The sequence below is a fragment of the Allochromatium warmingii genome (assembly GCF_900107145.1).
Classification (GTDB): Bacteria; Pseudomonadota; Gammaproteobacteria; order Chromatiales; family Chromatiaceae; genus Thermochromatium; species Thermochromatium warmingii.
Genome location: NZ_FNOW01000020.1, coordinates 1 through 50,481, shown reverse-complemented (window position 1 = coordinate 50,481; position 50,481 = coordinate 1). Strand labels below are relative to the sequence as shown.

The window sequence follows — 50,481 nt, the reverse complement described above, 5'->3', positions numbered from 1 at the left end:
GCATACGCTGGCCATCTGGATCAATCGCTCCCTAGGACGCCCCGATCTACAGTTCGAGGGGCTCATTACAGTTGGATAGAAAGTCGCGCATCGCGCACCAGCAGCAAGTCGTGCTGGAAACCCGATACTCATTAAGCGTGTCAAGTGCTTTTTATGCAAAACAAAACGGTAAAATTTGTGATTTTTTGTTAAAAAATTTACCACTATCTGATAGCTCGCATCACAACACACCATGCCAAACCACTACGCCGTCATCGGCCACCCCATTGCGCACAGCAAATCCCCGCTGATTCATGCCGCCTTTGCGCGTCAAACCGGACAAGATCTGGAATACGGGCGACTGCTCGGCGCACTGGATGACTTCGCGGGCGAGGTGCGGCGTTTTTTTGCGAATGGTGGCTGCGGACTGAATATCACCGTGCCGTTCAAAGAACAGGCGTGGGCGCTTGCCGACGAACGCAGTGCGCGGGCGGAACTGGCTGGCGCCGTCAATACTTTGATCCGACTTGACGGCGAGCGACTGCGCGGCGACAACACCGATGGGGTCGGACTGGTGCGCGATCTAGTTGAGAATCACGGGTTCGATTTCAACGGGCGGCGCGTGCTGTTACTCGGTGCAGGCGGCGCAGCACGCGGTGTATTGCAACCGCTGCTTGCCAGCGGACTGCGCTGCCTCGTCATCGCCAACCGCACTACCGCCAAAGCGCACGCACTCGCCGCGCTGGGCGCACCGCTCGGGCCGGTCAGCGGCTGTGGACTCGATGATTTGGCCGCTGAACGCTTCGATCTCATCATCAACGCGACCTCTGCCGGACTTGCCGACGCGGTGCCGACGCTCCCGAGCGACTGTCTTGCGCCTGACGGTTGGACGTATGACATGCTCTATGGTGATCAGCCGACGCCCTTTTGTCGCTGGGGCCATGAACACGGTGCAGCGCGGGTGCTTGATGGTCTGGGAATGCTGGTCGAGCAGGCAGCAGAAGCGTTCTGGCTCTGGCGCGGCGTGCGACCAGAGACCGCGCCGGTGATTCAGGCATTACGGCAATCAATGGGGCACGTATGAACATCGCGGTACTGGGTTTAGGACTGCTGGGCGCAGAAATTGCGCTACGGCTTCAACACTGCGGGCATCGGGTGACGGGCTGGAATCGCAGCGCGGCGCGTGCTGAGGCGGCGCGGCAGCGTGGTCTGACGGTCGCAGCGTGCGTCTGGGATGCCATCGCGGATGCAGATTTGACGCTCTTACTGTTGAGCGATGCCAGCGCGATTCACGCAACGCTGTTTGCGCCGGACGATGCGCCATCACTTGCCGGACGCACGCTGGTGCAAATGGGCACCATTGCGCCGCGTGAGAGCCGTGAGCTGGCCGAACGTATCGCGGCGCAGGGTGGCGCATATTTGGAAGCGCCGGTACTCGGCAGTCTGCCGGAAGCGCGAGCGGGAACGCTGATTTTGATGGCTGGCGGCGATCCAAATGTATATGAATACAGCGTGCCCGTTTTTCACGATCTGAGCCGCGATCCGCGCCGCATCGGTGCCGTTGGACAGGGCGCGGCGCTCAAGTTAGCGATGAATCAACTGATCGCCGGCCTGACTGCGACCTTTGCGTTGAGTCTGGGACTGGTGCGGCGCGAGGGGCTGGAGGTCGAAACCTTCATGGAGTTATTGCGAGCCAGTGCGCTCTACGCCAAGACCTTTGATAAAAAGCTCGCTCATTATCTTGCGCACGAATACGGCGCGGCGAATTTTCCGCTCAAGCACTTGCGCAAAGATGTTGGCCTATTCCGCAGTGTTGCGGAAGCTGTCGGACTCGATACGCATCTGCTGGCAGCGATTGAATCAAGCTGTCGCCAAGCCGAACAGCAAGGCTATGCGGAAGCCGATTATTCGGCGCTATACGAGGCATTGGTGCCGCGCTCACACTAGAACGGCTCAGGGTGCTGGCCGCTGACAGCCGAAAGCTGGAAGCTGTACGCTCATAACCACGAGAGACCGCGATGAATACGCAACAGCTCGGCCTGCTTGCCGCTGGACTCGGTGCGATGCTCACCGGTGCGGGGGTTGTGGCGGAATCGGACACAACGCCTTTTACGTGGGGCGCAGATGTCCGGTTGCGTCAAACTTGGGTAGACAATGTTGGCCACACGGCTGATAGCGCCACCGCTGATCGTACTTTCCAGCGGTATCGCGCCCGACTGTGGGGCACCTACGCATTCAACGATCATCTGCACGCCAGCGCCCGCCTGCTCTGGGAAGGTCGTCATTATGATGAACCGACGCGCACCGATATGCCGACGCTGGAAACTTGGTATAGCGGCGGAGTTTTGCTTGACCAATTGATGATTCAACTCGACCAGCTCGGCGGGCTGCCGCTGCAAATCAAACTTGGGCGACAAGATATTCGGCTCGGGAATGGCTGGCTGGTATTCGACGGCACGCCGCTTGATGGCGCACGCTCGATTTATTTCGATGCCATCCGCGCAACCTATACGCTCGAATCACACGGCACCACGCTAGATTTTATTTACATTGACCAAAATGCCGACACGGATCGCTTTCCACAGCCGCTCGATAATGATATTGAAGATCAAATTGAGCAACATGAAACCGGCTTCATTCTTTACGGACGGAATAGTACGCTGCTGCCAGACACCACGCTTGATGCCTACGCGCTTTATAAACACAATCGTGTTTCGGATACGCCAAATACTTTGCGTCGCAACAACGGGATGATTTTTCCCTCGCCGAGTGATCGCGGCGATATTTATGCTGCTGGTGTGCGTGCTGAGGCTAAGTTGACGCCGAATTGGGCACTACGCGCTGAGAGTGTTTACGAATGGGGCACGCGCAATGATCGGGATTTACGCGCCTTTGGTTTGAATAGTCGCTTGACTTATAGCTTTAAGGATGCGCTAAAAAATCAAGTGCATGTCGATCTCGAATATCTCTCCGGCGATGATCCCGATAGCGCAGAAGATGAAGCCTTTGATCCGCTCTGGGGGCGCTGGACGCAATGGAATGAGCTATTGATTTATCATTGGAATTTAGATGCACGCGGCGGTGAAGCGACGAATTTGCAACGGCTTAATCTCGGCTGGATCGCACAGGTGCATCCGACGACGCAATTATTGCTTGATTATCACGCACTCTGGGCAGATGAATTGAGCACCCGCGTCACGGCGCAACAACCGAATCTCAGCGGCGATAATGATTTTCGCGGGCATCTAATCACAGCTTGGTTAAAAAGCACATTCAGCCCACATGTATCGGGACATTTGGGGGCGGAATATTTCATGCCGGGTCATTATTATGCTGACACGCGACAAGATGATTCTTTCTTTGTGCGAGCGGAAGTGGTGTTGACGTGGTGATTTTTTGGTTTTTAGCGATCAGCTTGCAGATTTTTTCTGTTCACACAGCGCCAGCTTCATGACCTAAAAACGCAGTAAAACAAAATCAAAGATTTTTCTGCGTAATTCCGCGCTTTCAGCGGCAAAAAAACGTGAAAATCACCCAATGCTCCTCGAACTCTCGGCAATCCATCAACACGTCAACGCCCGTCATGCGCTGGCCGATCTGACGCTGACGCTGCCGGAAGCTGGGTGGCTCGTCATCTGTGGCCAAAATGGGGCGGGAAAAACGCTGCTGATGCGAATTTTAGCCGGACTCGATCCCCCCTCTGCTGGCCAAATTCGGCTACTCGGTCAAACATTCGAGCGATTTCCCGCCGCGACCCTGCGCACCTGGCGGCATCAACTTGGTGTCGTGTTGCAAGGTGATTCGCTGCTGGCTGATCTCACTGTACTAGAAAATCTGTGGCTACCCTTGCGCGATGAACCCCAAGCCCGCGCCGATCTGGAACGCGCCGCCCGCCTTATGATCGCCCTGTTTCAACTCGAAGGCTTAGAACAGCATCACCCGCACGAACTCTCACTCGGGCAGCGGCGACAGGTCGCACTGGCGCGAGCACTGGTGCGCAAACCGGCGCTATTGCTCTGGGATGGACTCGCCGATGGCCTCGATCCGGCAACCCTAGCCGATTGTCTGCGCAAATTGCGGGCGATGCGCTCGCGTCACGGTCAGCCATTGGCACTGATTGCCACCAGCAACAGCGCCGCGCTGCCAGTTGTCGGCGATTATCAGGTCATCGCGCTGGATCGCGGACGCCCGCTTTTCAGCGGTTCGTTTACGGATTTGCCCGCCGCACTTGCCCAACGCCCTGAGTTAAGCGCCGTCGTCGGGATGCCAGCCGGAGCCGCCATGTGAGTCGGCTCGAACGGTTTTATACCCCGCCCGAAATCGGCGCACCCGGACGACGACGCGGGCGGGTCATGCGCCGCGATCTGCTGCTCTCGGCGCTGTTTGTGCTGGGAATGCTCGCGCTGGTGCTAGGCGTGCTATCGCTGATTTTGCCCGGATTTGGCCAGCGCACCTATTGGTTAGAAGCTAATTTTCTCCACGCCAAAGGCTTAGAAGTCGGCACGCCGGTCATGCAACAGGGCTATGTGATTGGTCTAGTCGAACAGATCGAGCCGATTTTCAGCCCAAATCTGAATCTGAACACGCCCCCCGCACCGCGCCCAGCACACTGCCAGCCACGCGCTGACGGCGAGCTACCGCCGACCATCTTTCGCGCCCGCTTACGGCTGCTGGGCGATTGGCCCATTCCCGCCGATAGTCACGCGCAAATCGGCGCTACTGGCCCCTTGCAACCTGATGCGGTGAAAATTCTCCCCGGCCGCAGTGCGACGCGGCTGGAGTCCGGCGCATGTCTGATGACACTAGATCGGGAAGCTGATGTCATCGATCACCTGCTGACACTGACCGATCAACTCAGTCATGTCACCCTGCTCATCACGCGGCTGGTTGATGAAACGCTCGCGCCAGCCTTGCAGCGGATTGCGAACCAAATTGCCACACTCGAACGACTACTCGGCACCGGCACCGACAGCAGCGGCGCTGCGCCCGATGCGGATGTTGATGCAGCGGCGGCGGGCTTAGCTGGAACCTTTCGCAGTCTGCGCGACTATCTCGCCGAGTTAGAAGCGGCGATCAATCCCGATGAGATTCGCCGGATTGTCACCGCGATTGCCAGCGGCTCGACCCAACTGGCTGCGTTAAGCACAATGCTCAATCAGCGGGCGGCGACTGTAGAACAAATCGTGCAGCATCTGGCGGCGATCACCGCCAATCTGGAGCACACCTTGCGCGAAAATCGCCCGCCGTTGCAACAGTCGCTGGCTGATAGTCAATATGTGCTGCAAGAATTGGCCGCTTCAATCGGGCCGATTCTGAGCAATCTGGAAGAAACCACGCGCCAACTGTCCGATCTGGCCCGCGAACTGCGTCAAGAGCCGCGCACGCTGTTCCGTCGCCACGAACACGAAGCACGTCCACCCTGGTTCGATCAGGATTGAGCATCAGATCATGTTGCGCCGTCGCTCACGCTCTACTGAAGCTTCTTCCCCGGCACAGCTCGACCCGGCCACGCTCGGCGCCCGCGCATTGCTGGCCCGCTGGCCGTTACACGCGAGTTTTGATCCGCTGTTCGGACAAACACCGCATCTGCTGCTCGCTGGGCTGGCCGCGCCAGCTTGGGCCTATCTCGATCAGGCGTTGCAAATTCTGACCTATGGGCAAGCACTGCCCGCTGTAACGCTGCTGTGTGCGGATGCAGCGGCGACGGCGACGACGCTACACACGCGCTATCCACACGCGGCCCAAGTGGTCAGCTTACGCTGTGCGTCGCTGACCGCACCGCCGCCGCTAACTGACGCGCCGCCGGTCACGCTGGTGCTGGTCTGTCTGGACGATCCGGCGGCGGCGTGGACACAGGCGCAGCAGCTTGCCGCGCAGATTACTCAGGCACAACAGATCTCACCCTTGATACTGGTCGAACTCGGTGAGCACGCCACTGCCGACTGCGCCCCGCGCTGGGATGGGCAAGTGCTTGCCGTCTCCGCTGCTCAGACCGCCCAGCACGCTGCTGCCCGCCGTGCCAGACTCAGCGATGATATTGCCCGCACCATTCACGAGCATTATCGGGATACATTTGAAGCACTGGGCGGCGATCCCGAAACCACGTCGGCGCTGCAAGCTTGGGCGAGTCTGCCGGATACCTATCGTCAGGCCAGCCGCCATCAAGCCGATCATCTCTGGGCAAAATTGGCGCTGATTGACTGTCTGGCGGTGCCGGATGATGAGGTTGAGGCGTTCGCCTTCAGTTCGCTGGAAGTCGAACGCTTGGCAGTGATCGAGCATCAACGCTGGGCCGCTGAACGCTATCTCGACGGCTGGACGTATGCTCCAGAACGCAACAATGCGCTCAAACAGCATCCCGATTTGATTCCCTATGCGGCGCTCAATGAAGCTGGTAAAGACAAAGATCGCTTTGCCGTGCGCCATCTCACGCATCTGCTGGCACAGTCGCAACTGGGCATTAAGCGGCTGTTGATTATCGCGCTCGACGACGCGCCGGACATGACGCTTACCGCCGCCGACGCGCACCATTTGGCGCAGACGCTCTTTGCACGATTGACGGCGCGTTATCCCGACCGTGTGCTCGGCATCGCCAGCACCTTGCGCGATCCGGTAGCGCGGCAGGTGGTGCAGATCGGACTGGAGCAGGCGCAAGCACGGCTGTTCTGGCTGGTGCCCGAAGTCATGAACCCGCCACTGACACATCAAACTTGGCTGGCGCTTGCCGCCTGCGCTGAACGACGCATTGTGCTCAACGGCGAAGCCGAGCGACACCGCTGGTTTGCGACCCGAGCAGAAATCGGCGTGTATCTGGGCGCTGCACCGCCCGAAGTCGCGCCGACAAAACAGGTGATCCGCGATCCGCTATCCGGTCAACTGCGGTGGAATTTTGACTACTGACTGGCATCAAGCGGGGATAACCGCCTATCGCTGGCCGCAACGCCTCAGCTTGGCGCTGCTCGCCCTGCGCGAATGTCTATGGCTCTATGGCGCGATTCTCATCGGGCGGGCGCAATTAGATGTGCCCGCTGTGGCGCGAGCATTGCGGCAATCGGGCCTGTCGATTCTGCCAGCACTGACGCTGATGGGCTTGGCCGCTGGCTTGCTGATGGGCAATCGCACTCAGAAAATCTTGATCTGGCTGGATTTTCCCAGTTTAGTGCTGCCGACCGTGATCGACGCGATCACCCGCGAATTGGTGCCGATCTTGGTCGGCGTGTTAGTCAGCGGTCGCGCTGGGGTGGCGCTGGCGGTGCGTCAAGCAACATTGGTGGTCACCGGCGAGCGTGACGCGCTGCTGACGCTCGGATTGGATCCGATCCGCTTTACAACCGGCCCGGCGCTGTTGGCGATGCTGGTGATGAGCTGTGCGGCGGCGGTGTGGGGCAATCTGACGGTGTTGAGCGCAACGGCGTTCTGGTTATGGCAACAGGAGGGGGTATCGGTGGTGCTGTTTTGGGAGGTGCTCACGCACACGCTCAGTCCGGCGCTGGTGGCCGAAGGTGTGTTCAAGCCGCTGCTGTTTGCGCTGTTGATTGCGCTGGTGGCGACGGTCAACGGCTTTACCGCGCCGCGCCAGCCGCAGGGCATCGACCAAGCAGCAACGCATACCATGATCGGCGCAGTCACGGCGATTGTGCTGGCTGATACGCTGCTGACGCTGCTGTTGGTTTAAGGCGGTTTCCGGGAAAGATTTTACCGAGATCAATTATTAAAATAGACAGGATTAACAGTATTTCACAGAATTTACAGGATATAAGCGATGGTTTTTTATCCGGTTAGGTAGTGCCCTAATCGATAGGATTTATTGATTGCGATATACTGCTGTATCAAATCTTACGCTCAAGGAGTTTGCATCAATATATTGCCCAGACTGCTACGCTAAAAAATTGGTCAAAATGGTTTCAATGTGCTTGGAAAGCAACGCTATCGCTGCAAAGAATGTGGTCATCAGTTTGCTCTAAATCCAGCTAAAGAACAAATTTCTGATGACAAAAAGATGCTGTTTGATTGCTATTGGAGCGTATCTCGTTAGCAGGAATTGCGCGTGTTGTATGTTATTCAACATTACAATGCTTTACTTCGATTGAATCAAAATGTCTGATAAATCTATTTTCCTATAAACTAGGGCACTATCGACGTTGCTTCCTCAATCAATTTCTCAACTCAGACCCGACCCATGTCCCAGCTCTCCCCACCGCTCCCGCTCCTTGATCTAGCCGATGACACCCCAGCGCGTTTGGCCGAAATTCGCGGCGGGCGTCAGCTCACACGCCGTCTGTTAGCCCTCGGTCTGCGGCAGGGCAGTCTGCTGTGTATTCTGCAACGCCGACCAAAGGGGTTAGTGTTAGCCAGCGGTGAGCTACGGATTGCCATTGGTGTCGGGATTGCAGAAAAACTCTGGGTGCGTCCTGAACCCGAACCTGATCTCGATCTGAGCCACGGAGACCATGCCGCGTGAGTGAACAGGCCACCCCTCGCCATCCCCCCTTGACGCTGGCGCTTGCCGGTAATCCGAATTGCGGCAAATCGGCGCTGTTTAATGCGCTCACCGGCATTCGTCAGACAACCGGCAACTGGCCCGGCGTGACGGTTGAGCGCAAAGAAGGCGCACTCGAACTCGATGGGCGCAAGGTGCGGGTGATCGACCTGCCGGGGATTTATTCGCTCGATGCCAGTTCGCTCGATGAACAAGTTACCCGCGATTATTTACTCAGCCGCGATGCCGATCTGATCGTCAATGTGCTCGATGCCAGCAATCTGGAACGGCATCTGTATCTCACTGTGCAATTGCTCGAAATGGGTGTGCCGGTGTTGATCGCGCTCAACATGATGGATATGGCGCACAAACGCGGCATTCAGATCGACATCGCCGCGCTCATCGAGGCGCTCGGCTGTCCAGTTGTGCCGCTGGTGGCCGTCAACAAAACCGGCGTGACCGAATTGCAGGCGAGGTTGTTAGCGGTCGCTGAGGGGCGCGAACCGGCCGGGCGGGCGCTCACGCATGGCGAATGCGTCGAGGCGGCGGTGCTGGAACTGCTGCCGCATGTGCCCGTTGCCGCTGACGACGCTGACCAGACCATCGGGCGAGCGAATACGCGCTGGCTGGCGCTCAAGCTGCTCGAATCTGATGCCAGCGTCGAACGGACGGTGAGTGATGAAACGCTCAAGCTGGTTGAAACCCTGCGCCAGCACATCGCGGTGCGGGCTGGTGAAGACGCCGATTTGCACATCGCTGATACGCGCTTTGGTCACGCGCATACATTGGCACGGCGCGTGGTGCGCGAAGAACGGCGCATTGAGCGCACCGTCTCGGATCGCATCGATCAAGTCGTGCTCAGTCGCCTGTTCGGGATCCCGCTGTTTTTGCTGATGATTTATCTCATGTTCATGTTCACCATGAACATCGGCGGGGCGTTTATCGACTTTTTCGATCAAGCGGGCCAGGCGCTATTCGTCGATGGGCTGGCCGAATTATTGGGGCGTGTCAATGCGCCCGACTGGGTGACGCTGGTATTAACCACCGGCATTGGCGGCGGTCTGCAAGTGGTCGGCACCTTTATTCCCGTGATCGCCAGTTTATATATCGTGCTGTCGATGCTCGAAGATTCCGGTTATATGGCGCGGGCGGCTTTTGTGATGGATCGCTTTATGCGTTCTATCGGTCTGCCGGGCAAGGCGTTCGTGCCGCTGATTGTCGGCTTTGGCTGCAATGTGCCGGCAGTGATGGCGACGCGCACGCTTGAAAGCGAACGCGAGCGCAAGCTGACAATCTTGATGAATCCGTTTATGTCTTGCGGGGCACGCCTGCCGGTGTATGCGCTGTTTGCGGCGGCCTTTTTTCCGCATTCGGGACAGAATCTGGTCTTTGTGCTCTATCTGAGTGGCATCGCAGTCGCCATTCTTTCGGGATTAGCGATGAAACACACACTGCTCAAGGGCGATAGCTCAGGGTTGCTGATGGAACTGCCGCCCTATCATTTGCCCACAGTACAGGGCGTGCTGTTGCGCACCTGGGATCGGGTCAAGCTGTTTTTGCGCGAGGCCGGCAAGATCATTGTGTTGATGGTGCTGGCGCTCAATCTACTGGCTACCATCGGCAGTGATGGCAGTCTGGGCAATGTCGATAGCGAGCAGTCGATTCTGGCCGAAGTCAGCCGCACCGCCACGCCGCTGTTTGCGCCGCTCGGCATTCGTGAGGACAACTGGCCAGCGGTGTTAGGCGTGTTTTCCGGCGTGTTGGCCAAAGAAGTGATCGTCGGCACGCTCGATTCGCTCTATGGCCGCTTGGCTGCGGAGTCGCATCCGATCATCGAGTCTGAACCCTTTGATCTGTGGTCGGCGCTGAGTGCGGCGGTCGGCTCGATTGGTGAGAATCTCGGCGGACTTGGGGCGCGGCTGCTCGATCCGCTCGGACTCGACATCGGCGAAGCCAGCGACACCGAGAGCGCCGCTGCTGAACAAGGTGTGCAAATGGCGACCTTTGGGGCCATGATCGAACGCTTTGACGGGCAAGCGGGAGCCTTTGCCTATCTGCTTTTTGTGCTGCTGTATTTTCCCTGCATCGCGACCATTGGGGCCATTGTCCGCGAAGCCGGCGCAGCTTGGGCGAGCTTTGTCGGCTTTTGGACAACCGGCGTTGCCTTCTTGGTCGCAACGCTTTTTTATCAAACCGCAATCTTTGAGCGCGATCCGCTGACCTCTGGGCTGTGGATCGGCGGCGGCGTGGGGGTGTTTGTCGCGGTGTTGCTTGGGTTGCGGGTGTGGGCGGGGCGAGAGGGACGGTGAAGTTTCCCACGAAAATTGCTGCTAGGGGGTGACAGGCGGGCGAGAGCTGCGTATAATACCATGCTCTCAAGGCTGAGTGGCAGAGTGGTTATGCAGCGGCCTGCAAAGCCGTGTACCTCGGTTCGATTCCGGGCTCAGCCTCCACATTTTCCTCGCTAATCAAGCTGTTAGCGCCGCCATCTGGGCTAGGCGCTTAATCTTCCTCCCAGCTTTCCTCTTCTCCCGACAAATCCGAGTCGCGCTCAGTGTGCTGGTTCTGCTGTCGGCGTCAGAATCAAACGGCGATATAGATACAACTGTCCCTGTTGATCGCGTAGCGCCAGCCGCCCCTGATCCAACGCAAACTCAAAACTTTGGGCGAACTGCTCGCTCCGATTACTCAACTCCACTTGCGCCGCTTGCACCCGAATCTCGCCCTCGATATAGCCGCGACAGGCGGAATAGAGGCGATAAAACCGGCCCTGCACAATCAGCAATCCGCCTTGATTGTCTTCCCATAACCCTTCAAGCGCCGTACCGGATGGTGGGGCAGCGGCGTTCAATGCGTTCTGTAAGGTGCGCCACGTACTTTCGGCAACTGTTCCGGCTTGCTGGGCGGCTTGATCGGGAGTCGGAGTCGGCCAGGGTGACAGCGTAGCTGCTGGATTCAGTGCCGAGGGCAGCGGTGGTACGCCGACCGCTGTCGCAGGCGTTGGCCCCGTCAAGCCCATGCTTTCCATCATGCGTGCTATCGCCTGCGCCATCGCTTCGGCAGGCGTTGGCGTCGGTTGGGCCTGTGCAGCCGTCAGCGGCAGGTGACTGAGCATGAGCATCAGCAATCCCGCGTATTGTGTACGGCGGCGATGGTTTAAGCAATTGGTGTCAATGGCTGGCATGAAGGACAAAGCGTGGGCGGCAGCGTTGAACCGCTAGTGTAAGCGGGAACTCCAACTCGATGAGCGACGCAGTGTAGCAGAGCGACGCGGCGATCTTTACGGCATATACCAAGATGTCTGACCACTCCACTCGATAGGCTCCCGTATCAAGCTGTGGTTTAATGCCGCTCTTTAAGCGCACCTCGGCGCACCGCTGAACGATCATCCGCGAGCTATGTCACCACTGGATACTCCCCGTCGCGCTGTAGTCGAGCGCCGCACGCTCGAAACCCAGATCCGCGTCAACCTCAACCTCGATGGTCAGGGGCAGGCGTCGTTTCAGACCGGCGTGCCGTTTTTAGAACACATGCTCGATCAGGTCGCTCGTCACGGCCTGATTGATCTCGACATTACCGCCGACGGTGATCGGCATATCGACGACCATCACACGGTTGAAGATTTGGGCATCACCTTCGGGCAGGCGCTGGCGCTGGCACTCGGCGACAAAACCGGTATCCGCCGCTATGGTCATGCCTATGTGCCGCTCGACGAGGCGCTGTCGCGGGTGGTGATTGATCTCTCAGGACGGCCCGGACTGGTCTATGGCGTCACCTTTACCCGGGCGCAGATCGGCGCGTTCGATGTCGATTTATTCCAAGAGTTTTTTCAAGGGCTGGTCAATCATGCGGGCCTGACGCTGCATATCGATAATCTGCGCGGCGTCAATGCCCATCATCAGGCCGAGACCATCTTCAAAGCCTTCGGACGCGCCTTGCGCATGGCGGTTGAACCGGATGTGCGCATGGCCGGTATCACACCCTCGACCAAAGGCGCACTGTAGGGTACGCACCGCGTACCGCATGACCGCGTACCAAGATTACAGGAAGCGAACCCGTGTTGCTGATTCCCGCAATTGATTTAAAAGACGGTCGCTGCGTGCGGCTGCGTCAAGGCCGCATGGATGATGAAACCGTTTTTTCTGACGATCCGGTCGAGCTGGCCGGACGCTGGGTGCGCGATGGCGCACGTCGCCTGCATCTCGTCGATCTCAACGGCGCATTTGCTGGTGAGCCGGTCAATGGCGCGGCCATTCGCGGCATCGCCGCCACCTATCCCGAACTCCCGCTGCAAGTCGGCGGCGGCATCCGTGACGAAGCGACCATTGAAGCCTATCTCAATGCTGGGGTGCGCTATTGCATCATCGGCACCCAAGCGGTCAAGGATCCGGCATTCGTCGCCCGCGCCTGTCGCGCCTTTCCCGGGCGGATTATGGTCGGCTTAGACGCCAAAGACGGGCAGGTTGCCATCAACGGCTGGGCGGAAATCACCGAACATCGCGTTACCGACTTAGCGCGACGTTTTGAGGACGACGGCATTAGCGCGATTGTCTACACCGACATCGGGCGCGACGGGATGCTCTCTGGCCCTAATGTTGCCGCCACCTGCGCCCTCGCTGATGCGGTGCGGATTCCGATTGTCGCCTCCGGCGGCATCACCAACTTAGAAGACATCCGCGCCCTGTGCGCAGCGGGCAAGATCGAAGCGGCGATCACCGGACGGGCGATCTATGAAGGGACGCTCGATTTTGCCGCCGGTCAGCGATTAGCCGATAGTTTGAGCGGGGGCGCATCATGAGCCTGAACGATGACAACGCTTGGCTCGACGCGCTGGCGTGGGGGCCAGATGGCTTGATCCCCGCGATTGCGCAGGAACACGGCAGCGGCAGCGTACTGATGCTGGCGTGGATGAACCGCGAGGCGCTGCGCCTGACCCGCGAGACCGGCCACGCGGTCTATTGGTCGCGCTCGCGGGCGCGGCTGTGGCACAAGGGCGAAGAATCGGGGCATCAGCAAGTTGTTCACGCCATTCGCATCGACTGTGATGCCGATGTTGTGCTGCTGGAAGTCGAGCAACGCGGCGGCATTGCCTGTCATACCGGCCGCCATGATTGTTTTTACCGCGCGCTGAATCCCGCCGGAGACTGGGTTGAGATCGCGCCAGTACTCAAAGATCCGACGGCCATTTATCAGGGCGCACAATCAGGAATCTGATGCGATGAACGACGTACTCGACCAACTCGCCGAGGTGCTGGAAGCGCGTAAAAACGCCGATCCCGACTCGTCCTATGTCGCCAAGCTTTACGCGAAAGGACTCGACGCGATTCTCAAAAAAGTCGGCGAAGAAGCCACCGAAACCGTCATGGCCGCCAAAGATGGCGAGTCCGATAAACTCGTCTATGAAATCGCCGATCTCTGGTTTCATACGCTGGTGCTGCTGGCGCATCAGGGACTTGGGCCGCGTCCGGTGCTCGCCGAACTGGAGCGCCGTTTTGGGCTATCAGGATTGACCGAAAAAGCCAGCCGCCCAGATTGAGCGACATTGAGCCAGATTGAAATTGAAATTGACGCGATCCGCGCACGCTGACCTTGAGCATTCCACAGGTTTGAACCATGTCTTTTGCGCTTCCGCCCGCCGATCCGGGCACTGAACAACCGTTCATCTCGCATCTGGTCGAGTTGCGCGACCGCCTGATCCGCATGTTGATCGCCGTCGGCGTGATGGCAGTGGTGCTGCTGCCGTTTGCCAACGGACTGTATGCGTATGTGGCCGCGCCGCTGATTGCGCAGTTGCCCGATGGCAACACCATGATCGCCACCCAAGTCGCCTCGCCCTTTCTCACGCCGCTGAAGCTGGCGCTGATTACCGGCGTATTTTTGGCGATGCCCTATCTGCTCTATCAACTGTGGGCGTTCATCGCGCCCGGACTGTATCAGCACGAAAAGCGGCTCGCGCTGCCACTGCTGGTTTCTAGCATCCTGCTGTTTTATCTCGGGATTGCCTTTGCCTATTACTTGGTATTCCCGCTGATCTTCGCCTTTTTTGCCGCCACAACGCCCGAAGGTGTGGCGATGATGACGGATATTGCGTCCTATCTGGATTTTGTCCTGACGCTATTTTTTGCCTTTGGTCTGGCGTTCGAGATTCCGATTGCGACCATCCTGCTCGTCGCGATTGGTGTGGTCACGCCCGATGATCTGGCCAATAAACGCCCGTATGTCATCGTCGGCGCATTCGTGATTGGCATGTTTTTAACGCCACCGGATATATTCTCGCAAACACTGCTCGCCGTGCCGATGTGGATGTTATTCGAGGTCGGCGTGCTGTTTTCCAGATTGCTGCTCAAACAGCGCCCTACTGAACCCGACGACACGCCGCCGCCAGTTAAAAAAACCACAGCGCCTGATGCGCAAGCGTGGCACCCGCTGACCACAGCCGAACGCAACGCTGCGTTAGATCGCCACGAAGCCGAAGATGACGCGCACGCTGAGTCAGCATCCGCGCCGCCGCCAATCGCGCCGCCCGCTGCGCCGTCGGTCGATCCAGCCAGCGCCGCCGTTGAAGATAAGCTCATCCGCGCCAACCGCCTGCGCGATCTTGGCAACGACTTCGCCGCCCGCCAGATGCTCTATCAAGTGCTCGAAGAAGGCGACGCTACCCAACGTCAAGTAGCGCGTAACATCCTCAGCCAGCTTGATGGTTGAAGAGCTGCCAGCTTCCAGCTCAATCAGGCTGGAAGCTGATCGCTGGCGGCTAACTAACAACAAAATTTATTACTTTTATCTGTTTCGCCTAAAACCCCGCCTTTCAGAGCGGGAATGTAAGTGTTTTAGCTTTCTCCCGTTTGTAAAGATCAAGCAGACTATCTATCATGTGCGCAAATGAAATATCCTCATCAGTAGCGGCTTTTTTAAGCTTTCGGTAGGTATCAAATTTCACTTGAATTGATGTGTATTGTGCGTTTTTTATGTTGTAATCTTGATTGACAAAGCACAGAATATATTACATGGCTACAAAAGCTACCATATTAAAAACACTCAAAGTGCGAGTGAAAGACAAGCACGCTAAGCTGCTGCGTCAATGGGCTTATGAGTGTAATCAAGTGTGGAATGAAGCCAATGCCATTACGGCTGAGTATTCCTATATTCCGATTCCTGAAGTTGGTTGGGTACGGACTCACTTTTCAGCGTTTGATTTAGCTAAGAGTCAAGCCGCGTTCAAAAAGGCGCACGGATTTACAATTCATTCGCAAACCGTGCAGGAAGTGACTGAAGCCCACGCCAAAGCCAGAAAACAGTTTAAAAAAGACAAACTTCGCTGGCGATGCTCTGGCGGCAGTCGCCGCTCACTCGGCTGGATTCCATTCAAGTCAGGCGCTACGGTCTGGAAAAACGGACAAGTCAGGCACAATGGCCATTTCTTCAAGGTCTGGGATAGCTACGGACTGAGCCAGTATGAATTTCGTTCTGGCTGTTTTTCAGAAGATACGCGGGGACGCTGGTATTTCAATGTCGTCGTGAAAGTGCCAGTAGTTGAACTATCGGGGCGCGGGGAAATTGGTATTGATCTTGGATTGAAAGATTATGCCACTTGTTCAAATGGCGTGAAGCTCAAAGCCAATCAATTTTACCGCAACGCTCAAAAACAATTAGGCATAGCTCAACGCGCCAACAAGAAACAGCGCGTCAAAGCAATCCACGCAAAAGTCAAAAACCGTCGAGCGGATGCTATCCACAAATTCACCACGCAATTGGTGCGTGAAAATTCATTGATCGTTATTGGCGATGTGAGCAGTTCCAAGCTGGCCAAAACTAAGCTGGCAAAATCCGTCCTAGATGCCGGATGGTACATGCTCAAAACACAACTTGATGCAAAATCCAAAAGGATGCAAGGCGTGTTTCTCGTCGTCAATGAAGCTTACAGTACCCAAACTTGTTCGTGCTGCGGACGTATGTCTGCCAGCAGTCCGAAAGGTAGAACAGGACTTGGAATAAGAGAATGGACGTGTCCAGACTGTGGGACACTGCATGACCGCGATGTCAATGCAGCACGGAACATTCTCGCGGCAGGACAGTGCCGTCTCGCTGGAGGAATCCCCATCTTTTAGGGCGGGAGGATGTCAACAATGACTTTTGTGAGATACCATCAATTGTCATTAAACGGCAAAAGATAGGTGTCATCGTGGGTTCAGGCTCGCAGATTCATTACAAACAAAACCGACTCAAGCAGTTACGTGCCTTTTGTCATGCCGCCCGCACCGGCAGTGTCAGCGCAGCGGCTGAAAAAATCTTTCTCAGTCAACCGACTGTTTCATTGCAAATTCAGGCACTAGAACGCGAGTTCGGCACCGTACTTTTTGAGCGGCGCGGCCCGAAGATCAAACTCACCCCCGAGGGCGATTTGCTCTATCAAATGGCCGAACCGCTGGTCGAGGGTATGGATAAGCTCCACGAAGCCTTCGCTACCCAAGCCGGGCGCGTCGATCAAGGCGTGCTGAATATCGCCGCTGGTGAATCGACGATTCTCTATATTCTGCCCGAGCCAATTCAGGCGTTTGTCGAACAATACCCAGGCATCGAATTGAAATTGCATAATGTCACGGGGCGTGATGGGCTGGCGATGCTGCGTGCTGATGAAGCCGATTTAGCGGTCGGCTCGATGCTCGAAATCCCCGACGATATTACCTATCGCCCGTTTGTCACCTATCAACCGACGCTGATTACGCCGCTCGATCATCCGTTGGCAGAAAAAGATTATGTCACGCTGGAAGAAATCGCGCCCTATGGCTTGATTTTACCGCCGCGTCATTTGAGCACCTGGCGCTTAGTCGATCTGGTGTTTAAACAACACAATCTCAGCTATCACGTCACAATGGAAGCTGGCGGGTGGGAAGTGATTAAAAAATATGTCGAACTTGGTCTCGGCATTTCTATTGTCACGGATGTGTGTTTAACCGGCGAAGAAAAGCTCGGTCGCATTCCCATTGGACAGTATTTCCCTCGACGCAGTTATGGCATTGTCCAACGGCGCGGTAAATTTCTCTCGCCGCAAACCAAGTGTTTTATTAAAACACTGGATCGTGTATTCGCTGATCGTCTTGTCGAACCACCGCCGCCGCTGCAACCGCAAGCCTCCGGCGACACCGAATGGGAAGACGCGCTTCTCGGCTAATCGGCTGTAAACCGTCGTCGCCTGCGTCCGCATCCCCGCTCATCGCCCCACGCTGACTGCCGACCGATACGGCTTGCCCGTTCGTCGGGTGAACAGGCAGCGTGTGTGCGCCTTCCTCTAAAATGTCCACAATAGCAACACCATACACGATGAGACTGTCTTGCATAACCTCAAGCAAACCTTAGATCTGACCAAACGGATCGGCCAGCGTCTACGCGCCGTTCGACATGCGCACCAGCTCAGTCTGGCCGATCTCTCGGCGCGGACACATTCTTTGTCTAAGTCACGCATTAGCAATTATGAGCAAGGACTCCGCCGCATGGGGCTGGAAGAGGCGCACGCGCTGGCCAGCGCGTTAGAAACCGTCACGCCGACCTATCTGCTGTGTCTGGATGATCGTGGGCCGTTTTCCGCTCGCGAGCTGGAGTTGATCGATCATTTTCGGCGCACGGATGTACGCGGGCAGGCGCTGTTGCTGACGTTGGCTGCTGCCCAGCCGGATGATGTGGCGCGTGCTACGGCTCATGCTGAGGGTGATTAGCGCAGGTGTGGAATAGTCATGCCTTAATACGTCTGAGATAGGCACTGCCAAAACCGAAGCCTTTGGCAGTCAATATGCGCCTTTAATCTTCAAAAGTACGGCAATTTGCCTAAATCAACACCGCCCGTCCCGCTTCCACCCGCAACGCTTGTCCAGTCAGCTCGCGCCCCTCGGGGCCGAGCAACTGGACATACGCCGGAGCAACCGTCACCGGATCGGGATGACTGTGCGGATCTTCACCCGGGTACAAATTAGCGCGGAGCGCAGTGCGCAGAATGCCCGGATCGAGACTGTTGACGCGCATCTGGGTTGATGCGCGGGTCTCTTCGGCTAACACCTGCATCAGTCCCTCGATGCCGAATTTCGCCGCCGCATACGCGCCCCAATACGCCAAACCCTGCCGCCCAACGCGGTCAGCGGTGAACACTATCGCCGCCTCTTCCGCCAACCGTAACAGTGGCAAACACGCCTGCGTCAACAAAAAAGGCGCATTTAGATTGATGCGAATGACCCGCTCCCATTCGTTCGCGTCATAGTCGTCGATGCGGCTCAAAAAGGGCGCAGAAACCGCGCAATGCGCCAGCCCATCGAGCCGCCCGAAGGTGTCACCAATCACGGCAGCAGCGGCGAGATATGTCGGCTCGGTGGCTGTGTCGAGATTGAGCGGCAAAATAGCCGGTTCGGGATACCCAGCCGCGACGATCTGATCGTAGACCGGCTCTAAATCGGCCTGCTCAAATGAGGATAAAATCACGCTGGCACCGGCGGCAGCGCAGGCCAATGCTACGGCGCGGCCCACGCCCTCCAACGCGCCGGTCACGAGAATAACGCGGTTGTGCAGAACGTGGATGGCCGGTGTGATCGAAGGGGTCGCAGTGGAGTCAGTGGACATGCGTGGTTTCGCTGTGGCGTCGTAGGTTCGAAAAGGCTGGTTATCGCGCTCGACTAGGCGCTACTTTTTCAGCAGCACGTTCGCCGTTTCGCGACCGCTTCCGCTAATTCATGCAGCATCGGCTCGGTATCATCCCAACCAACGCAGGCATCAGTAATACTCTGACCAAAGATCAGATCATCACAGGCTGCCGGATTTTGATTCCCGGCGACCAAATGACTTTCAATCATCACGCCCAGAATACGCCGATCACCGCGTGCAATTTGCCCCGCGACATCCTGACAAATACGAATTTGCTTTTCGGGTCGTTTGCCGCTATTGGCATGACTGAAGTCGATCATCATTTTCGGCGTCAGCCCCGATGCGGTAATTTGTTCAGCCGCAATATTGACGCTCTCGGTATCATAATTCGGACGCTGACCGCCGCGCAGAATAATATGCGTATCCGCATTGCCGGTGGTGCTAAAAATCGCCGATTGTCCTTCTTTGGTCACGGACATGAATACATGCGGGCGAGCAGCGGCATGAATGGCGTCGATTGCAACTTTGACATCGCCATTGGTCGCATTCTTAAAGCCAATCGGACAGGATAATCCTGACGCTAATTCACGGTGGCCCTGACTTTCAGTGGTACGCGCCCCAATCGCGCCCCAACTGACTTGATCGGCGATATATTGTGGGCTAATCAGATCGAGAAATTCCGTTCCGGCAGGAATGCCACGATTATTGAGATCCAGCAGCAATTTACGGGCAATACCTAATCCTTTGTTAATCTCAAAACTGCCGTCGAGATTCGGATCGTTAATCAATCCTTTCCAGCCAACTGTTGTGCGCGGTTTTTCAAAATACACACGCATAACAATTAACAACTGTTCGGCTAATGCTTCGCGTACCGGTTGGAGCCGTGCTGCGTATTCCAGCGCCGCTTCAGGATCGTGAACCGAACAGGGGCCAACGACCACCAACAGCCGCTCGTCGCGTCCGTGCAAAATGCGCTGGATGTCATGGCGGGTGTCATAAACCGTGTTTGCAGCGGTCTCGGACAGTGGAAATTCTTCGTGCAGTTCACGCGGTGAGCGCACACGGGTGATGTCGCGGATACGGAGGTCGTCAGTACGGTGCATGGTGGGTGCTATGGGACAGGTCGCAAAGCCGCGCAGTATAAACCGGCAACGGCGCTGATGTGCGCACCATCACCGCCATTTCAGATTCAGATGCGGTCGTGTCTGGCGCGAGGTATCACGGCATCGGCTGAGGCGTCAGTTAAACCAAACAACGCATCAAACCGCGTCAGCAACTCGCGCATCTGCAATGCCAGCAGTGCAAATTCAGCATCCAGCCGCTGTGCTGGATCCAGCTCATCGCCGTCTAACTGTTCCAGCAGCGCATCATTCACGCGCACACGTTTGAGCGACAAATCATCAGCCAGCGTAAAACTCAACCGCTCATCCCACACCAGCGCCAGCTTAGTGACCTGTTTGCCGGCACGTAAATGATTGAGGATTTCTTCGCAGGCTAGATTGTGACGACTACAGCGCACCACGCCCGCCTGTTCGCCGATCTCGCGCAATTCGCAGGCATCAGCGGCGACAAAATCCGGCGGGGCGCAGTCTTCCAGCAGCCACGCCGTGAGCAGATTCGCCACCGGATGCAGCGGATCGGGCAGTTTGACCGGCAGTGAACCGAGCGTTTCACGTAGCAGCGAGACCACATCTTCGGCCTGTTTCTCGCTCGCCGCATCCACGACCAGCCAACCGCTTTCCGTGTCGAGATACAGTTGCGTGCGGCGCGAGCGAGTGAAGGCACGCGGCAGCATCTCGTTAATAATCTGTTCGCGCAGTCGCCGCCGTTCAGCGCGACCCACATCCCGCGCTTCACCGGCTTCCAGTTCCGCGATCCGCTCGTCGAGGGCTTCGGTGATCGCCGCAGCGGGCAACAGCCGTTCTTGGCGGCGAGCGCAGATCAGATAGCAGCCACTCACCGCCTGCACCAATGCTTGTGCGTCCTCACCTAAGGGCGCTGTCCAGCCGAGTGTTGCGGTTTCAATCGGGCCACAGGGGCGGAAGCGGCGCGTGCCGAGTGCCGCTTCCAGTTCGAGCGCCGTGAACTCGAACGGCTGATCCAGACGGAAGAAACGAGCATTTTTGAACATGGTGGCCCCCTAGCGCAAAAAGCCGCGCAGTATGCCCGAGTTGCGGCAGGGCGGGAAGGATTGGTCGCGGTTCATAGTTTTGATGCGCTGCGCTATCGTCAACCGTTAAACGATTCGATAACCTAACTTGCACCGTTTGATTTTGTAAAACCACTAGACGATTAGAATGCACAACAATAACCGCGCCCTATCTGAGCACAGCGAGGCGACGGGTGCTTGTCCAACGCCGCACGGCGCGACATACTGCCGCAGATTTTGCAGCATATCTCAGGTATTTATGAGCGATTTAATGTGGCCAGAATCTTCATCAGTCACTCATCAAAAGACGCCGTCTTTGTCGTCGAGTACTTAAAACCGCTGCTTGAACACGCTGGAATGTCGGTCTGGTGTTCGAGCGGCGATCTGGAATGGGGCGTGGATTGGGAGCGCCAACTGCATCAGGAATTGCGGCGGGCGGATTGGTTTATCGTGGTGCTGTCACCCGATGCCGCTGATTCTGATTGGGTGCGGGCTGAAGTGCATTGGGCGATGGAAAAACGCAAGGGCAGTATTGTGCCGGTGATGCTCCACACCTGCGACCCGTCGGCGATTCATCTGCGCTTGGGGATCGTGCAGTTTGTTGATTTTCGCAGTGATCTTGATGCCTCGGCGACGCGCTTGCTGAACTGGCTGCAAGGCAACACAGTGTTGTCATTTGCCCATCAAACGCAGGAAACCCGCATCACGCCGCTTGCCGTTGAACCCGCCTGCCGCGTGACGCTGCTGTTTGACTTGACGATTGACAATAGCGCCAGCCGCCCGGTGTCCTTGAGTATTGATCGGCAATGTGTACTCGGGCGCGGCGTTGATGTCGATTTCACCCTCGCCTCGGCGACGGTTTCGCGCTATCACGCTCGCCTGACGGTTATCAACGACGCGCACGGCAAACAACTTGAAATCACCGATCTGCAAAGCTCCAACGGCACCTATGTCAACGATGAGCGGATCAGCGGGGCACGCTGTTTACAGGCCGGGGATCGGGTGGTGATGGGCACAGCGCTGCTCAACATCCGCCAGTTACTGATGGATTTTCGTTAACAAATATTAACGCGCCCGTGTTTGGTCACACATGGCCCCATCCGGCAAGGTCTGTGCACCGCACAGACGCGAAACGGTCTTAGATATGCTTTGAGTTTTACACCAGCAGCAAGTCGTGCTGGAAACCCGATACTCAAACGTGTTAAAGACCGATGCTCTTGGTTATCGAGCATGCGGGAACATGCACCCGCTACTTAAGCGTGTCAAGTGCTTTTTATGTTAATAAAACGGTAGAATTTAGTAGATTTTGTTAAAAAATTTAACACTATCTGATAGCTCTTAGAGCCTATCTCAAAAGGTAGTATTCTAGGCAGAAGTTTCCTCGATCACAGGAGTCAGAGCGACGATGAGATTGGCGGTTAAAGACGATGGTTGGCGGTTATCCGACGCCCTGTGGGCACAGCTCAAACCCCTGTTGCCCGTGTACCAACCACCGGCCCATCCGCTGGGCTGCCATCGCCGCCGGATCGAGGATCGGGTGGTGATGGAGGGGATCTTGTTCGTGTTACGCACGGGCTGTCAATGGAATGCCCTGAACGCCACTGGGATCTGTTCGAGCAGCACGGCGCATCGACGGTTTCTGGAGTGGGTGGAGGCTGGCGTGTTCGAGCGCTTCTGGCAGGCCGGTGTGCTCAAATACGATGAACTCAAAGGCATCGACTGGTCGTGGCTGTCGATGGATGGGGCGATGACCAAAGCCCCGCTGGCTGGCTCAAAAAAACAGGCCGCAACCCGACGGATCGGGGCAAGCAGGGGGTCAAGCGCAGCCTGTTGACGGAAGGCGCTGGCCTCCCGCTGGCGGTGGCCATCGACGGGGCCAACCGCCACGACATGAAGCTCACGCGCACGACCTTGGAGGCGATCATCGTCCCACGACCGGCCCCCACGCCCGAAACGCCCCAGGGGCTGTGCCTGGATGCTGGCTATGACTACGATGAGGTACGCGCCATCGCCGAGGAATTCGGTTTCACGCCGCACATTCGCTCGCGGGGCGAGGAGGTCGAAGCGATCGTGCGTCACCCAGATTTCAAGCCCCGGCGTTGGGTAGTGGAGCGCACACACAGCTGGATGAATCGCTTCCGTCGCCTGTTGGTGCGCTGGGAGAAGCGCGATGACACCTACTTGGCCATGATCCATCTGGCGCTCGGGATCATCACTTGGCGGGCTACCGGCATTTTGGGATAGGCTCTTAGCGGCGTCACAACAAAAACGGGTTATTTATGAACATCGAACTTGCCAATCCGCGCGGTTTTTGTGCCGGTGTTGATCGCGCTATTGCCATCGTCGAGCGCGTGCTTGAACGCTACGGCGCACCCATCTATGTGCGGCATGAGGTCGTGCATAATCGTTTTGTGGTCGAAGGCTTGCGCCAGCGCGGTGCCATTTTTATCGAAGAACTTGCCGATGTGCCCGATAACGCAACGTTGGTGTTCAGTGCGCATGGTGTGCCGCAAAGTGTGCGTCAGGCGGCTGAAGCACGCGGACTGCGCGTGTTCGATGCTACCTGCCCGCTGGTGACGAAAGTGCATCTGGAAGTGGCGCGTTACTGCAACAACGGCGTCAGCGTGGTGTTGATCGGTCATCGCGGACATCCCGAAGTCGAAGGCACCCTCGGTCAATTTGTGAATGCTGCTGACGGCGCAACCATGCACCTTGTTGAAACGGCGGCGGATGTGGCATCGCTAGTCATCGCCGATCCCGAACGGCTAGCCTATGTCACGCAAACCACGCTGTCGATGGACGATAGCCGCGAGATCATCGCCGCCTTGCAAGCGCGGTTTCCGGCGATTCAGGGGCCGAAAAAAAGCGACATCTGCTACGCGACCCAGAATCGGCAAGATGCGATCCGCGATCTAGCTACACGCTGCGAACTGATGCTGGTGGTTGGCTCACCGAATAGCTCTAACTCGAACCGCCTGCGCGAACTGGCCGAAAAACAGGGCTGTGTCGCCTATCTGATTGATGGCCCTGAAGATATTCAGCGCACCTGGTTAGATGGCCGCACACGCATCGGCGTGACCGCTGGTGCATCAGCTCCGGAAATTCTGGTTGAGCGCGTGATAGCGCAACTCAAAGATTGGGGCGCGGCTGAAGTGATTGAGCAAGACGGCATCCGTGAACAGGTGGTGTTTGCGCTGCCGCGTGAATTGATGCTTGAGACCCGTATCAATGTGTAAGCAATGACCACATTCCGTTCCCTAAGCCATCGTATCCTCGGCATTGATCCTGGCTCACGCAACACCGGCTTTGCGGTCATCGACAGTGATGGCAAACACAGCGTGCGCGTGACCAGTGGCTGTATCCGTGTCGGCGAGCACCCCTGGCCGGAGCGACTCGGACTGATTTTCGATCAGGTGGCGGCCATTGTGGCGGAGTATCAGCCGCAGCAAATGGCCGTTGAACAGTTGATCTTTGCCCGCGATCCGACGGCGGCGCTCAAAATCGGTCAGGCGCGGGGCGCGGTGCTGTGCGCTGGACTCAAGGGCGGCACGGTGGTGCATGAGTACAGCCCCAAATCCGTCAAACTCGCGGTGGTCGGCTCGGGCGGCGCGGATAAAGCGCAGGTGCAACACATGGTGCGGGTGCTGCTGGCGCTCTCTGAAACGCCGGGCGAGGACGAAGCCGATGCGCTCGCGATTGCCCTCTGTCATGCGCATTCGTTGGGCATTCCGGCACGGAAACGTGCGGCGGCCTCGTGGCGCGATTGGAGACCTTAAAAACACGATGATCGGACGACTTCGCGGACAACTGCTTGCCAAACAGCTGCCGCTGTTACTACTCGATGTCAACGGCGTGGGCTATGAGCTGGAAGCGCCCATGTCTACCTTTTATGAGCTGCCCGCTGTGGGCGAGACGGTGACATTGGTGACGCATCTGGTGGTGCGCGAGGATGCGCAGACGCTCTATGGCTTTAGTCACGAGCGTGATCGGGCGCTGTTTCGGGCGCTGATTAAGGTCACGGGCGTTGGGGCGCGGATGGCGCTGGCGATTCTTTCGGGCATGGATGCGGCGCGGTTTGCGCAGTGTGTGGAGCATGAGGACGCGACGGCGCTGACCCGTTTGCCCGGAATCGGCAAAAAGACGGCCGAGCGGTTGATTATCGAGATGCGCGACCGGCTCGGCGGGGTGCTGACGGTGCCGGGGGTGCGTCCGGTGGCGCTGAGTCCGAGCGCGACTGCGCCAGCAGCCGCTGCTGCGATGCCCTCGGCAGAACAGACGCTTCTGGATGCGATCAGTGCGTTGGTGGCGCTTGGGTATAAACCAGCGGATGCGACGCGCATGGCGCGTGCAGCGGCCAGTGACGGTGCGCAGACCACTGAGGACATTATTCGTGCGGCATTGCGGGCGGTTTCATAGCTTCCAGCCATCAGCCGCCAGCGATCAGCTTTCAGCTTCGTCACCCGTAAAAATAAAAAGTACACTGCTTACTTTTTTCGCTAGGACTCTCACCCCCCCATGCAGACCGACTACGATCCGCGCACCATTGAAGCAGCGGCCCAACACTATTGGGAACAGCAGCAGACGTTTAAGGCCGTCGAAGATCCCGCCCGCGACAAGTTTTACTGTCTCTCGATGTTCCCCTATCCGTCCGGTCGGCTGCACATGGGCCATGTGCGCAATTACACCATCGGGGATGTGATCGCCCGCTATCAGCGGATGCTTGGGAAAAATGTGCTGCAACCGATGGGCTGGGATGCCTTCGGGCTGCCGGCTGAGAATGCCGCGATTCAACACGGCATTCCGCCCTCGCAGTGGACGCGCTCGAATATTGAATACATGAAAGGCCAGCTCAAATCGCTCGGTTTTGGCTATGACTGGGAACGCGAGTTAGCGACCTGCGATCCCGCTTATTACCGCTGGGAGCAGTGGCTGTTTACGCGCATGGTCGCAAAAGGTTTGGCTTATCGCGCTAAAGCAACGGTCAACTGGGATCCCATCGATCAAACCGTGCTCGCTAATGAACAGGTCATCGACGGACGCGGCTGGCGCTCCGGGGCGTTGGTCGAAAAACGCGAGATCGAACAGTGGTCAGTGCGCATCACCGATTATGCGCAAGAATTGCTCAACGCCCTCGACGGGCTGGACGGCTGGCCAGAACGGGTGCGCACCATGCAGCGCAACTGGATCGGGCGTTCGGAAGGCGTCCACATGGAATTTGGCGTGGCCGGTTCTACCGAAACCCTCGGCATCTACACCACGCGCCCCGATACCGTGATGGGCGTGACCTATGTTGCCGTCGCCGCTGAACATCCGCTGGCGCACCGCGCTGCTGAGAACAATCCGGCGCTTGCCGCCTTCATCGAGGACTGTCGCACCGGCGGCACCAGTGAAGCTGAACTGGAAACGATGGAGAAAAAAGGCCATCCGCTCGGTCTCGACGCGCTGCATCCGATCACCGGCGCAACTGTGCCGATCTATGCCGCTAACTTCGTGCTCATGGGCTATGGCACTGGCGCAGTGATGGCCGTGCCCGCTCACGATCAGCGCGATTGGGAGTTCGCCGAGCGTTACGGCATCGCCAAAAAAGCGGTGATCCGCTCCGCCGACGGCAGCCCGTGCGGGATTGAGCAGGCGGCCTATACTGAACAAGGCGTGCTGTTTGACTCCGGCCCCTTCGATGGGCTGACCTCAGCGCACGCCGGTGATGCGATTGCTGAGTGGCTCAGTGAACACGGCAAAGGCAGCAAAACCATCAATTTCCGGCTGCGTGATTGGGGGGTCTCGCGTCAGCGTTATTGGGGCTGTCCGATCCCGATGGTACAGACCGCTGCCGGCGGTATTCGCCCCGAGAGCGATCTACCGGTGCAGTTGCCGGAAGATGTGGTGGTCGATGGTTCCGGCTCGCCGCTGAAAAAAATGCCTGAGTTTTATCAACTGGCGAGCGGCGACACCCGCGAGACTGACACCTTTGATACCTTTTTTGAGTCGAGTTGGTATTACGCCCGCTATTGCTCGCCCGATTGCGACACCGCGATGCTCGACGAACGGGCGCGTTATTGGCTGCCGGTCGATCAATATATTGGCGGCATTGAACACGCGATTCTGCATCTGCTCTATGCCCGTTTTTTCCACAAGCTGATGCGCGATGAAGGCCTCGTCACCTGTGATGAACCCTTCACCAATTTGCTGACACAGGGCATGGTAGTCGCCGAAACCTGGTACCGCGAGGACAGCGACGGGCGCAAACAGTGGTTCAATCCAGCCGAGGTTACGGTCGAGCGCGATGAGAAAGGCAAGCTGCTCGGCGGTCGGCTCACATCTGACGGGCAGCCGGTGCAGTTCGGCGGCATCGAGAAGATGTCGAAATCGAAAAACAACGGCGTCGATCCGCAAGCACTCACCGAACGCTACGGCGCAGACACCGTGCGTTTGTATACCATGTTCACTGCGCCGCCGGATCAGTCGCTCGAATGGAATGATGAAGGTGTTGAGGGCGCGTATCGTTTTATTCGGCGGCTATGGGCGCTGGCTGTGACCGAAGCCGACGCGATCCGCGCTGCATCTACGCCCGTTGAGTTCGATGAGGCCGCGCAGACCGCTCGCCGCGAGCTACACACGGCGCTGAAAAAAGCCCGCTATGATTACGAGCGCCAGCAGTTCAACACCGTGGTTTCGGGCTGTATGACGATGGTCAACACGCTCTATCGGCTGGAATCCGCGCCGACGCGGGCGGCGATTCTGCGCGAAGGCATCAGCATCGTGTTGCGACTGCTTGCGCCGATTGCCCCGCATGTGACGCATCATCTGTGGCGCGAGCTGGGATTTGGCGCTGACATCCTCCACGCCGACTGGCCGCAGGTCGATGAAAACGCGCTCAAGCAAGACCGTCTCGACTATGTGGTGCAGGTCAACGGCAAGGTGCGCGGCAGCGTCAAGGTTGCGGCTGACGCCGATCAAGCGACGGTGCAAGCGGCCGCGCTCGCCAATGAGCAGATCGCCAAATTCATCGACGGCAAACCGCTGCGCAAGGTGATCTTAGTGCCCGGTAAGTTGTTGAATTTAGTGGTGTAAAACTAGACAACGATGAAACCGCGCATCCTGACACAGATCACCGGCTGGGGACTGCTGGCGCTGCTGTTGGCACTTCAGACCGGTTGTGGGTTTCGGCTGCGCGGCAGCGTCGAGATTCCGCCGACCTACAATCCGTTGCGGATTCAGGCGCCGAGCGGTTCGCCTGTTGAGCGGGCTTTGCACGATTTGCTGATTGGCAGTCAAGTGCGGCTGACGAGCAATTCAGCAGACGCCAAGCTGACACTGCGGATTCTGGGCGAACAGCGTTCTGAGCGCGTGGCAGCGGTCGATTTGAATGGCAAAACGCTCGCCTATGAGCTGCATTATTTGGTCGATTTTGATGCCATTGGCGCAGATGGACAGGCGCGTATTCCGCGCCAAACGCTCGATTTAACGCGCACCTTTGATAATCCCGATGTCGAGGTATTAGGCAAGCAGCTTGAACAAGCGATGATTTATGATGATTTCGCGGTTGAAGCAGCGGATCGGATTTTAATGCGGCTGCGGGCGGTCTTGCGGTGATGGATAGTGAGGCCAGGGTCGGTTTATAGTTAATTGCTTAAGTCTCTATAAGGGTGGATAGTGGGGCCAGGGTCGGTTTAATTTTCAGCATAACTGACAAACAATTCGATCCAAGCCCCTTTTCCCGTCAAGCCCCTTTTCCCGTCAAGCCCCTTTTCCCGTTCAAGCCCCTTTTCCCGTTCGATCCAGGCCCCTTTTCCCGCTTCAACCGTCTCTCCAACTTCGCCACCACCTCAAACAACAGCCAAATCAGCGCGTCTTTTTCCGCGTGACTCATACCGTCAAGGTCGGCTTAGGTGGGGCGCTGTAGATTCATGCGTTTAGCTTAGCTCGGTTGGGGGGAGGCTGAGTAGTTACGCTAAAATAAAAATTGACAGCGTTCGGTCAGAGTAGTAAAAATTTTACACCTCACATTTGAGGTCGAAATGTAGTTAGCCGTTTAGAGATCAAAACATGGTTCAAGAGCAATATTGGAAGGAAATTCACCAGCTTAAAACCCATATTGGATTTATTGAGCTTTTATTGGAACGCTCTGAAAACATAGATAGGACATTGAAAATAATACTCGCGGTTGCATCCAGTAGCAGTATCGCAGCTTGGGCAGTTTGGCAACAATATTCTTGGGTGTGGGCTGTGATTATTGCTTTCTCGCAGGTTGCATCAGCCATTAATCCCTTTCTTCCATACAAAAACAGAATCAAAGCATATTCCTCTCTATTGCATGAGCTCGAAGAATTAATGGTGCAAGCAGAGTTCAAGTGGCACGCGATAGCAGAGGGAAAGCTTACATCTTCAGAAATTAACAAGGCTCGGTTTGAAATAAGAGCTTCAAAAATAAGGTCTTTAAAAAAGCACATTCAAACAACTGTGCCTACTGATAGTAAGTTGCATGAGAAAGCAGAAGCCGCAGCAACGCAGTATTTAGTAAACTTCTACCCAACCTAGGAGGTAATATGTCAGAGAATAAAAAACCTACGCCGAGTCAAAAAACAAGCCCGCAACCACTTACTGAGGAGCGAGGGTTGCGACCAACTAGGAATCCACCGCCGATGCCACAGGTAAAGCCACCAAAACAAGAAAAAAGCACCTAACATTCGCTCGTGTGGGACGCTTCATAGTGATGCGCTCGTGTCCCACATCTTGACCGTTAGTTGTAATAAAGCTCCGTGACAAAGATAAATGAATTAGGATAGAATTTGAGAAATGAAATCACTTCAAAATATCAATGTACCACATCCATTCCCATACCAAGGGAGCAAGCGTGGTATTGCTAAATTTATTCTCTCCCATTTCCCGTCAGATGTCAGGTGCTTGTATGAGCCATTTTGTGGATCTGGGGCAGTATCCATTGCCGCCGCAGCACATGGTCTTGCCAGTCTTTTTGCTCTAAACGACCTGAATATACCTCTGATAGCCTTGTGGGGTGAAATATTAGAGAATCCACATGGTTTGTGCGATAAATATGAAAGGCGGTGGTTAGAGCAGCACCATGATAGAAAAGCATATTTTTTCAAAATACGAGATGAATTTAATAAATCTCATGATCCAGACCAATTACTTTATCTATTGGCTCGTATTGTAAAAGGTTCTGTTAGATACAGCTCTGAGGGGCTGTTTAATCAGAGTGCAGATAATCGCCGTTCAGGCATGAGGCCAAATACGATGAGACAAAATATATTTGGTGTATCAGCACTTTTGAGTAAAAAAACAAAATTGACTGCATTAGATTTTCGTGAAGCAATAAAAAGCGCAAAAGAAAGTGATTTGATTTATATGGATCCACCCTATCAGGGTACTTCTTTTACACGAGATCACCGTTATTTCAATGGGTTGTCATATGATGATTTTGTTGAAGCATTGTCAATAATGAATGAAAAAAATCTGTCATACATCATTAGCTATGACGGGGTGACAGGCGAAAAGATTCATGGAAAATTGCTACCAAACTTTCTAAAGCTAAAGCACCTGCATATTCATGCGGGGAGATCGAGTCAGGCAACATTGCTTGGTAATATTCAAGAAACTACTGAATCACTCTATTTGTCTTCATCATTGGTTCAACGTCTGGCAAATGAATTACCATCCAGAACAAGATCGGTGAAAGCAGAGCAGCAAGAATTGGCATTTGCATGACGAAACAAAGTTACTCTACAGAATTCCTACAACTTCTAAAGAGCGTAGAAGCGAAACGTCCAAAAATCGTTATTGACCACATATTGAAGTATGGTCAAATAACAACAGAGGAACTGAAGGATTTATATGGCTACAATCATCCGCCCCGTGCAATAAGAGATGTACGCGAACAGGGTATTCCTATTCAAACATTTCGTGTTAAAGGCTCGGATGGTAGAAAAATTGCTGCGTATAAGTTTGGTGATCCAGCGGATGTCCGTGCCACACAGCTTTCAGGAAGAACTGCATTCTCTTCAAAACTAAAGGATGCGCTAATCGAAAAACATGGTGCGCGTTGTAATATCTATCTTAAGCCATTTCCTGTCAGGGAACTTCAAATCGATCATCGAGTTCCCTTTGAAATTTCTGGTGACAATGCCAATCTGTCTAATAACATTGAAGAATATATGTTGTTGTGTGCATCAGCAAATAGGGCAAAGTCTTGGAGTTGCGAAAATTGTCCCAACTGGAAGGCAAAAGAAATATCATCCTGTAAAACATGTTATTGGGCATTCCCTGAATCATATAAACATATTGCTACGCGAGATATACGAAGGCTCGATCTGTTGTGGTCTGAAAAAGAAGTAGCAGAATATGAAATTCTTCTAGAAGAAGCGGCAAAGGTGCAAGAAGAACCACCGGAATATGTCAAGAATATACTCCGCAATCACTTTAAGAACAAATTAATGGAATTAATGGGGCTAGGATCGATTTAATTTTACGCAACACATCGAATCGATCAAATAGCGAAGTAGCGAGGTAGGGTGGGTAGAGTGACCACGGTATGACGCTGAAGATTGGCACAGATGCCGACTGGTCACGAAACCCACCGAATCCAACTAAAGCCGCTCACTAATCTGCCAATAGCAAATCGCGTCAGTCAGCGCCGCGACCGGGCGACCATATTCGGGATGAATCACCTCGGGCGCGATTTCCACCAGCGGGATCAACATAAAATCACGCACCACCAGCCCCGGATGCGGCACGCGCAAGCTGGGTTGATCCACAATACGCGCACCATAGAGCAACACATCCAGATCGAGCGTGCGCGGGCCGTTGAGCTGGGTGCGCACCCGCCCGCACTGCTGCTCAATGGCTTGCAGCGCCGTCAGCAGCGCCAACGGCTCCAGTTCCGTCCAAAGCTCCACCACCAAATTGATAAACGGCGCTTGCGCTTCTACGCCCCAGGGTCGCGTCCGATACCAAGCCGATTCTGCCCCCAGCCGCGTTTTTGGCAGTGCGGCCAGCGCGGTTAATCCGTTCGTAATCTGTTGTTCTGGTTCGATATTTGAGCCAACTGCGATAAATACCCGCTCGACATGATTCACGCTCGACACCTCGCTGTGTTCGGCGCGGCTGGGTTAAGCAACCCAAACGACTCGCGCCCGATTGATCGCCATTCAGCCCGCCCACATCTGTTGGCACCGTTGAAAAACCGTCTTAAACATTTTGTGATGCGGCTTGAGGATTGCTGATGGATACCTGTTTTAGCGCCAGATGTGGCGGCGCATCATGACGACTGAGCAAACCGTGTTTTTGGTCGATGATGATCCCGGAATGCGCGATTCGCTGACGCTGATTTTAGAGTTAGCCGGCTATCGGGTGCGCAGTTTTGCATCACCAGCGGCGTTTTTAGCCGTGTTTTCAGCGGCAGAGCGCGGCTGTTTGGTGCTCGATCTGCGTTTGCCGGATATGACTGGGCTGGAGCTGCAACGCGAGCTGCTCGAACGCGGGGCGTTGTTGCCGATCATTTTTCTTTCGGCATTTGGCGATGTGCCGACTACGGTTCGTGCTATTCAGAACGGCGCGATTGATTTTCTCGAAAAACCGGCCAGCACCGAGCAGTTGCTCCAGCGCATCGCCGCCGCGCTGATCGAAGATCACCGCCGCCGCACCGAAGCGGCGACCGAGCACGCAATCCGCGAGCGGTTTCGGCAGTTGACCCCGCGTGAATATGAAGTGCTGACCCTGACCACTGGTGGCCTGACGAATAAGGATATTGCCCGTCAGCTTGGCATCAGCCCGCGCACGGTCGAAAACCATCGCGCTCGCATGATGGAGAAAATGGGTGCAGCTAATCTCGCCGAACTCTGCCGCATGGCGGCGGTGTGTCAGGTCAGTCCAGCGCAGTCCAGCAGCGGGCGGACGCTTCTGTCATAGCAACTCAATACCCATCCGCGACCGCGCAACTGCGTGATCCTACGGATAGGCGCGTTTCCTCTTCGCGTCTAAACTCTTTTTTCAATGCAGGTGATTGAGATTACAGATTCTCGCTCACGCTGTTGACGCATAACTGAGAAGAACGACGAGGAGACGCCGCGTTCGGGTGACAATTCGCCCGCCGGTCTGATACACGAAAACGTGCCACATCGTGCCGTCGGTCGGCGCTGCGTTTGAGCATGTTCATTGCCTTCTATTCCCTCGCTCCGGTGGTCGAACAGGGTTCGGCGATTGGGTCGAGGGAGTTTTTTTTTCGAGTTCTCTCAGATTTTCTGTGCCTTTTATTTGTGGCCGCTGAAAACGCGGAAAAACGCGGAAAGTTCAAATTTGTATTGCCGCTGATTGACGCTCGGCGCAGCAATCGGTTAGGCTTACGCGCTTATGTCAACCGTCTTGCCCGATCAACTCGACCCCTGGCGTGCTGCTAAAAACAGCCTGTCGTTCGCGGGTGAATTGCCCGTCGCACGCTTTCCTCGGCTGCTTGAAGTCGGTCGTGTTGCAACCGATGCCATACCAGCAGCAGTTACGTATCAACTGGATTTCCGGCGCGATGCTGAGCGCGGTGCCGTGGTTGAAGGTTTGGCGCAGGTGCGGTTGTGCGTGCGCTGTGAGCGGTGTCTCTGCGATCTGTGGCTTGATTTGGATGCACCACTGGCGCTGCAATTGGTGCGTGTTGAGCCAAATGCCAATGCAGCGGCGAGCGATTATGAACCGCTGGTCGTGACCGATGACCTGCTCGATCCGCTGGCTCTGATCGAAGATGAACTCCTGCTGGCGATTCCGCCGTTTCCTCGGCATCGGGTTGGTGAATGCCAAGCGCCCGAAGTGGCAAACTGGGCACGCAATCCGGCGTATTCCGAGTCCGATGATCTCAGCGACGCAGACGTAGCGGACGCACCGCGTCATCCTTTTGCTGTGCTCGAACGCCTGAAGCGATCCTAAAAAGATTGACGTTAATTTTTGACACATGATTGGGAGGCGGCCACGTTCGGCGCACTTCCCACACTGGAGACTACCAATGGCCGTCCAACAAAATCGCAAGACTCCTTCTAAGCGCGGTATGCGCCGTTCGCACGACGCTCTGAGCAAGCCGACGCTCTCGGTCGATCAGACCAGCGGCGAAACCCATCTGCGTCATCACGTCACCGCCGATGGCTTTTATCGCGGTCGCAAGGTTGTGGATCGGGGCGCGTAATGACCACGTTGGGCCGCTTCAGCGTTGTGCAAGCGACGGCTGCCGAACCGTCGCTAGGTTGCACGATTGCTCTGGACGCGATGGGCGGCGATCACGGCCCCGAGGTCGTAGTTCCAGCGGCCCTGCGTTATCTAGCCGATCATCCGCACATCAGTCTCATCCTGGTCGGTGACGAGACGCGCATCACGTCCTATCTGGGCCGTGCGCCGCGTGAGCGGCTGCGCATTCATCACGCGACGCAAGAAATTGCGATGGACGAATCGCCCTCAAAAGCCTTGCGCAATAAAAAAGATTCGTCAATGCGCGTGGCGATTGATCTGGTCAAAGACGGCGAAGCGCAAGCCTGTGTCAGTGCTGGCAACACTGGGGCGTTGATGGCTACAGCGCGATTCGTGCTCAAGACTTTGCCGCATATTGACCGCCCGGCGATCTGCACTGCTGTGCCGTCGTTACACGGTCACACCCATATGCTCGATCTCGGCGCGAATGTCGATTGTAGCGCCGAGCACCTGTTTCAATTTGCCGTGATGGGCAGTGAGCTGGTCGCGGCAGTCGATGGCATTGCTCGTCCGAAGGTTGCGCTGCTCAATATCGGGCAAGAAGCCATCAAGGGTAACGAACAGGTCAAGCAGGCGCATGAATGGCTGGTGCGCAGTAATCTCAATTATGTCGGCTATGTCGAGGGCAACGGCATCTATCTCGATGATGTCGATGTCGTGGTCAGTGATGGCTTTGTTGGCAATGTCGCGCTCAAAAGCAGCGAGGGCGTGGCCAAATTTATTAGTCAATCGCTGTCGGCCCAGTTCCGACGCACGCTGCTGACGCGCCTCGCCGGTCTGATTGCGTTGCCGATTCTTAAGCACTTCCGCCGCACGATGGATCCGCGTCGCTATAACGGAGCGAGTCTGTTAGGTCTGCGCGGCATCGTCGTCAAGAGTCATGGCGGAGCCGATGAGATCGCGTTCGAAAATGCGATTCGCATTGCTGAAAAAGAGATTGAGGCCAATATCCCGCAACGCATCGGCGATCAGGTCGGACGCCATCTTGCCAGCGAGCCGTATAAGGAATCCGCGTGATGAAGTGCTCCCGCATCCTCGGCACCGGCGGCTATTTGCCTGCGCGGGTTGTCACCAATGCCGATCTGGAAGCTCAAGTTGAGACGACGGATGCGTGGATTCGTGAGCGCACCGGCATCGAAAAGCGGCATCTGGTCTCCGAAGGCGAAACCTGCTGCGATCTGGCCGAGATCGCTGCGCGGCGGGCGTTAGCTGCGGCCCAGCTCGATCCGGCTGATTTGGATTTGATTCTGGTTGCAACCACGACCCCAGATCAATTTTTTCCCAGTACCGCCTGTTTGCTGCAACAGCGGCTCGATGTGCATGGCTGTCCGGCGTTTGATTTGCAGGCGGTCTGCGCTGGATTTGTCTATGCGGTTGATGTCGCTGATAAGTACATTCGCAGCGGCGCGGCCAAGCATGTGCTGGTTGTCGGGGCTGAGGCAATTTCGCGGCTTGTCGATTGGACGGATCGCACCACCTGTGTGTTATTCGGCGATGGCGCGGGTGCAGTGGTGCTCGGTGCAGCCGATGCGCCGGGGATTCTCTCGACCCATATTCATGCCGATGGTGCCTACGCCGAACTGCTACAAGTGCCCGGCGGTCACGGCAATGGTCGGCCCGAGCTGGCGACGCTGGAGATGCGCGGCAACGAAGTGTTTCGGTTTGCGGTGACGACGCTGGGGCGGATCGTCGATGAGACGCTGGAAGCCAATGGGCTGACTAAAGATGACATCGACTGGTTAATCCCGCATCAGGCCAATATCCGCATTATTCAGGCTACCGCCCGCAAACTCGATCTGCCGCTAGAGCGCGTAATTGTCACGGTCGCCGAGCATGGCAATACCTCATCGGCCTCAATTCCGCTGGCGCTCGATCAAGCGGTACGCGATGGGCGCATTCAGCGCGGTCAAACGCTGCTGATGGAAGCCTTTGGCGGCGGTTTTACCTGGGGTTCGGTGCTGGTGCGTTATTGACTCAAGAATTAGACAGGATTAACAGGATTCTTCAAGATTTACAGATTTAAGGCCGTAAAACTTTAAAAAATCCTGTTAATCCTGAGAAATCCTGTTAATCCTGTCAAATTTCAACTGAATGTTCCGCCACATGAGCCAACAACTCGCTGTGTTCTTCCCCGGTCAGGGTTCGCAAGCCGTCGGGATGCTCGATGCGTTCGCGGAGTCGCACGCTACAGTTAAACAGACGTTTGAAGAGGCCGCCGATGCTCTCGGGCGCGATCTCTGGTCGCTGGTCAGTCAGGGGCCAAAAGAAGAACTGGATCGCACCGCGAACACCCAACCGGCGATGCTCGCTGCTGGGATCGCAGTGTGGCGCGTCTGGCAGCAATCCGGTGGGCGTCCAGCAACCGTGATGGCCGGGCACAGTCTCGGCGAGTACGCGGCGCTAGTCGCTGCCGGTGCATTCGACTTTGCCGATGGCATCCGTTTGGCCGCTGACCGCGCTCGTTTCATGCAGGAAGCCGTGCCCGCTGGTGAAGGCGCAATGGCCGCGATCCTCGGCTTGGATGACGCGCAGGTCATGGCGCTGTGTGCCGAACACGCGCAGGGCGACGTGCTCGCGGCAGTCAATTTCAACTCACCCGGTCAGGTGGTGATCGCTGGTTCTGCCGCTGCCGTTGCCCGTGCCGTTGCTGCCGCGAAACCCGCAGGCGCAAAGCTGGCACAGCCACTGCCGGTGAGTGTTCCGTCGCACTGTGCGCTGATGCGTCCGGCGGCGGATCGCTTGGCCGAGCGGCTGGCTGAGGTCGCGCTGACGCTGCCGAGCGTGCCGGTGATTCATAACGTCAATGTTGCGCCGGCTGAGGATGTCGCCGCGCTCCGGCGGCTGCTGGTCGAACAGTTATATAGTCCGGTGCGCTGGGTCGAGACCGTCGCATCCGTCGCGGCGCAAGGCGTGACCACAGCACTCGAATGCGGCCCGGGTAAGGTCTTGATTGGCTTGAATAAACGCATCACGAAAACCCTGAACACGCTGCCGGTTTTTGATCCAAAAACACTCGATGCCGCGTTGGAGGCGACCTCACATGCTTAAAGGTGAAATCGCGCTGGTCACTGGCGCATCGCGGGGCATCGGGCGGGCGATTGCGCTGGCCTTAGCGGAACAGGGTGCAGCCGTTGCCGGCACCGCCACCACCGTATCCGGTGCCCAAGCAATTGAACAGGCATTGACTGCCGCTGGGCATTCGGGCATCGGGCTGGTGCTCAATGTCGCCGATTCCGCCTCGGTCGAAGCAGCGTTAGCGCAGATTGGCGAGCGGCTCGGTGCGCCAAGTATTCTAGTCAACAACGCTGGCATCACCCGCGATAACCTGTTGTTGCGCATGAAAGATGACGAATGGGATGCGGTCATTGACACCAATTTGACCGCGCTCTATCGGCTCACCAAAGGCTGTCTGCGGGCGATGACCAAAGCACGTAAAGGCCGCATCATCAATATCGCCTCGGTGGTCGGCGCGATGGGCAATGCCGGTCAGACCAATTATGCCGCTGCTAAAGCTGGCATGATGGGGTTTACCAAGTCGCTGGCGCGGGAAGTCGGCTCGCGGGGCATCACGGTCAACTGTGTCGCGCCCGGCTTTATCGACACCGATATGACCAAGGAACTGCCCGAAGCACATCGTCAGACGCTGCTCGGTGCCATTCCTCTCTGGCGGCTCGGTCAGCCGGAAGAGATTGCCAGCGCAGTTGTGTTCTTAGCCGCGCCGGGTGGGGCTTATATCACCGGCGAGACCCTGCATGTCAACGGCGGCATGTACATGGCCTAAGACTGGCGTGAGCAGTCTGCCCAGTCTGAGACGAGATTCGTTGCATAGAAGCTATTGAACGCCGCGCATCGTGCGCGATCTTGGCTTTCATCGCATCGGGTTTGTCACTAGAATAGGTCGCGGCCCAGTGGGGTCAATTTTTGTCATTCGAGAGGAATCAATCCTATGAGCAGCGTTGAAGATCGAGTTCGCAAAATCGTGGTGGATCAGCTGGGTGTGAAAGAAGAAGAAGTCACCCCAGAGGCGTCCTTCGTTGACGATCTGGGAGCGGACTCGCTCGACACCGTAGAACTGGTCATGGCTCTTGAAGAAGAGTTCGAGACCGAGATTCCGGACGAAGACGCCGAGAAGATCACTACGGTTCAACAGGCCATTGATTATATCAACGCGCATCAGCCCTGAGATCAGGTCAGGCGAATCGATTTAACGCCAGACGCCCAAGGCGGTGGCCGTGACACGCCGATGCAGCAGACGCTCGTCGAATGTGGCGTTCTGAACGACGATAGAGGTACGTGATGGTAGGCAGAAGGGTAGTAGTCACCGGATTGGGGCTTGTGGCACCGGTTGGTCTGGACGTCAAGTCCGCGTGGGACAACATCCTCGCCGGAAAGAGCGGTATCCAACCAATCACCCATTTCGATATCGCCCCGTTCAGTAGCCGCTTCGGCGGCCCGATCTATGGTTTTGATCCGAGTCCCTACGTCTCGGACAAAGACGCCAAGAAAATGGATAAGTTTATTCATTACGGCTTGGCGGCTGGGTGTCAGGCGATTGCGGATTCCGGGCTGGAAGTGACTGAGGCCAACTGTCGGCGCATCGGCGTTGCCGTCGGTTCTGGGATCGGCGGCATCACCGGCATCGAGAACAACTATGAGGTGTACCGCGAAAAAGGCCCGCGTCGCATCTCGCCGTTTTTCGTTCCGGCCAATATCGTCAACATGGTCGCGGGAAATCTGTCGATCAAGTTTGGTCTCAAAGGCCCGAATTATTCCATTGTCTCGGCCTGTGCAACGGGTACACATAATATCGGCGAAGCGGCGATTATGATTCGTCACGGCTATGTCGATGTCATGGTTGCTGGTGGTGCGGAAATGGCCACCTCGCCGGTTGGTCTCGGTGGCTTTGCGGCGGCGCGGGCACTCTCGACCCGCAACGACGACCCCGAAGGCGCCAGCCGTCCATTTGACAAAGAGCGCGATGGCTTTGTGTTGAGCGATGGTGCTGGCGTGGTGGTGTTGGAAGAATATGAGCACGCTAAAGCACGCGGCGCGACCATCTATGCTGAGTTGATCGGCGTTGGTATGAACTCTGATGCGTACCACATGACCGCACCGTCAGAAGATGGCGCTGGTGCCGCTGAGTGTATGCTGATGGCGCTCAAGGATGCGGGCGTCAACACTGACGCGATTCAGTACATCAATGCGCACGGCACTTCAACGCCAGCGGGTGATGTGGCTGAAACCCGTGCCGTCAAACGGGCATTTGGCGATCAGGCTTATCAACTGGCCATGAGTTCGACCAAATCCATGACCGGACACATGCTGGGCGCAGCCGGTGGTGCGGAGGCGATTTTCACGATCTTGGCAATCCGCGATCAGGTCGCCCCGCCGACGATCAACTATCACACTCCAGATCCGGACTGCGATTTAGACTGCGTGCCGAACACCGCTCGTCCGATGGCGATTGAGGTGGCAATGTCCAACTCGTTCGGGTTTGGCGGCACCAACGGGACGCTCGTTTTCCGGCGTCTTTGATTCGATTCGGGCCTCCGCGATGGAGGCGTGAATCGAGCGGGCGTGCTGGAAGCGCGTAGGAGACAGGATGTGGCCACGCTGCATGGCATCGGGATTCCGTCGCGGATGCTGATTGACGGCCTGCCCGGTGACCAGCTTTCCGTGCTCGACCGAGCGGTGCAGTATGGCGACGGATTGTTTGAAACCATCCGTCTCGCTGCTGGCTATCCCTGCCAGTGGCAGCGCCACATGGATCGGCTGATTTTAGGGGCCGAGCGTCTCGGCATCGAGATGCCCGACACCGCGCTGCTGGCAGCGGAAGCGGCAGAAGTGACCTGGGGACAGCATGACGGCATCCTCAAGTTGATTCTCTCGCGGGGTGAAGGGGGGCGCGGTTATGCGCCACCGTCTCCGGCGATCACGCGCCGAATGCTCTTAACTTATCCCCTAGCGGCCAATCACGGCCAACAGTGGCGCGATGGTGTGACCGTGCGCTATTGTCAAACTCCGGTTTCGATCAATCCCGTGTTGGCTGGTATCAAGCATCTCAATCGCTTGGACTCGGTGCTGGCGCGTGCTGAATGGCACGATCCTGCGATTGCTGAAGGCTTGATGTTTGCGGCGACTGGCGAGCTAGTCGGCGGCACCATGACCAATGTTTTTGTCTGGGATGGGCGCTGTTTACTCACCCCGCCGTTGGATCGCGGCGGCATCGCTGGCACGGTGCGCGGGTTGACGCTGGAATTAGCGGCGCGACTCGGCATTGACTGTCTAGTCACGCGCTTAGATCGTGCCGCGCTCGATCAAGCACGCGGACTGTTTTTGACCAATTCCATCATCGGCGTGTGGCCGGTGCGCGAGCTATCCGGTCGCCGTTTCGATCTCACCCATCTGCCCTGGACGCTGCTGGATCGGCTCTACAGTGCCGCCTGTACCGCAGGATAATCGCCGCGATGTCACGTCGTCTTGTCGCTGTGCTCATGCTGATTGTGTTCGCCATCGGGTTCGCGGCCGGGGCGCTGTGGCGTGCGTATCAGTGTTTTGTGACGCATCCCATTGCCATCACTGACGACCGACTGGTGTTCGATGTGCCGCGTGGCACTGCATTGCGTACCCTCGCGCAGCGGCTACATGAACAAGGCGTGATTGAACATCCAGTTTATTTCATGGCGCTGGCTTATCTGCGCGGCGCTCATGGGCGGTTACAAGCCGGTGAATATGCGCTCACCCGCGAGCTGACGCCGCCGCAGTTACTCGATCTGTTTGCATCGGGGCGGGTGATCGAATACCGCATCACGCTGGTTGAGGGCTGGACATTTCGGCAGGCAGTCGCGGCGCTTGACCGGCATGAAGTGTTTAACGGTTCGAGAACGGCGCTCGCAGCCCGCACTGATGCTGAGATTATGGCCGAACTCGGTCGTCCCGATGTGCATCCCGAAGGGCGGTTTTTCCCGGATACCTATCGGTTTCCGCGTCACACCAGTGCGTTGACGTTACTCAAGCGGGCGCTGACGCGGATGGATCAGATTCTTGCCGCAGAATGGGCGCAACGCGCCGCTAATCTGCCGCTCACGACGCCCGATGAGGCGCTGATTCTCGCCTCGATTGTCGAAAAAGAAACCGGATTGGCCAGCGAACGCCCGCGCATCGCTGGCGTGTTTACGCGCCGCTTGCAGCGCGGAATGCGGCTTCAGACCGATCCAACCGTGATTTACGGGCTAGGCGAGCGTTACGACGGCAACATCCGCCGCGCCGATCTGCGCGAGCCGACCCCCTATAATACCTATGTCATCAATGGCTTACCGCCGACGCCGATTGCGCTGGTCGGACGGGAGGCGATTCACGCGGCATTGCATCCCGAGGATGGCGAGGAACTCTATTTTGTCGCCACCGGCGATGGCAGCCACGTCTTTTCGCGCACACTGGATGAACACAATCAGGCCGTGCGTCGCTATATTTTGAATCGGGCGGATTGATGCACGCACAGCACACGCAGCATACACGCGGCCGCTTTATCACGCTGGAAGGCATCGAGGGTGCGGGCAAATCAACCCAGCTTGCACCCTTAGCTGAGGTCTTACGTGCGCGTGGTCTGGAAGTGCTCACCACCCGCGAGCCGGGCGGCGCACCGCTGGCCGAGCGACTGCGGGCGCTGCTGCTCGATCCTGCGCATCTGGGCATGAGCGCGACGACGGAACTGCTGCTGATGTTTGCTGCCCGCAGCGAGCATCTGGAACAGTGTATTCGTCCGGCGCTGGCAGCGGGACGCTGGGTGCTGTGCGACCGCTTTACCGATGCGACCTATGCCTATCAGGGTGGCGGGCGCGGGATTGATCCGGCACGCATCGCGCTGCTAGAACAATTGGTGCAGGGGACACTGCGCCCGGATGTTACCTTCGTGTTCGATCTGCCGCCAGAACTGGGATTGAGCCGCGCCAAGTCACGCGCTGGGACAACAGATCGCTTTGAGTTAGAAACCCAGCGGTTTTTTGCTGCCGCCCGCGCCGTCTATCTCGACCGCGCCCGCGCTCATCCCGAACGCTATCGCGTGATCGACGCGACCGCGCCCTTAGCCGAGGTCACGCAGGCGGTTGCGGCGGAACTCAAGGCTATTATCACCTCGCTGGAATCGCGCCCATGAGTGCGTCAACACGCGCTGAATCTGCCCCGACTTCTCAGCCATTTGCCGTGCCGTTACCCTGGACGGAGGCAATTTGGTCGCGGTTGCACGCATCACGCACAGCACAGCGATTAGCACACGGATTGCTGATTTCGGGGCCAGCGGGCGTCGGCAAACGTATGCTGGCGCGGGCATTGGCGCAATCGCTGCTGTGTCAAACTCCGAACGCGCAGGGCTTGGCGTGCGCTCAGTGCGCTGACTGTCAGTTATTGGCGGCGGGCAGTCATCCCGATTGGCTGGAAGTTGGGCCAGATCCGGAGAGCAAATCGGGCGAAATTCCGATTGATGCGGTGCGCCAGTTCACCGAACGCGAATCGCTGACCCCGAGCCGCGCACCCTATAAGGTCGCGTTGATCGATCCGGCTGACCGGCTCAATCAGGCGGCAGCCAATGCGCTGCTCAAAACGCTGGAAGAACCGACCGGACAGAGCATTTTGTGTCTAATCGGCGAGCGCATCGGACGGCTACCGGCGACTATTCGCAGTCGCTGCCTGCTGATTCCAGTCGCGATTCCCGATGAAACTCAGGCATTGCGCTGGTTAACTGCACAGGAACCGCGCTCAGATTGGGCGTTGCGACTACGGCTGGCGCACGGCGCACCGCTGCGGGCGTTAGCGGAACGGGCTGACGACACGCGCCTTGAACAACGCAGCCAGTGCTTAAACAGTTTTTTGGAGATCGCACGCGGGCGTAGCGATCCGATCACGGTGGCCGCTGACTGGAATGCCATCGGCACCGATCGGATACTCGACTGGCTGGCCGGCGTGATGGGCGATCTGCTACGGCTTGGTGTGTGCGCCACGCCGCCACAGCTCGATCATCCTGATCGACACACCGAACTGACCGCACTGGCGCAACGGCTGGATCTGGCCGCTGGGCATCGTTTACTCAAGCGAATTTTGGAAGCACGCGCCCTGAGCGAGCGCAATCTTAATCAACAGTTGCTGCTCGAATCGCTGGCCATCGACTGGGCACGCATCGGTCATGCAGCGCGAGCGGGAACCGGAGGCGGACACGCATGAGCACACCTAATCCACTCGGCGGACTTGGTGGTCAACAACGCATTTTAAGCTTTGCAATTAAAGACAAAAGTGCGCTCTATGCGTCCTATATGCCATTTATTAAAAATGGCGGATTATTTATTCCGACGACTAAAAGCTATCAGCTTGGCGATGAGATTTTTTTATTGCTGCAATTAATGGATGAACCGGATCGGATTCCAGTTGCGGGGCGTGTAGTTTGGATTACTCCGGTTGGCGCAGAGGGAAATCGCGCAGTGGGCGTCGGCGTACAATTTAACGATCAAGATAAGGGCGCGACGCGGCGCAAAATTGAAGACTATCTCGCTGGTGCGCTTGCGTCGGAACGTCCGACGCATACGTTGTGAGAGCTTTCAGCGATCAGCCTCCAGCAAATACGGCTTGATTGCTGGCGGCTGGAAGCTGATAGCTTTGATACTCAAACCTCCGTCACCAACACCCGCCCCATGCCCGGCGCTAAATCAAATTCAAACGGCGTTGGCAGAAAATCCATGGCCCATTCAAGTGAAACATCTTTTAATACGCCGGGCGTGCAGATCAAATGATAGAGGTTTTCGATGCGCAAATATTGGCGATTCCAGGGATCTTTATTCAAAGCTAATAAGGCTTCACCGGTGCCGCTGGGATGGGTTTTGCGCAACAGTAAAATTGCCGGATTTGAGCAATCAAGCCGCTCAATCGGCCCCTCGCTTTGAAAAACCGGATACTGGTTTTTAATTTGGTTAATATGCGCGATCTCGTGCGTTAAATCGACGTTAATCCCTTCCCATTGTTCGGGTTGAGTATTAACAACATCAAGCCGCGTGCTAAATCCGTATTCAAATCCCATCGGAATCATAACCCCACTGGCAAAGAGCGCCGCAAATAAATACCGCTGCCGCAACGCATTGGGATTTTGACCGGATTCTAAAAACAGCCGCTCGGTGTCGTGACTCTCAGGAAAGCTAATTGATGGCACAACCTGACGGGTCATTTCATATTGTTCCAGCAGCCAATTGCCGTCGAAATCCCACCATTTAGAACTGTTGAAAATCGCATCAAATCCGGCACTCGCCGTAGCGCGGGTTTGCTCCGGTGAGCAGCCGAGGGTTTCAGCAATAAATGTGAGATTCGGATGTGTTTTGCGAGCGCGGGTAATCAGGCGTTTCCAAAGCTCGCTAGGCAGTTGATAGGCTGCATCACAGCGAAAACCTGTAAATCCTAAATCCGCTAAATGGGCAATCACGCGATGCAGAAATTCTTCTAAACCTGTGCGATCTGGTGAATGCGCGTGATCGAATTGTGCTAAGTCGTACCAAATAACTTTTTGACCATCGGCTTCCATACAAAATGGATTGGCAATTTTACCACCTTCGCGCACGAACCATTCGGGGTGCGCTTTCACTAATGCGGCATCGACGGCGCAATGATTGATGACCAAATCAATCATTACGGATAGCCCAAGCCGTTCGGCTTCAGCAATCATCGCTCGCACTTGTTCGTCAGCACTCAACTTTGTGCCCGATTTAACAAAATCCGGATTGATGCTGAAATAATCGGCAATCGAATAGAGGCTGCCGGAACGTCCGGTTTTTTGAATTGGATTAACGAATATCCAATTAAACCCCATCGCGGCGGCGCGTTCTAAATGCGGCCCCCAAGCGCCAAATTGACCGGCAAGCCGTGGAAAAATGTTATAAATCTTCATGCTGCTATGCGTGCTACTGCTCACCGCGAAACGCCCCTTGAGTTGAGTTGGTCACGATGGTTATTGAGGATCGTGACCGCTGAAATAACCGACCGCGCATCAGCGCGGGGTAAAGACTATCGCCTCAACCGCTGCGTTAAACGTCGCGGATGTAATCATAAATGTTGAGATAATCCTGACCGGGTTGATTCCAAGAATAATCACAGCGCATGGCGTTTTTCATCAATTCGCGGAAATGTTCGGGGAAAGCGTTGTAGCAATCAATAGCCCGTCCGAGTGCCGATTCTAAACCGCGATGATCGTAGTCATTAAAGACATAACCATTGCGTTCATGGAGCGGGCGGTTGGAATGATCTTTATCAAAGATGGTATCCGCTAAACCGCCGACTGTACGCACAACCGGAATCGTCCCATAGCGCAACGCAATCAATTGCGTGAGGCCGCATGGCTCAAAGCGACTAGGCACGAGCATCATATCGGCACCGGCATAAATCAGATGCGATAAATCTTCATCAAAGCCGATTTCTAAATGACAATCTGGACTGTCATTGAGCATCCGTTTGAGACCCCAGAAATCAGCGTTGATACGATCATCGGGACTGGAGCCAAGCAGGACGAATTGCGCCCCGCGTTCAAGGGTATTGAAAATAGCATGACGGACTAATTCTAAGCCTTTTTGCGGGTCGAGCCGTCCAATAAAGGCAACAATCGCTTTTTCATTGTCCGCTAACATGAGCCGCTGCCGCAGGGCGCGTTTGTTATCGTATTTGCGTTCGAGGCTGTCTACGCCGTATTGCACCGGAATGTGCGGATCTACTTCCGGATTCCAGACATCATAATCAATGCCATTGACGACGCCGCCGTATTTAATATGGTGCGTGTGGAGTACAGGTTCTAGGCCAAAGCCTTGACCTTGATCTTTGGTTTCAAAGGCATAACGCGGTGAGACGGTGGTGACAAAGTTAGAATACACGATACCGCCCTTGAGTAAATTCAGGGCGTTGGGGTGGCGATGATCGCCGAGGCGCGTGTGCGAGAAGAAATACTCAGGGCGGTGTAATCCAGTGGCACGGAGTAAATCGGGGCCAGTGATGCCTTGATGAGCAAAGTTGTGAATCGTTGTACACACACGCGGATGGGTCATGCCGAGTGCTTGGTATTGCTCATAAAGATGCACTGGCACTAATGAAGTTTGCCAATCATGGCAGTGAATAATGTCTGGATGTTTACCGGCTTTCCAGAGAAATTCAATCGCGGCCCGCGAAAAAAAGGCATAGCGCAGCACATCATCATTAAAGCCGTAAATGCTGTGACGATTAAAAAAGTTGTCAGCGGAATGCGGTTCGATAAAAAAGCATTTGCGCCCATGTACAAAACCAAAAAAGACGGTGCAATGAATGGCACCATTGTACCAGGGCACCCATAAATCTTGATAAACTTCGTGTAGCTCGAAAATCTGATCGTAGCGCAGGCTGGCGTATTTCGGCAGGATGATTTCAACATGATTGCCGCGAATCGCTAATTCACGGGTAAGACCAAAAACGACATCGGCCAGACCGCCGACTTTGGCCACGCTCGCTAATTCGGGCGTGATATGAACAATGAATAAACTTGGACGCCACACCGGCGGCGCGGCTGGTTCCCACTGCGGTTCGGGCGCGTGCCAGGGTTCCTCGTGCGGCGCGGCTGGTGGTTCGGGTTCCGGTTGCGCAGCGGGTGTGCTGGCGGCGGTGAGGGCGAGCGTCGGCGCGTGGCCGAACTCGGAGAGCGGACGCGGCGCGGGCTTGGTGGTGTGGGCGGGGTCGTCAGGCGTTGGCATGGGCGCAATGGTCGGCTCTGGCTCTGGCTTCGGTGGCGGAGCGGCAGTGACAGGCGGTGGTGCAGGAATCTCAGCCGCTGGCGGCGGGGTGCTGATGGTCGCCGCTGGCAGCGCCGCATCGGGAGTCTGTTTGCGGGCCGCTGTTTTCTTAATCACCGGCGTGGCGGGGGCCGGCGGGGGCGTGCTGCCGACTGGCGTGCTCGTGGCGGTGCTCGAAGTCTTCGATTTGGGGGTGCCAGGGGTCTTCTTGGCCATGCGCTCGATTCCTACAGCTTAGTCGGTCATGGATTGACGCGAATGTGGATCGGCCCATTCTGCCACGAAGGGCCGTCCATCGGCGTGAATTGTGGATTGCTGGAGCAGATCGCCCGCTCCGCGATCAGGTGCGTTGACCCCGCGTATTAAACGCAACGTTCCAGCGTTCGCCACCGCCATCGAGCGGAATCGCGGTCAATTCCAGCGTGCCGACTTCAGTCACCGCCGCTTGCAACTGCACCGCGACCACCTCGCCCGGCTTGCGTTCAGTCGCGTGCAGCGTGGTCTGAATCTCGTCAAGTTCGGCCAGTTCATCGTCGTGCCAGGTTTCGAGCAGATCGCCGACCTGATCGTCATGGCGCACGCTGGAGCCAAAAAAGCGAAAGCGCACCGGCTCGCCGACCACGAGTCCAAATTCCTGCGGTGGGGCAACCGGCGCGGAGCCTTCTTCTAAGCCAAAGGGGACAAGACAGAGCGCCTGAATTTCCGGCTCCATTCCGGGCACAGCCGGCATGGCGCTTTCGACGCCGACATAATAGGTATGTGAGGTGCCGCCGCGAATGCGCACACCGCCATGTCGCCGTGTATGGGCATAAAAAGCTGCGCCGCGCGCCACAGCGAGATCCAGATCGCGGGCCTCTAAGCGGCGAGCGGGCGGGGCATCCTCGGCCGCCAGCCAGCCGTTGAGCACCGCCATCACCCGTTCTTGCAGCCGTTGCGCTTTAAACACACCGCCGTTAAACAGCACCGCCGTCGGGCGCAAAAAGCTTGCTTCGGGTACTTGGGCGACAAATCCGGCCAGATCTTGGGTGGCAGCGGCTTGGCGTCCGAGAAAGGCGGCCAGATGACGGGTGATCGCCGGATCTTGCGCATAGGGCAAGCCGACTGTGGTCAAGGCACCCCGCGAGCGGATCGCCGGACGGCTGCTGGCGGCGACCGCCGGAAAAAAGCCCTCAATCAGACTGGCAGTGACTTCATCGCGGGTGAGTTCGGTGCGGATGCTACCGCCGATGAGCTTGGAGCCGCGACTGGGCACCACCACCGGCACGCGCTCGCCATCTGCGAGCAGGGTTTCTTTTGCCTGCCGACAGGCATGAGTAAGTGCTTGCACCTGCCAGCGATCCAACTCGACGCCGCTCTGTGCGAGTTTTTGGCGCAGCACATAGGCCAGCGCCAGATCCATATTGTCACCGCCGAGCAAAATATGCTCACCGACGGCGACACGGTTGAGTTCGAGCGCACCGTCCTGTTCGGTGACCGCGATCAGGGATAAATCCGTGGTGCCGCCGCCGACATCGACCACCAAAATAATGTCACCGACCTGCACTTGCTGCCGCCATGCGCCCTGACTGTCATTGACCCAGCTATAGAGCGCGGCTTGCGGTTCTTCGAGTAACACCAGATGGGCGATGCCGATGGCTTTAGCGGCCTCAGCGGTCAGTTCACGCGCCGCCGGATCGAACGATGCCGGAACTGTGACCGTAATATCAAGCTGCTCGAATGGAACATAGGGATAGGCACCATTCCACGCATTGCGCAAATGGGCGAGATAGTGAATCGTCGCATCAAAGGGCGATAACTGCGGAATATCCTCGGGCACGCCGGGCGGGAGAATCGGCGCTTGGCGGTCGATGTCAGGATGACACAGCCAGCTTTTGGCGCTGGAGATGAGCCGAATCGGCGTCATTGCGCCCTGATTCCGCGCCAGCTCGCCGATGATCCGTGTCGGATCGGCCTGCCAGGGCAAGCCCAGATCGCTGGCGCGGAACTCATCGGCGTGCGGTAGATAAAGAAACGATGGCAACAGCGGGCGCGATTCGACTGCTCCGGGCGCGACTAATTGCGGAATCGGCAGCAATTCCTGCACGATGCGTTCGCCTTCGCTTTTTTCTGAATCGACCCACGACAGCGCACAATGCGTGGTGCCGAGATCAATGCCAATCGCATAGCGTGAATTGCTCACAGTTCCACCTCCGCTGCGGCGATGATGCGCGGATCGTGGCCGCTGGTGAGCTTCGGCAAGCGAATATCGGTCACGCGCCAGCCGCGATGAGCGAGTGTGCCGCTAAAAGGCGGCTCACCGACAACCTGACCAGTCGGGCGGATCGCGGCGGCATCAAAGCCCGGCTCCAGCGTGATGCGACTGCCCTCGGGTTCGGCCCGCACCGGCTCCAGCGTGAAATAGTCGCGGAGCACCTGCCGACAACCTTGATGCACGACTCGTGCGCCGCGTCCGATCTCAGCGTCAGAATAGGCTTGAATGTCTTCTTGAAGAAAATCGACCAAGCGCCCGTCTTTTTGCAGCAAAGCAAGCAGCAAGAGCGCGGCATCGGGCGCGGTCTCCCCCAGCGGCACGCTGGCTGCTGCCGTCGGGCGAGCGGCAGGATGCAGCGGGGTGGTGGTCGCCAATGATGCGACCGCGTGGGCAAATTCAGGATCTTTGAGGGTGCGGCGCAGACTGCGCACCGCAATGGCAATCCGTCGTAGCAATGACGGTGTGGATGATGACATGGGGAAAGTCCTCGGTCAGCAGAGCGGCCAGCCGCCAGCGATCAGCGGCCAGCGTGGTGGTGTGGGTTGGGGCGGATTTTAAACCGAGGAGCAGGTGAGTGACTCCCAATCTGTCTGCGCCGAAGTGGAATGTTTGGAATTTTCCTCTGTTCACGAAGCCCAGCTTCATCACGAGACAAAGATTTTTCTGCGTAATTCCGCGCTTTCAGCGGCAAAAAGATGTAACAAAGCCATAAATTTTCCCCGCTAGTTTTCCCATAAATAAATTTGTAGATCAGAAATGGAAAATTTTCATAAAAATGGAAATTTTTTTTGAATTTTTTGCCTATTAAGCGAATGATCCATTTGCAATAATCCCAACCACGTCATGTAGTGAAGCAAGCGAAGCGAACTCATCTTCGCATGTTCTTATAGTTATTTGCAGAAGTGTCTATAATTATAGTAAATAAAAGAGGTTTTCACGATGAGAGTGCGAAATATAAAAATTGAAAACCCAGACTTAC

51 protein-coding genes and 1 tRNA gene are annotated in these 50,481 nt (G+C 56.5%); 43 read left to right on the top strand and 9 right to left on the bottom strand.

Going from position 1 to position 50,481, the window contains the following annotated elements:
* Positions 1-232: 232 nt before the first annotated feature.
* From aroE to BLW10_RS07720, 11 genes are all read left to right on the top strand, one after another.
* Positions 233-1,063 carry a shikimate dehydrogenase gene (aroE, locus tag BLW10_RS07765; protein ID WP_091333662.1) on the top strand — a complete coding sequence of 277 codons (831 nt, stop codon included), beginning with the start codon at positions 233-235 and terminating at the stop codon, positions 1,061-1,063.
* On the top strand, positions 1,060-1,926 hold the full coding sequence (locus tag BLW10_RS07760) for an NAD(P)-dependent oxidoreductase (protein WP_091333660.1): 867 nt from the start codon (positions 1,060-1,062) through the stop codon (positions 1,924-1,926). Before aroE ends, BLW10_RS07760 begins: the two co-directional genes overlap by 4 nt.
* 71 nt (positions 1,927-1,997) lie before the next feature.
* A complete protein-coding gene (locus BLW10_RS07755; protein WP_091333659.1) occupies positions 1,998-3,371 on the top strand; it encodes an alginate export family protein in 1,374 nt (457 codons plus the stop codon).
* A 145-nt stretch (positions 3,372-3,516) separates the two neighbouring features.
* Entirely contained in the window at positions 3,517-4,266 is a 750-nt protein-coding gene (locus tag BLW10_RS07750; RefSeq protein ID WP_091333657.1) for an ATP-binding cassette domain-containing protein, read from the top strand.
* Positions 4,263-5,417 carry an MlaD family protein gene (locus BLW10_RS07745; RefSeq protein WP_091333656.1) on the top strand — a complete coding sequence of 385 codons (1,155 nt, stop codon included), beginning with the start codon at positions 4,263-4,265 and terminating at the stop codon, positions 5,415-5,417. The genes BLW10_RS07750 and BLW10_RS07745 overlap by 4 nt, the downstream gene beginning before the upstream one ends.
* A gap of 10 nt (positions 5,418-5,427) precedes the next feature.
* Positions 5,428-6,879, top strand: coding sequence for a RyR domain-containing protein (locus BLW10_RS07740; RefSeq protein WP_091333654.1), 1,452 nt, complete (start codon positions 5,428-5,430; stop codon positions 6,877-6,879).
* Entirely contained in the window at positions 6,869-7,654 is a 786-nt protein-coding gene (locus BLW10_RS07735; protein ID WP_245709194.1) for an MlaE family ABC transporter permease, read from the top strand. Before BLW10_RS07740 ends, BLW10_RS07735 begins: the two co-directional genes overlap by 11 nt.
* Positions 7,655-7,888: 234 nt before the next feature.
* Complete coding sequence (locus BLW10_RS14520; RefSeq protein ID WP_425425894.1) at positions 7,889-8,014, top strand: IS1/IS1595 family N-terminal zinc-binding domain-containing protein; 126 nt, start codon at positions 7,889-7,891, stop codon at positions 8,012-8,014.
* 144 nt (positions 8,015-8,158) lie between these two features.
* Positions 8,159-8,440 (top strand): FeoA family protein, encoded by a 282-nt coding sequence (locus tag BLW10_RS07730; RefSeq protein WP_091333651.1) that lies wholly within the window; start codon positions 8,159-8,161, stop codon positions 8,438-8,440.
* Positions 8,437-10,767 (top strand): Fe(2+) transporter permease subunit FeoB, encoded by a 2,331-nt coding sequence (gene feoB / locus BLW10_RS07725; RefSeq protein WP_091333649.1) that lies wholly within the window; start codon positions 8,437-8,439, stop codon positions 10,765-10,767. Before BLW10_RS07730 ends, feoB begins: the two co-directional genes overlap by 4 nt.
* A 70-nt stretch (positions 10,768-10,837) precedes the next feature.
* Positions 10,838-10,911, top strand: a tRNA-Cys gene (locus BLW10_RS07720).
* A gap of 98 nt (positions 10,912-11,009) precedes the next feature.
* On the opposite strand, the gene BLW10_RS07715 is transcribed toward BLW10_RS07720, so the two are convergent.
* The gene (locus BLW10_RS07715) at positions 11,010-11,573 is read right to left on the bottom strand and encodes a hypothetical protein (RefSeq protein WP_177169016.1); all 564 of its coding nucleotides are present in this window, start codon (positions 11,571-11,573) and stop codon (positions 11,010-11,012) included.
* Between the two features lie 283 nt (positions 11,574-11,856).
* Here BLW10_RS07715 and hisB point away from each other — a divergent pair, with 283 nt between their 5' ends.
* From hisB to BLW10_RS07675, 8 genes are all read left to right on the top strand, one after another.
* Positions 11,857-12,462, top strand: coding sequence for an imidazoleglycerol-phosphate dehydratase HisB (gene hisB, locus BLW10_RS07710; RefSeq protein ID WP_091333645.1), 606 nt, complete (start codon positions 11,857-11,859; stop codon positions 12,460-12,462).
* Positions 12,463-12,515: 53 nt separating this feature from the next.
* Complete coding sequence (gene hisA / locus BLW10_RS07705) at positions 12,516-13,256, top strand: 1-(5-phosphoribosyl)-5-[(5-phosphoribosylamino)methylideneamino]imidazole-4-carboxamide isomerase (protein ID WP_091333643.1); 741 nt, start codon at positions 12,516-12,518, stop codon at positions 13,254-13,256.
* Positions 13,253-13,672, top strand: coding sequence for a phosphoribosyl-AMP cyclohydrolase (gene hisI, locus BLW10_RS07700; RefSeq protein WP_091333641.1), 420 nt, complete (start codon positions 13,253-13,255; stop codon positions 13,670-13,672). The genes hisA and hisI overlap by 4 nt, the downstream gene beginning before the upstream one ends.
* A gap of 4 nt (positions 13,673-13,676) precedes the next feature.
* Positions 13,677-13,994 (top strand): phosphoribosyl-ATP diphosphatase, encoded by a 318-nt coding sequence (locus BLW10_RS07695; protein ID WP_091333639.1) that lies wholly within the window; start codon positions 13,677-13,679, stop codon positions 13,992-13,994.
* 77 nt (positions 13,995-14,071) lie between these two features.
* Positions 14,072-15,163 carry a twin-arginine translocase subunit TatC gene (gene tatC / locus BLW10_RS07690; RefSeq protein WP_091333637.1) on the top strand — a complete coding sequence of 364 codons (1,092 nt, stop codon included), beginning with the start codon at positions 14,072-14,074 and terminating at the stop codon, positions 15,161-15,163.
* A gap of 302 nt (positions 15,164-15,465) precedes the next feature.
* Positions 15,466-16,566 carry an RNA-guided endonuclease InsQ/TnpB family protein gene (locus BLW10_RS07685; RefSeq protein ID WP_091333635.1) on the top strand — a complete coding sequence of 367 codons (1,101 nt, stop codon included), beginning with the start codon at positions 15,466-15,468 and terminating at the stop codon, positions 16,564-16,566.
* Between the two features lie 74 nt (positions 16,567-16,640).
* A complete protein-coding gene (locus BLW10_RS07680) occupies positions 16,641-17,630 on the top strand; it encodes a LysR family transcriptional regulator (RefSeq protein ID WP_091333633.1) in 990 nt (329 codons plus the stop codon).
* A gap of 160 nt (positions 17,631-17,790) precedes the next feature.
* Positions 17,791-18,171: a helix-turn-helix domain-containing protein gene (locus BLW10_RS07675; protein WP_091333631.1), complete on the top strand. Its 381-nt coding sequence runs from the start codon at positions 17,791-17,793 to the stop codon at positions 18,169-18,171.
* A gap of 109 nt (positions 18,172-18,280) precedes the next feature.
* Here the strand turns inward: BLW10_RS07675 and BLW10_RS07670 are convergent, their stop codons facing one another.
* From BLW10_RS07670 to BLW10_RS07660, 3 genes are all read right to left on the bottom strand, one after another.
* On the bottom strand, positions 18,281-19,063 hold the full coding sequence (locus tag BLW10_RS07670) for an SDR family NAD(P)-dependent oxidoreductase (RefSeq protein ID WP_091333629.1): 783 nt from the start codon (positions 19,061-19,063) through the stop codon (positions 18,281-18,283).
* Positions 19,064-19,131: 68 nt separating this feature from the next.
* Entirely contained in the window at positions 19,132-20,187 is a 1,056-nt protein-coding gene (locus BLW10_RS07665) for a 3-deoxy-7-phosphoheptulonate synthase (protein WP_091333627.1), read from the bottom strand.
* 86 nt (positions 20,188-20,273) lie between these two features.
* The gene (locus tag BLW10_RS07660; protein ID WP_091333626.1) at positions 20,274-21,215 is read right to left on the bottom strand and encodes a recombination-associated protein RdgC; all 942 of its coding nucleotides are present in this window, start codon (positions 21,213-21,215) and stop codon (positions 20,274-20,276) included.
* Positions 21,216-21,431: 216 nt separating this feature from the next.
* Here BLW10_RS07660 and BLW10_RS07655 point away from each other — a divergent pair, with 216 nt between their 5' ends.
* The 10 genes from BLW10_RS07655 to BLW10_RS07610 all read left to right on the top strand — a co-directional run bounded on the left by BLW10_RS07655 (position 21,432) and on the right by BLW10_RS07610 (position 31,714).
* Positions 21,432-22,292 carry a TIR domain-containing protein gene (locus BLW10_RS07655; protein WP_091333624.1) on the top strand — a complete coding sequence of 287 codons (861 nt, stop codon included), beginning with the start codon at positions 21,432-21,434 and terminating at the stop codon, positions 22,290-22,292.
* A gap of 346 nt (positions 22,293-22,638) precedes the next feature.
* Positions 22,639-23,477 (top strand): IS5 family transposase gene (locus tag BLW10_RS07650; protein ID WP_218139704.1). Its coding sequence is split into 2 segments (ribosomal slippage): positions 22,639-23,004 and positions 23,007-23,477, totalling 837 coding nucleotides; the frame shifts between segments, so codons are not numbered across the junction.
* A gap of 35 nt (positions 23,478-23,512) precedes the next feature.
* A complete protein-coding gene (gene ispH, locus BLW10_RS07645) occupies positions 23,513-24,469 on the top strand; it encodes a 4-hydroxy-3-methylbut-2-enyl diphosphate reductase (RefSeq protein ID WP_091333621.1) in 957 nt (318 codons plus the stop codon).
* A gap of 3 nt (positions 24,470-24,472) precedes the next feature.
* Entirely contained in the window at positions 24,473-25,009 is a 537-nt protein-coding gene (gene ruvC, locus BLW10_RS07640) for a crossover junction endodeoxyribonuclease RuvC (protein WP_091333619.1), read from the top strand.
* 7 nt (positions 25,010-25,016) lie between these two features.
* Entirely contained in the window at positions 25,017-25,649 is a 633-nt protein-coding gene (gene ruvA, locus BLW10_RS07635; protein WP_091333618.1) for a Holliday junction branch migration protein RuvA, read from the top strand.
* A gap of 99 nt (positions 25,650-25,748) precedes the next feature.
* Entirely contained in the window at positions 25,749-28,304 is a 2,556-nt protein-coding gene (leuS, locus tag BLW10_RS07630) for a leucine--tRNA ligase (protein WP_091333616.1), read from the top strand.
* Between the two features lie 12 nt (positions 28,305-28,316).
* Positions 28,317-28,826 carry an LPS-assembly lipoprotein LptE gene (locus tag BLW10_RS07625; RefSeq protein ID WP_091333614.1) on the top strand — a complete coding sequence of 170 codons (510 nt, stop codon included), beginning with the start codon at positions 28,317-28,319 and terminating at the stop codon, positions 28,824-28,826.
* Positions 28,827-29,279: 453 nt separating this feature from the next.
* Positions 29,280-29,771, top strand: a complete 492-nt coding sequence (locus BLW10_RS07620; protein ID WP_091333613.1) for a hypothetical protein — start codon at positions 29,280-29,282, stop codon at positions 29,769-29,771.
* Positions 29,772-30,029: 258 nt separating this feature from the next.
* Positions 30,030-30,959: a Dam family site-specific DNA-(adenine-N6)-methyltransferase gene (locus BLW10_RS07615; RefSeq protein WP_091333611.1), complete on the top strand. Its 930-nt coding sequence runs from the start codon at positions 30,030-30,032 to the stop codon at positions 30,957-30,959.
* Entirely contained in the window at positions 30,956-31,714 is a 759-nt protein-coding gene (locus BLW10_RS07610) for a helix-turn-helix domain-containing protein (RefSeq protein ID WP_091333609.1), read from the top strand. Before BLW10_RS07615 ends, BLW10_RS07610 begins: the two co-directional genes overlap by 4 nt.
* 123 nt (positions 31,715-31,837) lie before the next feature.
* Here BLW10_RS07610 and folK read toward each other — a convergent pair whose 3' ends face one another.
* Positions 31,838-32,326, bottom strand: a complete 489-nt coding sequence (gene folK / locus BLW10_RS07605) for a 2-amino-4-hydroxy-6-hydroxymethyldihydropteridine diphosphokinase (protein WP_091333607.1) — start codon at positions 32,324-32,326, stop codon at positions 31,838-31,840.
* Positions 32,327-32,510: 184 nt separating this feature from the next.
* Between folK and BLW10_RS07600 the strand changes: the two genes are divergently transcribed.
* The 14 genes from BLW10_RS07600 (at position 32,511) to BLW10_RS07535 (ending at position 44,053) form a co-directional block, all read left to right on the top strand.
* Complete coding sequence (locus BLW10_RS07600) at positions 32,511-33,158, top strand: response regulator transcription factor (protein WP_091333663.1); 648 nt, start codon at positions 32,511-32,513, stop codon at positions 33,156-33,158.
* Positions 33,159-33,599: 441 nt separating this feature from the next.
* Positions 33,600-34,160: a YceD family protein gene (locus BLW10_RS07595; protein ID WP_091333605.1), complete on the top strand. Its 561-nt coding sequence runs from the start codon at positions 33,600-33,602 to the stop codon at positions 34,158-34,160.
* Positions 34,161-34,236: 76 nt separating this feature from the next.
* Positions 34,237-34,413: a 50S ribosomal protein L32 gene (gene rpmF, locus BLW10_RS07590; RefSeq protein ID WP_091333604.1), complete on the top strand. Its 177-nt coding sequence runs from the start codon at positions 34,237-34,239 to the stop codon at positions 34,411-34,413.
* Positions 34,413-35,489 (top strand): phosphate acyltransferase PlsX, encoded by a 1,077-nt coding sequence (plsX, locus tag BLW10_RS07585; RefSeq protein WP_091333602.1) that lies wholly within the window; start codon positions 34,413-34,415, stop codon positions 35,487-35,489. Before rpmF ends, plsX begins: the two co-directional genes overlap by 1 nt.
* Positions 35,489-36,445: a beta-ketoacyl-ACP synthase III gene (locus BLW10_RS07580; RefSeq protein WP_091333600.1), complete on the top strand. Its 957-nt coding sequence runs from the start codon at positions 35,489-35,491 to the stop codon at positions 36,443-36,445. The genes plsX and BLW10_RS07580 overlap by 1 nt, the downstream gene beginning before the upstream one ends.
* A 130-nt stretch (positions 36,446-36,575) precedes the next feature.
* On the top strand, positions 36,576-37,520 hold the full coding sequence (fabD, locus tag BLW10_RS07575; protein ID WP_091333599.1) for an ACP S-malonyltransferase: 945 nt from the start codon (positions 36,576-36,578) through the stop codon (positions 37,518-37,520).
* The gene (gene fabG / locus BLW10_RS07570) at positions 37,513-38,253 is read left to right on the top strand and encodes a 3-oxoacyl-ACP reductase FabG (protein WP_091333597.1); all 741 of its coding nucleotides are present in this window, start codon (positions 37,513-37,515) and stop codon (positions 38,251-38,253) included. The genes fabD and fabG overlap by 8 nt, the downstream gene beginning before the upstream one ends.
* 165 nt (positions 38,254-38,418) lie before the next feature.
* Positions 38,419-38,655, top strand: a complete 237-nt coding sequence (gene acpP / locus BLW10_RS07565; RefSeq protein WP_091333595.1) for an acyl carrier protein — start codon at positions 38,419-38,421, stop codon at positions 38,653-38,655.
* A gap of 113 nt (positions 38,656-38,768) precedes the next feature.
* The gene (gene fabF, locus BLW10_RS07560; RefSeq protein ID WP_091333594.1) at positions 38,769-40,007 is read left to right on the top strand and encodes a beta-ketoacyl-ACP synthase II; all 1,239 of its coding nucleotides are present in this window, start codon (positions 38,769-38,771) and stop codon (positions 40,005-40,007) included.
* A gap of 27 nt (positions 40,008-40,034) precedes the next feature.
* Entirely contained in the window at positions 40,035-40,931 is an 897-nt protein-coding gene (gene pabC / locus BLW10_RS07555) for an aminodeoxychorismate lyase (RefSeq protein WP_245709193.1), read from the top strand.
* Positions 40,932-40,939: 8 nt separating this feature from the next.
* Positions 40,940-41,962, top strand: coding sequence for an endolytic transglycosylase MltG (mltG, locus tag BLW10_RS07550; RefSeq protein ID WP_091333591.1), 1,023 nt, complete (start codon positions 40,940-40,942; stop codon positions 41,960-41,962).
* A complete protein-coding gene (gene tmk, locus BLW10_RS07545) occupies positions 41,962-42,627 on the top strand; it encodes a dTMP kinase (protein ID WP_091333590.1) in 666 nt (221 codons plus the stop codon). Before mltG ends, tmk begins: the two co-directional genes overlap by 1 nt.
* Positions 42,624-43,688, top strand: a complete 1,065-nt coding sequence (holB, locus tag BLW10_RS07540; RefSeq protein ID WP_091333588.1) for a DNA polymerase III subunit delta' — start codon at positions 42,624-42,626, stop codon at positions 43,686-43,688. Before tmk ends, holB begins: the two co-directional genes overlap by 4 nt.
* A complete protein-coding gene (locus BLW10_RS07535; RefSeq protein WP_091333587.1) occupies positions 43,685-44,053 on the top strand; it encodes a PilZ domain-containing protein in 369 nt (122 codons plus the stop codon). The genes holB and BLW10_RS07535 overlap by 4 nt, the downstream gene beginning before the upstream one ends.
* Positions 44,054-44,124: 71 nt before the next feature.
* Here BLW10_RS07535 and BLW10_RS07530 read toward each other — a convergent pair whose 3' ends face one another.
* The 4 genes from BLW10_RS07530 to BLW10_RS07510 form a co-directional block, all read right to left on the bottom strand.
* A complete protein-coding gene (locus tag BLW10_RS07530) occupies positions 44,125-45,393 on the bottom strand; it encodes an alpha-amylase family glycosyl hydrolase (RefSeq protein ID WP_091333586.1) in 1,269 nt (422 codons plus the stop codon).
* 136 nt (positions 45,394-45,529) lie between these two features.
* Positions 45,530-47,467, bottom strand: a complete 1,938-nt coding sequence (locus tag BLW10_RS07525) for a glycogen synthase (protein ID WP_245709192.1) — start codon at positions 47,465-47,467, stop codon at positions 45,530-45,532.
* A gap of 124 nt (positions 47,468-47,591) precedes the next feature.
* On the bottom strand, positions 47,592-49,430 hold the full coding sequence (locus BLW10_RS07515) for an Hsp70 family protein (RefSeq protein ID WP_091333581.1): 1,839 nt from the start codon (positions 49,428-49,430) through the stop codon (positions 47,592-47,594).
* Positions 49,427-49,978: a DUF2760 domain-containing protein gene (locus BLW10_RS07510; RefSeq protein WP_091333579.1), complete on the bottom strand. Its 552-nt coding sequence runs from the start codon at positions 49,976-49,978 to the stop codon at positions 49,427-49,429. Before BLW10_RS07510 ends, BLW10_RS07515 begins: the two co-directional genes overlap by 4 nt.
* Positions 49,979-50,481 lie beyond the last annotated feature (503 nt).

What these genes read in the sequence shown, in the direction of transcription:
- holB (WP_091333588.1), top strand. Translation starts at nt 42,624, where the DNA reads ATGAGTGCGTCAACACGCGCTGAATCTGCCCCGACTTCTCAGCCATTT.
- fabD (WP_091333599.1), top strand. Translation starts at nt 36,576, where the DNA reads ATGAGCCAACAACTCGCTGTGTTCTTCCCCGGTCAGGGTTCGCAAGCC.
- fabF (WP_091333594.1), top strand. Translation starts at nt 38,769, where the DNA reads ATGGTAGGCAGAAGGGTAGTAGTCACCGGATTGGGGCTTGTGGCACCG.
- leuS (WP_091333616.1), top strand. Translation starts at nt 25,749, where the DNA reads ATGCAGACCGACTACGATCCGCGCACCATTGAAGCAGCGGCCCAACAC.
- hisB (WP_091333645.1), top strand. Translation starts at nt 11,857, where the DNA reads ATGTCACCACTGGATACTCCCCGTCGCGCTGTAGTCGAGCGCCGCACG.
- ruvC (WP_091333619.1), top strand. Translation starts at nt 24,473, where the DNA reads ATGACCACATTCCGTTCCCTAAGCCATCGTATCCTCGGCATTGATCCT.
- BLW10_RS07510 (WP_091333579.1), bottom strand. Translation starts at nt 49,978, where the DNA reads ATGTCATCATCCACACCGTCATTGCTACGACGGATTGCCATTGCGGTG.
- BLW10_RS07685 (WP_091333635.1), top strand. Translation starts at nt 15,466, where the DNA reads ATGGCTACAAAAGCTACCATATTAAAAACACTCAAAGTGCGAGTGAAA.
- BLW10_RS07760 (WP_091333660.1), top strand. Translation starts at nt 1,060, where the DNA reads ATGAACATCGCGGTACTGGGTTTAGGACTGCTGGGCGCAGAAATTGCG.
- hisI (WP_091333641.1), top strand. Translation starts at nt 13,253, where the DNA reads ATGAGCCTGAACGATGACAACGCTTGGCTCGACGCGCTGGCGTGGGGG.
- BLW10_RS07610 (WP_091333609.1), top strand. Translation starts at nt 30,956, where the DNA reads ATGACGAAACAAAGTTACTCTACAGAATTCCTACAACTTCTAAAGAGC.
- fabG (WP_091333597.1), top strand. Translation starts at nt 37,513, where the DNA reads ATGCTTAAAGGTGAAATCGCGCTGGTCACTGGCGCATCGCGGGGCATC.
- BLW10_RS07695 (WP_091333639.1), top strand. Translation starts at nt 13,677, where the DNA reads ATGAACGACGTACTCGACCAACTCGCCGAGGTGCTGGAAGCGCGTAAA.
- BLW10_RS07750 (WP_091333657.1), top strand. Translation starts at nt 3,517, where the DNA reads ATGCTCCTCGAACTCTCGGCAATCCATCAACACGTCAACGCCCGTCAT.
- BLW10_RS07715 (WP_177169016.1), bottom strand. Translation starts at nt 11,573, where the DNA reads ATGCTCAGTCACCTGCCGCTGACGGCTGCACAGGCCCAACCGACGCCA.
- BLW10_RS07670 (WP_091333629.1), bottom strand. Translation starts at nt 19,063, where the DNA reads ATGTCCACTGACTCCACTGCGACCCCTTCGATCACACCGGCCATCCAC.
- BLW10_RS07600 (WP_091333663.1), top strand. Translation starts at nt 32,511, where the DNA reads ATGACGACTGAGCAAACCGTGTTTTTGGTCGATGATGATCCCGGAATG.
- BLW10_RS07660 (WP_091333626.1), bottom strand. Translation starts at nt 21,215, where the DNA reads ATGTTCAAAAATGCTCGTTTCTTCCGTCTGGATCAGCCGTTCGAGTTC.
- BLW10_RS07580 (WP_091333600.1), top strand. Translation starts at nt 35,489, where the DNA reads ATGAAGTGCTCCCGCATCCTCGGCACCGGCGGCTATTTGCCTGCGCGG.
- BLW10_RS07620 (WP_091333613.1), top strand. Translation starts at nt 29,280, where the DNA reads ATGGTTCAAGAGCAATATTGGAAGGAAATTCACCAGCTTAAAACCCAT.
- aroE (WP_091333662.1), top strand. Translation starts at nt 233, where the DNA reads ATGCCAAACCACTACGCCGTCATCGGCCACCCCATTGCGCACAGCAAA.
- BLW10_RS07525 (WP_245709192.1), bottom strand. Translation starts at nt 47,467, where the DNA reads ATGGCCAAGAAGACCCCTGGCACCCCCAAATCGAAGACTTCGAGCACC.
- mltG (WP_091333591.1), top strand. Translation starts at nt 40,940, where the DNA reads ATGTCACGTCGTCTTGTCGCTGTGCTCATGCTGATTGTGTTCGCCATC.
- BLW10_RS07530 (WP_091333586.1), bottom strand. Translation starts at nt 45,393, where the DNA reads ATGAAGATTTATAACATTTTTCCACGGCTTGCCGGTCAATTTGGCGCT.
- BLW10_RS07665 (WP_091333627.1), bottom strand. Translation starts at nt 20,187, where the DNA reads ATGCACCGTACTGACGACCTCCGTATCCGCGACATCACCCGTGTGCGC.
- BLW10_RS07730 (WP_091333651.1), top strand. Translation starts at nt 8,159, where the DNA reads ATGTCCCAGCTCTCCCCACCGCTCCCGCTCCTTGATCTAGCCGATGAC.
- acpP (WP_091333595.1), top strand. Translation starts at nt 38,419, where the DNA reads ATGAGCAGCGTTGAAGATCGAGTTCGCAAAATCGTGGTGGATCAGCTG.
- BLW10_RS07740 (WP_091333654.1), top strand. Translation starts at nt 5,428, where the DNA reads ATGTTGCGCCGTCGCTCACGCTCTACTGAAGCTTCTTCCCCGGCACAG.
- ispH (WP_091333621.1), top strand. Translation starts at nt 23,513, where the DNA reads ATGAACATCGAACTTGCCAATCCGCGCGGTTTTTGTGCCGGTGTTGAT.
- BLW10_RS07625 (WP_091333614.1), top strand. Translation starts at nt 28,317, where the DNA reads ATGAAACCGCGCATCCTGACACAGATCACCGGCTGGGGACTGCTGGCG.
- BLW10_RS07595 (WP_091333605.1), top strand. Translation starts at nt 33,600, where the DNA reads ATGTCAACCGTCTTGCCCGATCAACTCGACCCCTGGCGTGCTGCTAAA.
- BLW10_RS07615 (WP_091333611.1), top strand. Translation starts at nt 30,030, where the DNA reads ATGAAATCACTTCAAAATATCAATGTACCACATCCATTCCCATACCAA.
- plsX (WP_091333602.1), top strand. Translation starts at nt 34,413, where the DNA reads ATGACCACGTTGGGCCGCTTCAGCGTTGTGCAAGCGACGGCTGCCGAA.
- ruvA (WP_091333618.1), top strand. Translation starts at nt 25,017, where the DNA reads ATGATCGGACGACTTCGCGGACAACTGCTTGCCAAACAGCTGCCGCTG.
- tmk (WP_091333590.1), top strand. Translation starts at nt 41,962, where the DNA reads ATGCACGCACAGCACACGCAGCATACACGCGGCCGCTTTATCACGCTG.
- rpmF (WP_091333604.1), top strand. Translation starts at nt 34,237, where the DNA reads ATGGCCGTCCAACAAAATCGCAAGACTCCTTCTAAGCGCGGTATGCGC.
- BLW10_RS07535 (WP_091333587.1), top strand. Translation starts at nt 43,685, where the DNA reads ATGAGCACACCTAATCCACTCGGCGGACTTGGTGGTCAACAACGCATT.
- BLW10_RS07755 (WP_091333659.1), top strand. Translation starts at nt 1,998, where the DNA reads ATGAATACGCAACAGCTCGGCCTGCTTGCCGCTGGACTCGGTGCGATG.
- tatC (WP_091333637.1), top strand. Translation starts at nt 14,072, where the DNA reads ATGTCTTTTGCGCTTCCGCCCGCCGATCCGGGCACTGAACAACCGTTC.